Below are 48,524 nucleotides of genomic sequence, written 5' to 3'. Positions count from 1 at the left end.
GCCGGCGTTGTTGCTGACAATGGTCAGGTCTTTACGTCCAAGCTTGATCAGCCCGTCAATGAGTTCAGCGGGTTGGCCTGCTGTGCCAAAACCACCGATCATGATGGTTGAACCGTCTTGTATCTGGGAGAGCGCTTCCGTTAAGGTCGCTGCACTTTTATCTATCATTAGATAACTCCATTGTGCATCATGCAAATTTGAAAAGGCGCGGAAAACTAACTTATACTGGAGAGTAATACTGCTAAAACCACATTCCCTAGTCTTTTAGTTCGATTTCCTTATGTGTTCATTTTTTATCTTTTATTCAGATTAAACTAGATGCTTACACTTGGTTTTGTTCGATGATCGAACAATTTTACCCACTATCGAACAAAACCTGATTTTTTCAGTCAGATTTCACGCTATAGTAAAAATTAAAAGCACAACAGCGATAAGGAAATCACCAAGATGGATCAGGAATTGCAGAAAGCTGAAAAACTGCTCCAAAATAAGGACAATAAAAAAACCATTCGCCATGAAGATTTTGTGGCGGGTATTAGTAAGGGTATGGCCATTCTTGATTGCTTTGGTGCAGACCGTCATCGCTTAAATATTTCTATGGCTGCCGAACGAACGGGGATGACCCGCGCGGCTGCACGGCGCCATTTATTAACACTGGAGTATTTGGGCTATTTGGAGTCGGATGGGCATTATTATTATCTCACCCCCAAAATTCTCAAATTTTCAGGTGCCTACCTGGGCGGCGCACAACTTCCTAAAATTTCTCAGCCCTTGCTTAACCTGCTCACCAACCAAACGTCACTGATTTTTTCGGTCATGGTGCTCGACGGTTATGAAGCAATTACCATTGCCCGCAGTGCTGCGCATCAACAAACGGATCGGGTTAATCCTTATGGTCTACACTTAGGAAATCGTCTACCTGCCCATGCAACCTCGGCAGGGAAAATTTTACTGGCCCATCTAGAACCCAATGAACAACTCGAATGGCTTGAAAAATACCCACTACAACGACTCACCAAATACACGCATACCGATAATGAAACTTTTTTAAACTTACTCCATGAAATTAAAGAACAAGACTGGTGTTATTCCTGTGAAGAACATGAATTAGGGGTACATGCACTGGCCGTGCCGATTTATGAGCAAAAATCCAAAGTGATTGCCGCACTGAATATCGTGTCGCCTACGACTCGAACCACCAAGGAATATCTGATTCAGCATATTTTGCCTTTGTTACAAGAAACGGCACGTGAGTTACGTAATATTTTATAAAAAGAAATTAAGGATAAAAAATGAAGGTTTTTAGTTTGCAGGTTGAATCTTAGATCTGCCATTTTTGCATTTTAAAAATGAGAGACCGCTAAAAAATAGCGGTCTCTCATATATGGTGTTGATTATTCAAATACCACAGCTTTTTGGCTATATCGGCTATAGAAAAAGATCAATAAGCCGAATAAGTATAAGCAACCAGACAATAGAAGTAATGAAACACCTGCTGCATACAATAACCACGCTGCATAGATCACAGCAACCACGGCAATCGCAATATGCTTACCGCGCTTATGTTTCAGCGATTCTTTTAAATAGAAGGCAGAAACCAAAAAGTACGGCAAAAGAATCATCACCGATGAAATCAGCAACAATTGCGTGTAGTTCTTATCAAAGAAACACACGGCGATGAGAGAACCTTGTACCACAATTGACGTGAGCCACAACGATGCAATCGGCACACCATTGGCGTTGGTTTTTAAGAACACGGCAGGAAAAGCCCTATTTTTAGCGGCTAGAAACGGAATTTCTGTTGCAAACAAGGTCCAACTTAAATACGAAGAGCTTACCGAAATAATCAAGCCAAGCGTAATAATAATCGTGCCGGGTAGCCCAATCAGTTGCGCCAGTATGGTAGCCATAGAGGGATTATGCATATTGGCAATTTCTGCACGTCCTGCCACACCATAAGCCAGTACTGTCACCATGACATAGAAACTTAAGGCCAGCAGCACCCCCAATACGGTGGCACGACCAATGTCACTTCTGTTCTTGGCACGGGAAGATAAAACCACTGCCCCTTCAATCCCTGTAAACACCCATAAAGTAATCAGCATCAGATTACGCACTTGCTCCCAAACAGGAACTTGTAAGGAAAAATCAACAAGATTGAGCTTGAATAAGTCCAGTTTGAACGCGACAAAACTACAGGCAATAAAAACCACCAAAGGCACAATCTTGGCAACGGTGGCTATTAAGTTGACCAAAGCGGCTTCTTTAATGCCCTGACTCACCAGCCAATGCACAATCCAAACAAAAATAGAGGAACCAATTAAAGCATATAGGGTATTACCTTCACCAAAATAGACATGTTCAGGACTATCGGTAAATAACCCAACGCCTGAGAAAGCAATAACCACATAACCAACAATACCAATGGTGGTACAGAGCCAGTAACCCCAAGCAGAACAGAAGCCAATCAGCTCTCCAAATCCTTCGCGGGCATAGTTATAAATGCCACCATCAAGATCTGGGCGTTGTCGTGTTAAAAAAAGCAGGGCAAAGGCCAGAAACAAAATGCCCACACCAGTGATGAGCCAAGCCATCAGCAATGCCTGACCATTTGCCACTGCAGCCATATTTTGCGGGAGACTAAATACCCCTGAACCGACCATTGAACTAAATACCAAGGCGGTTAAGGAGAGTAAGCCAATTTTAGCTGTAGACATAAGAAAGTATTACTGTTTAAAAAATTGAGAAAGTTCTGCAATATGTTCGGGTCCAATACCACAACAGCCTCCAATGAGCGTTGCCCCAGCAGCTTGCCATTGCTTGGCAAAACTCAAATACAACGCAGGATTGAGGTCAGCGCGAATTTCATCTAGACCATCATTGGCTGTGGCTTCACTGTTTTGTGGTGGAAAGGCATTGGCATAAGCCCCTATTTGCACCGATGCAGGCAGTAGCTTTTTAATTTCGCCAATGGCTTGTAAGACCACTTCAGGCTGACAACAATTAAACAGTACGGCATTGGCATTCAGTCGAGTAATCAATTCCGCTGCTTGCTCAAGACTTTCGCCAGAACGTAGCAATGGATGCTCAAGCTGAATTTCATCCTGCAAGGTAAATGACACCCAGAACTCTCGTCCATCCTGAGGCAATAAAGCATGTACAGTTTCGACTTCTTCAAGGCAAGATTGAGTTTCGGCTAGCCAAAAATCCACATCCGGTGCAAGCGCGGCAATAATCGGTTCAGCTAGGGTTTTAGCTTCCGCTGCTTGAAAGAGATCGGCACGGTAAGAACCAAATAATGGTGGTAAACACCCTGCAATACGTACTTGTTTGCCACTCTCTGCAACCGCTTTTTTGGCTTGCGTCACGGCAACTTTCACCAAGCTCGTGACTTCATTGGCAAAGCGCTGCTCCCCAATATGAAAAGGAACCACCGCATAATTATTGGTCGTAATGACTTCTGCACCCGCTTGAATAAAGTCTAAATGCACTTGCTTCACAATGTCTGGTGCTTCCGTTAAAGCCAATGCAGACCATTCAGGTTGTCTAAACGGCGCACCACGACGAGCCAATTCACGACCAAAACCACCATCTAAAATTTTCATAAAGTTAAGTATTATTAAACAAAGATGCTGATTATAGAGAATATCTAATAGGATTTAATGCTCGAATCCTCCAAATAATATCTTTATTTCAGCTAATCAAAATTTATTTTACTCATAAAGTAATTGATTCATCAGGCCAATTTTAAAGCCATTTTCAAGTCTGCCATCATTCATTGATCAGCCCAAAATGCGTCACCTTAAATAAGTGATCCCGATTCTTTCACTCGCGCTTTTTTGTATGTGAATTTCTTCGCTTTGAAAGAATACTTCAGCATAATGACACCTATAAATACAGCCAGCACGTGAAGCTTGGCATGATGACCAATCCATAACCGCATGATTTAGGGTTAAGCCTGCATGAAGCAACCACACAATACACCAGTCGCTAATGAACAAAGCGCTGTACCTTTTAAGCAGGCACTTAAGTTCTGGCTGAAATTAGGCTGGATCAGTTTTGGTGGTCCCGCAGGTCAAATTGCACTGATGCATGAAGAGTTAGTACAAAAGCAAAAATGGATTTCAGAAAAGCGTTTTTTACATGCACTCAACTACTGCATGCTGCTCCCGGGTCCTGAAGCACAGCAATTAGCCACATATATGGGCTGGCTCATGCATCGTAGCCTAGGGGGAATCATCGCAGGATTGTTATTTATTCTTCCCTCCTTATTCATCATCATTTTACTTGCATGGGCCTATCTTCAATATGGTGATGTGCCGCTTGTTGCAGGACTGTTTTATGGTATTAAGCCAGCGGTAACAGCGATTGTCTTTCATGCCACCTATCGGATTGCGCAGCGTACCCTCAAAAGTATAGCCCTGTGGATGATTGCCCTTCTAGCCTTTGTCGCACTCTTTGTGTTTCAACTACCCTTCCCTTTGATTATTTTTAGCGCAGGATGCTTAGGCTATTTTCTGGGTCAATATGCTCCAACAAGCCTAGACTCAGCCCACACGGCTGAAGCTAGTTCATCAAATGAAGATATGCAAATACTAATCAATGACTCCAATCCAGCTCCAGCACATACTCAGTTTAAATGGCATCGGTTCATCATCATTCTTGTCAGTGCAGCACTGTTATGGATGGTTCCTGTACTGGGTCTCAGTCTGAGCTTAGGCTGGGAGCATAGTTATACGCAAATGGCTTGGTTCTTTACCAAAGCGGCATTACTGACCTTTGGTGGCGCATATGCCGTGTTGCCTTATGTTTTTCAAGGGGCTGTTCACCAATATGGCTGGCTTAGTGCCAGCCAAATGATAGATGGTCTGGCTTTAGGAGAAAGTACCCCCGGTCCCTTAATTATGATTGTTGCCTATGTCGGTTTCTTGGGAGGATACACGCAGGCACTTTTAGGCGGTGAGCAATTATTCTTGGCTGGGGTCATCGGAGCATGTATTGCCACATGGTTTACCTTTCTTTTTTCTTTTGTTTTTATCTTGGTTGGTGCCCCCCTTATTGAAACTACCCAGCAACACATTCGACTGCATGCCCCCTTAACGGCAATTACCGCCGCAGTGGTTGGTGTAATTCTCAATCTGGGATTATTTTTTGCATATCATGTGTTATGGCCGCAAGGCTTTAGTGCGCAGTTTGATTGGGTTGCCCTGCTTTTAACTGGGCTTGCTGCAACATTGCTGTTCTATTTTAAATTAAGCATCATACGCGTCATTGTCATGACTGCTCTGCTCGGTCTGCCCGCGTATTTCATATAAGACCATAGATTTTGATCAGCCGCGCGAACCTGTGAAGCTTAAAGTTTCAAGACTCGAAGAAGTTAGGCGATATTTAAAGCATTGGCATCTATTTTGCTTAATCGTATTACGTTTTTCAAAATTCGTAATACTAGGCAGGCAAGCAATATGGGCTATGTTGCAACAGAACTTAACCACAAAAACAAGCTGATTCTGGGCTTTTGCTCGTTTCTGATTCCACTCTTAATTTGGTGTGCTGTCAGCTACTTACCTTTTGTGTGGCATCCGCAAGTGCAAATTACCGATTCAGGCAGTGTGTCTTATTTTCAGGTCGATAGCCGCGTCGATAAAGCCTTGTTCTACAATGAAGCACAAAATGCCGTCAATCATGGTGATGCGCCACCGCAAGGCAAACTGGTCAACCCGATTTACTTACCAGCACCTGACCAAGTCGCCACTGCTTTAGTGACTGCTTTTACCACACCACCTGTGCAGGCTGATGCTCCATGGTTTCATCAAAGTCTCTGGCACAGTATTAAACTGGTGTTTAGTGCCTTTTTCTTGTCTTCACTGGTTGGCATTCCTTTAGGTATCCTCTGCGGTTTTTCTTTAAAAATTTCCACCTTAACCGAACCCTTTGTTGAATTTTTCCGCTATTTGCCTGCACCTGCTTTTGGCGCTTTGGCGGTGGCTATTTTAGGCATTAATGATGCACCGAAAATTGCCATTATTGTGATTGGGACGCTGTTTCAACAGATTCTGATTATTGCCAATACCACCCGCATGGTGGATCGAGGCTTAATTGAAGCTGGCTATACGCTTGGCACCAGCAAAATGAAAAGCTTGTTCCATGTGGTCATCCCTGCGGCATTGCCAGATATTTATCGCGATTTAAGAGTACTGCTCGGTTGGGCTTGGACTTATTTAATCGTGTCTGAACTGATCGGCACCACATCTGGGATTACATGGTTTATTACCCAACAAGCCCGCTACCAAAACTTTGACAACGTCTATGCCGCCATTCTGATTATTGGGGTGATTGGCTTGGTGTGTGACGTGATTTTAATGAAATTGGGCGAACGCCTGTTTAAATGGAAAGCAGGAGCAAAATAATGAATCCAACAGAAAACTATAACGCGCAGCACTATTTTGATCAGATTTATCAACGTCCTGTCATACTGGAAGCCAAGAAACTGACCCAAGTGTTTCAACATGGTAAAACCCAGCGCACAGTCTTAAATCAACTGGATTTAAAAGTGCATAAACGTGAATTTATCTGCGTGATTGGGCCTTCAGGCTGTGGTAAATCAACCTTTAGCCGTGTCGTGGCTGGGCTCGACCCTTATCACAGCGGTGAACTCTTGGTGGATGGTCAGCCCATTACAGGCCCAAGCCCAGAACGGGGTATGGTATTTCAGGGCTATACCTTGTTCCCTTGGAAAACCGTCAAAGAAAATGTGATGTTTGGTCCGCTCATGAAAGGTGCCAGCCATGCCTCGGCAGAAGCACATGCGCGGGAATGGATCAATATTATCGGCTTAGAAAAATATGAAAATCAGTACCCGCATCAACTTTCAGGCGGCATGAAACAGCGGGTTGCCATTGCACGGGCCTTGGTGAATCAACCGAAAATTTTACTGATGGATGAACCTTTTGGTGCACTCGACCCACATACGCGTCAAAAAATGCAAAAGCACCTCATGGATTTATGGCAGAACATCGACATCACCATTATTTTTGTCACGCATGATATGGATGAAGCGATTTTACTGGCAGACCGTATTGTCGCGCTGAAAGCCAATCCGGGGGAAATTAAAGAAATTATTGAAGTGGATTTACCCCGCCCACGCAATACAGAGCTGATGTTAAGCCCTGAATTCAAACAATTAAGAGAACGCGTGGATGCCTTGGTTCATGCCCAAGAAGATGAACTCGACCCTGCTTTAGCAGAGTTACCAAAAATTCCACGTATGACCCAAATTAGTACGCAAAAGTAAAATGACACCGCATAGCCTTTGGGACGACCCAAAGTGTTTTCTTATAGGTTGGACGACCAACGCTTGGTGATCAACATGCAACAGGATTATGTATTACCACTGGTAGAAATTTCACAACTCAATAGCCCCAATTTGGAAGATCGCCTTGCTGTGGCACAAGCCCTCGATCAAGCCTGTAAAGATGTGGGATTTTTATATCTGCGGGGCGATCAGTTCCGCCCTGAACTGTTTCAAAATCTGTGCCGTATAGCCGAGCAATATTTTGCTCTGGATGAAAGCGAAAAAATGCGGCATTATATTGGTCAGTCTGAAAACCACAGTGGCTATGTGCCGATTGGGGAAGAACAGTTTGTCAGTCAGAGCTATGATTTAAAAGAATCCTATGATGTGAACTATGACTATCTATTGCATGACGGCCGACGCCCCCTACTCGGTCCGACGCAATGGCCCGATTTTCCTGATTTTAAATTACATGTAGCTGAATATTATCAACATTTGAAACAGATTGGACATCAACTGTTTCGCTGCTTTGCCCTTGCATTAGACTTAGACGAGCATTTTTTTGATGCACATATTGCCCACGCACCGAGCCAGCTAAGGCTCATCCATTACCCCTTTAATCCCGCAGCACAGGATCGTGAAGGGATTGGTGCACATACCGATTATGAATGCTTCACGCTACTATTACCGACGGCTCCGGGATTACAAGTCTTGAATAAACAAGGCGAATGGATCGACATTCCCCTACTCGAAAACACCTTGGTAATGAACATTGGCGACATGATGGAAATTTTGTCCAATGGCCGTTATCTGGCGACTAAACATCGTGTCAAAAAAGTTCAACAAGAACGTTACTCCTTCCCCTTATTCTTCTCTTGCGATTATGACTATTTGATTCAACCCGTCATCGACACCGCGCAACCACGTTATGCCCCACTGATAGGCGGTGAGCATCTATTTAATCAAACCGCGCAAACCTTTAATTACCTAAAACAAAAGGTCGCATCAGGGGAAATTGTGCTGAAAAATGCCCGCCCGCTGTATACCTTTGGGCTAAATGAACACAAGGAGGTTTTATGAATCTGCTCGAACTTTGTCACCATTTAGCTCAAACAGATTTAAGCAGTGTCACGCTGCCACAGGCTGTATTGGGTGCTTTTCGACGTAAAAGCATCAACTTTTTTAACGGCGCAACCGATGAAAAAACCATTGTTTACTGGTTCCAGTCTGCATCCTTCACCATTGATTTACGCCTGAAAGATTCCAAGAATACGCCAATTTTGCAACGTCAGGGCTGGATTGGGGAAACCTTGTGGGATTCCGAACAGCAATTACTGTCTTGGCAGGTAGAAGCACACGCCAATTATCAAAATCACATCCAATGGCCTGAACCTGCCAAACTGCACTGCATTGGCAACTGCATTCTAGAATTTAGCCCAAGTAATGCCTATGTAGAAGATTGGCGTCAGCAAGCCAGTCAGGGCATGTATTTGGGACTGCGTTTAGACCAAGCCATCCATCTAGAGTCGAATACCCCCGTTCAGCTCGATGCGGGACTGATTATTTGTGGCGATTGGGTGGCTTATGCCCAATCGCGTCTGCCACAAAATCAGCAAGCTTTAGCATCCTTCAACCATTTAGATCAGGCAAATCAGGCTGGGGGTGATTTGGAACACATCAATCAATTTGAGGTTTCAGTGGGTTCATTATCGACAGGGGTTCAATTCAGCACGCAAAACCAGCGCGTACAGCAGCCTTTTGTGCTCGATGATTTTGAGGTCCTAGACTGCCAAACCCTTCTGCAAATCAAAGAGATTGCAGGAGAAAACTACGCCTTATATTTCAAAGTCGACATGTATCGACCACAGTTTCAGTTCCAAACCCAAACCGCTACATCATTAGACAGCCAAACTTGGCTCACACAAGAAGCAGAGCATCTGTTACATCATGCTCAAGCCACATATTAAGCAGGTGAAACATTGATAGCTTTTTTCTATTTAAGCATTGCGATTATTGCAGAAGTCATCGCCACCTCAGCGCTAAAAGCATCACAAGGTTTTAGTGTGTTACTCCCCTCGTGCATTACTGTACTGGGTTATGCGATTGCCTTGTATTTCCTGTCTTTAACACTCAAAACCATCCCCATGGGAATTGCTTATGCCATTTGGTCAGGCGCAGGCATTATCCTCATTTCCCTCGTCGGCTGGTTCGGTTTTAAGCAGCAACTGGATATCCCCGCGCTGATTGGTTTGGCACTCATGATTTCAGGCATTTTAGTGATTAATATTTTTTCTCAAAGCACTCAGCTCTAGTATTTTTCTAGACAAAAAAAATGCCCAGATTAAAAGACTGGGCATTTTAATATTCTGCTTCTTGTTATTGTGCTGCTTGCACCAATTCTGGATAAATTAAACCATCTACATCCAATTTGGCTTTATAAATACCATTACTCACATTAAATTCATTCACGTGGTAGGTTGAACCATAAATCGAATCGAAGCCTGAACCTTTGGTGAACACTTTCTTGTTGGCTGCAACATCCAGTAAATGTGTGCCTCCAATAAACTGTTCATACTGCTGTGGGTCAACCCCAACGCGATTCGACATAATTTTAACGGCATCGGCATGTGTTGCAGGGTCATTAATGTATTTCACGGTTTTATCCCAAACCTGAATCAGCTTTGCCCACTGTTCTTTGTTGGCTGCCAAATGACTCATGTTTACCGTTAAAGTGTCATAAATCAGACCTGGTTTATCTTCAGAAGTATAGATAATCTTAGAACCTGCAACCGATTTAAGTGCCTGATTCGCCACAGGTTGCCATACCGCAATGGCATCAATCTCTTTACTGGCGAACACCTGTGGTAATTCATTGGTCATTGAATTGACCAACTTCACATCGTTGGGTGCAATGTTGGCATCGCTCAAAGCTGTAGAAAGTAAGAGGTGATCGACCAGACCTTTTTCCGTCGCAATCGATTTGCCTTTAAGGTCTGCAACACTGTTAATACCTTCTTTGGCAATAATCACATCATTCCCCGCGGAATAATCGGTTGCCATAATCATGATGCCTTTGGTTCCCCCCGAAGCGGTCACCAAATTATCGCCATTGGTCACCAAAACTGCATCTAACTGGTTCGCTGCAAATGCCGACAATGACGCTGAATAATCAAACCATTTAAATTCGACATTTAAGCCTGCTTCTTTTAACCAGCCTTTTTCAATCGCCACTTGCCAAGCCACAAAACCCGGCCAGTCACTATAGCCAATGGTCATGGGCTGTGTCGCTGCTGTTGTTTCAGTCTTCTTTTCAGCTTCAGGCACTTTGGCGGTATTGTCACACCCCGAAAGTAAAATACCCGCAACGACTGACATTGATAATACTGCTTTTTTCATCATTTTCAGGTTCCCCTTAGATTATTCAATATTTTGTGGAATGGGTGGCATCACCGCATCCATCAGTTCAAGATGTCCGTTAATGACCCCTTTCAAGGCAATAAATTGCTGGCTGATGAGCTTTAATTCGGCACTTTTGCCCTGCAAAAGCATGACTTCCATAATCTTTTGTTCATCTAGCTGGATATGCAGCGAACTAATCACTTGTTCTAGATATTGCTGTTGCAGATCCATCAACTGCACTCGTAAGGGCATGGAACTGGCGTCATACAGCAAGGTTAAAGTTCCCACCATGACCGCATTTTGTTGTTCCTCAACGGCCACTAAATGCTTGTGAATCATGTCGACGATGGCTTGTGAGCGACTTTCATAACCTTGCTCGACAATTTTCTGATCCAATGCGCTTAAGGTGCTTTCAGGAACAGTCACGCTAATTCGCGCAAGTTTTGGTTTAGGCACGATTTACTTCCGCCCAGATTGAGGATGATGAGGATCTTGCTTGATATAAAAACCTGCTCGTACACTCAGCAATTCCAATAAAAATTGTTTAAAGAGCTGTGATGCCTTCTTGGCTGGGTTATGCGGTTTTTGCATCTCTGGCTCCTTATTGGTATTACCAAATTCGAATTTTGTATTACTCCAATAAATGCAGAAAGCGTGCCAGTTTGATGAAGGATATTTAGGGTGATAATGGCTAAAAAAGCTTAATATTTGTGCAGTAAATTTGATCTTGTTCTAAATCGGGGCAAGACAAAGCATTAGACATAATTTGATATTTCCGAGATCAGATTCAATTTTTTATTCTTATGTAATATCATGTGCTTATAAAAAACTTACGAATATTTAAATGATGAACAACAAACTCTATTATTGGGCTGAAAATTTAGAAGACTATAGTGCAGATAATGAAGAAAAGTATGACCAAGTTATAGAAATAAAACGGTTGAATTTTTTTATTGGTAAGAATAATGCGGGGAAGAGTCGATTTTTAAGAAATCTTTTTAGAAGTACAATCAAACCTCAACGCTATCAGATACACTTATTTAGAAAGCTTTTCTCTATTGCACAAGAAATTGAAAATAATAATAAATATGAAAATTTAAGAAAACGACCAGCATACAACGACTTTCTTTCACAGTTAAAAGTATTTAAAGACAGTATAGATTTCTCTAGCGAAAATACAGCAAATCACTTTAGAAATTGTCTAGATCATTTAACTCAGATGAATCAATTGAATATGTTTGAAAGCAATGTTCATCCTAATAAACTACAGCTTCAATTTAAAGAACAGCATCAACAATCCTCTAAATTAAATTTAGGAACTATAAAATTTTACCTTCCAACACTAAGAGGTATGCGCCCTGTCACAGAAACTGAAAATAAACAGCCTTATATTGAACGTGCTCAAAAGGATTACTTCAAAGATACCCAAAAATTTAACTCAAAAAATATCATTACAGGAGAAAGTCTTTATCACGAATTAAAAATTCATTTACTCGGTGAACCTGAGCAGCGAGAACTCATTAAGAAATATGAAGAAAAATTGAGTCAGTATTTTTTTGATAATGAGTCCGTCTCACTTATACCTAAGCATGACCAAGATGTAGTGAATATCAAAATTGGTAAAGACAAACAGTTCCCAATTTCTCAATTAGGTGATGGCTTACAACAAGCAATCATTTTAACTTTTGAAGCTTTTACCCAAAATAAAGACGTACATGCATTTTTTATTGAAGAACCTGAATTACACATGCATGCAGGTATGGTTCGTCAGCTCATGAACTTTTATCTAAATGAAACTAAGCACTATTATTTCTTTACGACTCACTCAAACCATCTTTTAGATATGGCAGATGAGTCAGACCAAGTCATCATTCAAAAGTTTGTTAAAGAACAAAATATGGATGATTTAAGCAAGTTTGATTTTAAAATTTATCTCTGTGACCGAGATCGAGATTTACTTGCCTCTTTAGGGGTTAAACCCTCTTCTGTGTACTTAGCCAATTGCACAATTTGGGTCGAAGGTATTACTGACCGTCTCTATATCACAAAATATATGGATAAATATTTAAGCGAACTAAAAACTTCCAATGAAGAGTTATATAAGAAATACCGCCGCTTTATGCCAAATTATCACTATACCTTTGTGGAATACGCAGGAAGTAATCTCGTGCATTGGTCTTTTAGTGATGATTATTCCGACCATCTAGATGACAAAGGTTTAAGTGCAAAGGCTGTTGCAAGTGAAATGCTTTTGATTGCTGATGGAGATATCCAAGGCAAAGCTGATCGTGTAGCCATTTTAAAAAAGGAATTGAAATCTGAAAATTATTTCATTTTAAAATGTAAAGAAACTGAAAATACATTACCTAAAGAATCCATTATTCGCGTAGCAAAATCTAGGTTTTCTCGAATGTATAAATCTACTACTCAAAGCTATGATATTGCGCTCATTGATCAAATTACCGATGAACATTATTTTGATCATGCAGAGGATGGGATTGGTAAGCTGCTTGATGCTCAAATCAAAAAGCCAAAGTCTAAATCTTCCAAACCTGCATTTGCTGATGGTAATGGAGTTGGAACTATTAAATACAAGTTAGATTTTTGCCGCGAAATTATTAAAGATTTTGATGAAAAACCTGATTGGCAACTCACTCCTAAAGCGACAGAGCTTTGCAAAAAGATTTTTGAGCATATAGAAAAATGTAATCGTTAAAGCTATTGAGCTTCCCTAGCCTCTCTCCTAAAAGAAAGGTTAGGGAAAAACAATCAAGCCACAGGTGCCAATGTAAACAACACTTGCCCCGTTTTCACCGTTTGCCCTTTTTCAATGGTAATAGCTTCAACTTTCATGCGTTCAGGTGCCAAAATTGGAATCTCAATTTTCATGGCTTCAATTACAGCCAAAGTTGCCCCTTCTTCCACCACATCTCCCGTTTGGCATTCAATTTTCCAAATTGAACCGGGCATGTGCGATTCCACCGCACAACCACCATCGGGAATGGCAACCGCCTCACCATCATCCACAGCATCTAAACTTTCAGACACATATTCCGCCAAGCCTGCTTCATGCCAGCGACGACGCTCCGCTTCAAAATTGTTTTGTTGGGTTTGCTTGAAGGTCTGAATAGTTTCAGCATTTTCCTGTAAGAATTGGTTATATTCTTTTAGGTTCAACACGCCTTCTTCAACACGAAGATTTAAACGTCCTGCTTTAAAATCTTCACGCATCTGCATCAATTCGGCTTCAGACACTTCATAAAATTTAATCTGATCAAAGAAGCGCAGTAACCACGGCTTACCCTGTTCAAAATTGGCATTTTTACGGTAGCGACTCCACATTTGTGTGGTACGCCCGACAAATTGATAACCGCCCGGACCTTCCATGCCGTATACGCACATATAAGCACCGCCAATACCAACCGCATTTTCAGGGGTCCATGTCCGCGCAGGATTATATTTGGTGGTCACTAAACGTTGCCGTGGGTCGAGTGGTGTTGCCACTGGTGCGCCTAAATACACATCGCCCAGTCCCATCACCAAATAACGGGCGTTATACACTACATCTTTTACGGCTTGTTTCGAATCTAAACCATTAATACGGCGAATAAATTCAATGTTATCTGGACACCACGGTGCATCCGCACGCACAATTTGGCTATAGCGTTCTGTTGCCAATTGCGTTTGCGAATCCTCCCAAGCCAAAGGCAAATACACAGTACGTGAAGGTACCTGCATTTCAGCAATATTCGGGAGTTGTTCTTCTGCGACTTCCAGCAAACGCAGCAAATCAGTTTGATCCAACACCAAACAATCATAATGAATTTGCAGCGAGCGAATGCCTGGGGTTAAATCAATAATACCCTTGATGTTTTGTGCTTTCATCCATTGCATTAAGGCATGAATACGGAAGCGTAGATTTAAATCCAGTACCAATTCTCCGTATTCTACCAACAAGTAATGGTTCCCCGCAGGACGATAAACCACATCTGGACGTATAGCATCGCCCTTAAAGGTATCTAAAATTAAATGGCTTAATGTAATCGGTTCAGCTTGAATAACTTGTTCGTAGTGAATGCCTTCAGGGGATGCTGCATCCAACATGCTTTGATAATCTAGATTGAGCTGCTTGGCTTGATGGTAACTGACAGGAATAAATTTGACCTTATCGCCCGCTTTGAGCTGCCCCAATTTCCAAAGCTCAGAATGAATCACCACCGCAGGACACACAAAACCGCCTAGGCTTGGACCATCAGGCCCTAAAATAATTGGCATATCGCCAGTAAAGTCGATCGCACCAATGGCATAGGCATTATCGTGAATATTGGATGGATGTAAGCCTGCCTCACCACCATCTTCGCGTGCCCATTCAGGTTTAGGGCCAATCAGGCGAATACCTGTACGGCTGGAGTTGAAATGAATTTCAAATTCATGCTCAAAGAAGCTTTCAATATCTTGATTGGTAAAAAAGTCAGGTGCGCCATGCGGACCATACATGACCGCAATTTCCCAAGTAGAATTAAATGCTGGAATTTGTTCTAGGCTTAAAGCATTGTTAATTTGGTCACTACATGCCGTAATGGGCAGCATATCCCCGACCAATAAATTACGTCCTGCATGCCCCCCAAATTGACCCAAGGTAAAAGTCGCCTGTGAGCCTAAATATTCAGGGACTTTAAAGCCGCCTTTCACCCCAATATAGCTACGGCAACCCGTGGTAATTTTGCCACATTTCAGTACCTGACCTTTTTTGACATTCACCGTTTGCCACATCGGCACAACCACCCCATCAAGGGTTGCAGGCATTTCACCGCCAGTCAGCGCAATTTGGCTATCACAATGAAATTTCAGACTCGGACCTTGAAGGGTGCATTCCAAACCCGCAGTATTTTTTGCGTTGCCTAATAATTGATTCGCAATATTTAAAGACAATGGGTCGATTGCACCAGATGGTGGTACACCGACATCCCAGTAGCCTAGTCGCCCAGTCACATCCTGAATCGAAGTTTGAATACCGGCCTGTAGCACCTCAATCTTTTGGGTTTTCCACTCAAAACTATTCAAAAAGCGTGTGGTTTGCGTGCCTGCTTGAAATACGTCTCCCGCCACAATGTTCTGCAAATACTCGAGATTGGTTTCAATCCCTGCCACTTGCGTATTGGCTAGACTGGCACTCATGGCCTGAATTGCAGCAGCGCGATCTGCTGCAGTCACAATAATTTTGGCAATCATCGGGTCATAATAAGAGGAGACATTTGAACCTGTTTCCACCCAAGTTTCCACACGGCAATCTGGATCAAATGTAACTTCAGTGAGTAGCCCTGCACTGGGTTGGAAGTTTTTAATCGGATCTTCGGCATATAAACGCACTTGAATCGAATGCCCATGTGACTGTAAAGCTTCCTTTGGCGCAGTCCAATCACCACTCGCCAAGGTCACCATCCATTCTACCAAGTCGACCCCATAGACTTGTTCCGTCACGCCATGCTCTACCTGTAAACGCGTGTTCACTTCCAAGAAATAGAATTCTTGCGTATCGGTATCCATGACAAATTCAACCGTCCCTGCCGAACGGTAATGCACCGATTGCATCAGTTGTATCGCGACCTGTTGAAGATACTCACGTTGTTCATCCGACAAATGCGGTGCAGGTGTTTCTTCAATCACTTTCTGGTTACGGCGCTGTACCGAACAATCGCGTTCACCCAAAGCCAAGACCTGACCTTGCCCATCCCCAAAGATTTGCACCTCAATATGACGAGCATACTGCACAAATTTTTCTAAATACAAACCTGCATCTTTAAAGTTGGCTTGTGCCAAATAAGATACTGTTTGGTAGGCCTCTTTTAGTTCTTCAGCATTCCACACCAAACGCATGCCAATGCCCCCACCACCTGCGGTGCTTTTTAGCATCACAGGATAGCCAATGCGTTCTGCTTCAAGCAATGCCTCAGCTTCATCTGCCAATAAAGCACTTCCAGGTAAAAGCGGGACTTGATTCTGAATGGCCAATTCACGAGCCGTATGCTTTAAACCAAAATCACGCATTTGTGCAGAAGTGGGACCAATAAAGGCAATGCCTGCGGCTTCACATAAGTCACAAAATTCAGCATTTTCCGATAAAAAACCATAACCCGGATGAATTGCTTCTGCCCCCGTTTGCTGTGCCACTTGCAGAATTTTTTCGATATTTAAATAACTTTGACTGGCGGGTGCAGCGCCAATACAAACTGCTTCATCCGCCATGGTCACATGTAAAGAATCACGGTCGGCTTCTGAATAGACCGCGACGGATTGAATCCCCAATTTTTTCAGGGTGCGGATCACACGGCAAGCAATGGCACCACGGTTGGCAATTAAAACTTTTTTAAACATGGCACTTACTCCGCAGCTTCACGAACAATCAGTTGGATGGGCGTTGGGTTATAGGCATTACATGGATTATTTAACTGTGGGCAATTGGAAATCAGCACAATCAAATCCATCTCGGCCTGAATTTCGACATATTTTCCTGCAGCAGAAATACCATCCTCAAATTTCAAATGACCCTCCGCAGTCACGGGTACATTCATAAAGAAATTAATATTCGGACCAATATGGCGCACATTCAGCCCATGTTTTAACGCGACAGGATGTTTGGCTAAGGCATACATGAAATTATTACGGCAGCTATGCATTGGGTAAGTCTCATGTGCATAACGCACGGTGTTGCTTTCACAAGAACATGCACCACCCAAAGTGTCGTGCCGACCACAGTTATCATCATGAATCACGGCCATCGGACGTGCCAAGTTACTGTACAGCGTAGTGCCTTTTTCTAAATAAATTTGACGATTCATCGCCAAAGTATCGGTGGCGCTATAGCGTTCTTCTGGATTTTCCGCACTAATAAACAAGGTATCCACCGCCTGATTACCTTCTAAATCGATAATGCGGAAGTACTGCCCTTTTTTTACTTCACACATCCATGCTTCACCCGCAGGACACACTTCAGTTAAAATCGTTTTTTCAAAATGTTGTAATACTGTCATGACTGTTCTCCCGTGTGCTTAGCAAACATCAGATAAAGCGAAATAACGTGCATTGTTTTGAAACGCACGTTGGTTTTGGGCACATGAATCACGACAGAGATCATGCTCATCTAAAGGATTGGCTTTAAATAGAGAAAGCTGAATGTCCGCAGGTTGATAAGTTGAATTCTGATCTAAAGCATGCGGTGCAGCAGACAAGAACAGCAAACAGTCCATTTCAAAGCGCAGTTCAATCACCTGATCGGTATTGTCCGCGGTCACATAAGAGAGTTCACCAGCATCATTCGGCGCAACTTTGGAAAATAGATTTAGGGTGGCACTTAAGTCGGTTTGTGCTAAAGAACACTTCGCCATTTCAACCAACAAACCATCTACCCCACTTTGATACATACTATTCCGCGCATCTTGAAAGCTTTTACGACCATACTGGGCTGCAATCTGTTCGGCACGACTTGCACCACAGAGCACATCATTCCAGCCATGTTCATCAGTGACAATGGAAGCCATGACCCGCCCAAGGTCTGAATACAGTACATGCCCTGCACTTAAGTAAGCGGTATGTTGACCTTTTAAACTGTCTGGCATGTTAAAGCGTTCTAATTTATCGGCAGCATTGACACAGAACAGTGAGACATTGGCATGTGCAGAAAGTGCTTTAAAACGAAGGACTGCACCTTTTTGAATACGCCCTGACCAGTGATGCCCGCCGGGCAGCACTTCAGTCCAGAGTGTTTGGTTATTATGATATTGCTGTAAGCCCATTGCTGTTACCTCTTCGGTGGATTCGCATGACCTCCCGGGCTTTTATCCCTCCGTGTAGTTCTTTCGAACCGTGAACTCTCGGTCTCGGACATACGCGCACGTATCGGAACCCTAGATCACTTTTTTCTAGTCATGATTAAGCAAAGGCTGTGCCAATTTAGTATTACGATTTTATCCATCTGTAATACTATTTTTGAGCGAAGATGAGGCAAACCAAAAATAAAGGCGCATTAATGCACCAGAAACAAAGCAATTTTAAAAATAGAAAAAAATAGATCGGGAAAATATTCGGGATTAGCTCATTTCACAAATATACTGAACGCCATCACGCCCTTGACGTTTGACTTCATACAAAGCCTGATCTGCCATCTTGAGCCAATCTGTCGTAGAACCAGCCGCAGCGGCAGAAGAAACCCCAATACTAATACTCATGCGAAAATTTGGATTACTGGGTAAGCGAAAATCTCTGACTCTGTTTAAAATGATGTGTGATAATTGTAGAATTTCTTGTGAACTGCTATCCATCACGATCACCGCCAGTTCATCTCCCCCAAATCGGGCAGGAATATCTTTGCTTTGAATGGATTCTCTTAGAATATTCGACAATTCAATTAAGACATAATCACCCATCTCATGACCATAGGTGTCATTAATATCCTTAAAATGATCCACATCAATCAACATCAAAAAAGCTGTCGTATGGCCCCGTTGAGTTTGTAAAAAGGTACTGGCTAGACGCTGCTCAAACAAACGGCGGTTGGGAATATGTAAGCGCGGGTCCATCAGGGCAATCCGCTCAAATTGACGGTTTTTTTGACTTAAATTGGTGGATAATTTTCGAGACAAGACACTTATAGCAATCAGATATAAAGTTGCAAGCGGAATCGTCAGCCAAACCGTATGCGGACTAAAGGTTAAGGTGAATGGCATCCCCACAGCCACCCATACACCCAGCAAAGACACCGTAAAACCCAATATTGACGGTGCTAACAGTTTCCAGCCACCAGCGGCATAACGGTCTGCAATAAACACAGCAACAATAATAAAAGAAGGCATGGGACTCAAACCCATTACCGCGATCCAAGCACCACCAAATATGGTGTCTAAAATTAAACTGGTTTGTTCGGTCTTAACAGGATCATTGGATTTTTTACTAATGAAATAAGCCAAACTTGGCCAAATAAAAGCATTTGCCATTAAAACAATAAAATAAGCACTCTGATAATTCAGGTCAGATAAAACTGAATAGATTGGTAAAAAGCATAAAAATGTCCCCAGTTGCCGCATGATAAAAATACGTTTTAGGAATTTTTTCGTTCGCGTTTGTAATAATTCTTCATCTGGAACGATGTAAGACATATTTAACCCAATGCTAAATGAGAGTATTTTTATATAATGTAGCAAATTTTATTCCGTAATTTACTCATTTATTTAAAAAAAAGACGGTTTATTCTCATTTTCCGAATTTATTTCAGGCTTCGTCTCAGGCATTCTTCTTCGGCTTTATTTTATGCAAACTAGCATCATGAATCCTAAAAAAGCACAGTTGCGTATGATCACCCCTGTGCTCTTTGGCTTTGGTTTTTACTTCATTCAGCGCATTCCACGACGGTTTGCTCTTTACGTGCTTTAAATCGAGACAATGCCGTCACAGCTATTGCAGAGACAATCACCCCGGGGGCACTGACCATTAAAATACCGCTTGTACCCAAGCCGAGTGCTAAAATTTTGCCTGTTAACAAAGGTCCTGTCATTGCGCCCAATCGACCTAAGGAAATGGCACTACCAACGCCTGTGACTTTACCCGAACCCAAGTAAAAGATTGGGGAAATTCCATAGAGGATCGATTGCCCTCCTGTAGAGAAAATTCCGCCCAATACCCCTGCCATAATTAATACTGCAACCACTTTACTGGTAAACAGTAAACACAGTGCAATCAATAACCCTGAGTAAATAATCATCGCCATTTGCCATAATTGAAGACGGTCTAGCAAATAACCAAAACCCAAAGTACCAATGACTGCGCCCACTTGAAACACCAGCATCACGAGAAAAGCTTGCTGCTTCTCTAAGCCTTGTTCCATCAATAAGTTCGGCAACCAGCTAATTAAAATATAGTTCACCATCAAGGTAAAAAAGAAGCTCACCCAAAGCGGAAGGGTTTGCTTGAATTTCTGTTGCTGAAACAAAACTTCTGTCATGGTCGGTACTGATGTAATTTCAGTAGTTTCTGAAATAGTAGGCCGTTTTTGCTTGTCTTTTAAAATGATTGCCATAAATGGAATAAGCAACAAGGGCGTAAGTCCACCTATCAGGAACAGGGTTTGCCATGCAATATCTTTAAAATAAATCGCCAGCCCCGCCACAAAGATGGCACCGACGGGTAATCCACAATACATCAAACTGTTTAATTTACCGCGGTTGGCTTCTGTTGCCTCATCCCCGACCACTGAAATCATGGTTGGCATGGCTGCACCTAAACCTAAGCCCGTAAAAAAGCGAGCGAGATATAAAACTTCGATATTCGGTGCAATTGCTGTAATACTAAAAAATATGCCAAAAATGGCAATAGACAGCATCAGGACTTTCTTTTGCCCCCAATAATCTGCAATACGCCCTCCAAAGAATGCACCAAACAGCATGCCAAACACACCAAGGCTGAATACATAGCCCATTTGTACTTGATCTAAACCAAAGGTTGCTGCGATTCCTTTTGCTGCAATACCAGGTGCTTGTAGGTCAAAACCTTCAAAAAATGCGACCCAGAAACACAAAAATACGGTGAGGAATTTTTGTGTTTTTCCCGTGTTTGTTTGAGCCATAATTGATCTCCATCAATAGTTTGCAAGTTGGCTAAAACTTGTGGGGCTATTTTGAAAGGGATCATTGATTAGAAATAGCACGACAATGGTCGGGTTTAATTTGTGTTCTATTACAAAACTCTAAAAATTAAGATGTAAAAGCTTATATCTCAATAGCTTTGAGTGATTACAACTTATTAAAATTATTAATTTTCATATAGATATAAATAATAAAGTTATTCTCTATCATGCCATCACCAATAATGATGATCCCCAAATTTACATAAAAAAAACCCGCTCGAAAGCGGGTTTTTTTTCAAATCAAATCAGCTTAAGCAGATTTCTTAGTTTGTGCATTCTTACGAATCGTAATCATCACCAACTGCACTGCTGCAGGTGTCACACCCGGAATACGACCTGCTTGCGCTAAGGTATCTGGACGTACATCTTTCAGCTTTAAAGTAATTTCACGTGATAAACCTGAAACCGCGTCATAGTCAAAATCTGCTGGAATTTTGGTTTCTTCCAAACGCTTCATTTGCGCAACATCTTCATGCTGACGGTTAATATAGCCTTCATATTTCACTGCAATTTCAATTTGGTCACCCACTTGTTGTGACACTTCAGAACCTGTCAGTTCTGCAATTTGCGCAAATGAAATATTTGGACGTTTAAGCAAGTCGATGGCGCTACATTCTTTAGACAAGTCAGCACCTGTCATTTCCACAAACTTTTTACCCATTGGATTGTTTGGTGCAGCCCAAAGATGTTGCAAACGACCAGTTTCTTTCTCAACAGCTTCCATTTTTTCACAGTAAGCTGCCCAGCGTTCATCATCCACCAAGCCCATTTCACGACCAATCGTGGTTAAACGCTGATCGGCATTGTCTTCACGTAACATCAAACGGTATTCCGCACGTGAGGTAAACATACGGTACGGTTCTTTAGTGCCTAAAGTAATTAAGTCGTCAACCAATACACCGATATACGCTTCATCACGTTTTGGTGTCCATTGCTCTTGATCCCATGCACGACGTGCAGCATTTAAGCCTGCAAGTAAACCTTGTGCACCTGCTTCTTCATAGCCCGTTGTACCATTAATCTGACCTGCAAAGTACAGGTTGTTAATCGCTTTGGTTTCCAAAGTAAATTTGAGGGCTTGCGGGTTAAAGTAATCATATTCAATCGCATAACCCGGACGCAAAATGTGCGCATTTTCCATACCACGAATCGAACGTACCAATTCAAATTGCACGTCAAATGGTAAAGACGTCGAAATACCATTTGGATAAAGTTCGTGCGTATCCAAACCTTCAGGTTCTAGGAAAACTTGATGTGAATCTTTGTCCGAGAAACGGTGAATTTTATCTTCAATCGATGGGCAGTAACGTGGACCAACACCTTCAATCACACCTGTATACATTGGTGAACGGTCTAATCCGCCACGAATAATGTCATGCGTTTTTTCATTGGTATGCGTAATGTAGCAGTTCACTTGTTCTGGGTGCATAGACGCGTCACCCATAAATGACATTACAGGAGATGGGAAATCGCCTGGCTGTGGTGTCATTACAGAAAAATCTACTGAACGCGCATCAATACGTGGTGGTGTACCCGTTTTTAAACGACCGACTGGAAGATTTAATTCACGTAAACGCGCTGCAAGTGCAATCGAAGGTGGATCACCTGCACGACCGCCACTCGATTTTTCTAGACCCACGTGAATCACGCCACCCAAGAAAGTCCCTGTAGTTAATACCACAGTTTTCGCATCAAAACGGATACCCATTTGAGTGACAACACCTTTCACGGTATCGCCATCTACAATCAGGTCATCTGCCGCTTGCTGGAAAATATCCAAATTCGCTTGATTTTCTAGGGTCTCACGAATCGCAGCTTTATAACGCACGCGGTCAGCCTGTGCACGCGTCGCGCGGACTGCTGCACCTTTACGCGAGTTTAAAATACGGAACTGAATACCACCTTTATCGGCCGCAAGTGCCATTGCACCGCCCAAGGCATCAATTTCACGAACCAAATGTGATTTACCAATACCACCAATCGCAGGGTTACAGCTCATCTGCCCTAAAGTCTCAATGTTATGAGTCAGGAGTAAAGTCTGTCGACCCATACGCGCCGCAGCGAGGGCTGCTTCCGTACCTGCGTGACCGCCACCGATAACAATGACATCGTAAACTTTAGGATAATGCATAGTGGTATAGAGAGAAATAAAAAGAATGACAGAGTATTATATCAAATATTGACGAATAAGTTGACAAATCAAGTCGATTTTATTTTAGAACACTTCACATTTGCAGTTGCATAACACTACATAAAAACTATTGAATCGCCTAATAATTAAGCAATTGCACACAATTTCTCTGCACTGTTTACCTGATTTAAACTGTTTTATTTTGTCTATTTTTTATCCTATTAATTAACAACATTAGAAACAAAGGAACAAGGTACGCATCATGAATAAGAATTTACTTCTCTCTGCTGTTTTAGGTGGTTTCTGTCTAGCTCCATTAGCAACTCAAGCAAATGATAAAGTTGAAACAATATATAACGTTCAAAAATACATGCAGGTGTGTAAAGGTAAATCTCAAGGAACACCTGTTAGTTTTGCTTATCGAGGCATTATTTGGAATGGAACCTGCGAGCCGCAGTTCTTCAGTACCAATAAAGCAGTAAAAGGAAATGAATCCGAATTGATGACTGCATGTCAAACCGATATGATGACCAAATCTGTCATGATCAATGGTATGGAAGTCAAAGGGAAATGTGCGCTCGGCTTTACCCCTCCATATCCTAAATAATCGCTACGTTCTAAAGAGTTATCCTCCACAAAGTGGTCAAAGCATTGCGGTTTTGACCACTTTATTTATTGTCTATTTTTTAAAATTTAACTAAACCCTAATTCGAATAATGATGATTGTGCTGTTAGTAGTTTATTGATCCACTATTTAATTCCCATTTATTCGGTATCAATGATACTCAAGCCCGCGACTGTACCTTTGAAATGGGTATACCTAACACGGCTATTTCCCTAACCATGGCTCTTGCAGCCCTCTCCAATTCAACAAGCGCCATTCCACCGGCCATCTATTCAGTTTCCATGTATCTGTTTGCCTTAATGATGGGCTATTTACTTACCCACAAAGATAATTTCTCCGAACTTGTACAGGAACCCAATTAAGAATTTCTAGAACCCTAAATCAAATGTGTCCTGCACAGTCACGTTTTAAATGCTTTTTGATAACAAAATGCCCTTGTTAATTTTAAAACACATCGCAAATCTATTGTTTTAGCCTCATTCTGCTCCAAAGATAAAACCAATAAATATCATAATAAAACAGTTGCTTACCAAAAATTATTCCAAATTAACTTGCCTACTCATTATCTCTTAATGTGCAATGCATCACTTTTATCTCAAAAAAATGCTGATCGCATTCAAAAGCATGCGCTGTAATGAAGTGCACATAAATGTCATTTTCAATTGATATGAATTGGTTAAGATCAAACATGATTGTGAATCGCAGATGCGAATAATCCCTACACAAAAATATTCATCGCAATCTGAATATGAAACTCAGGATCGAGTTTCTGTATTAAAAAATCGAAAAAATTAACAAGGAATTAATAATGGATGCAGGATTGATTACTGTCGTTTTACCCTTGGCATTAGGAATTGTGATGATGGGTTTAGGTTTGGAGCTCACTCCTAAAGACTTTGCCCGTGTCACGCAACAACCCAAAGCTGTCCTCATTGCGCTTTTCAGCCAACTGTTTTTACTGGTCGGTGTTGCCTTCTTACTGTGTAAAATTTTTGCATTACCCCCCTTACTGGCTGTGGGCTTAATGTTACTCGCTGCCTCACCGGGTGGAAGTACAGCCAATTTATTTAGCTACTTGTTTAAAGGCGATGTTGCTTTAAATATTACCCTAACCGCGATTAACTCAGTGCTCGCAGCTGTGACCTTGCCATTCATTGTCAATTTCTCCATTGGTCATTTTATGAATGATGGTCAACAAATTAATTTACAGTTCAGTAAAATTATTCAGGTTTTTAGCATCATTATTGTGCCTGTTGGAATTGGCATGCTCATTCGCCACTTTGCCCCGAACTTTACCCGTAAAATGAACAAGCCAGTTCGAATTTTTGCTGTCGTGTTCTTAATCCTCATTATTGTGGCAGCATTCATGAAAGAACGCGCCAATATTATGGAATACTTCGCGCAAATTGGAGCAGCAACCATTCTTTTTTGTATCATCAGTCTGTCTGTGGGTTATTTTGTACCGCGCATGCTGGGGATCCACACCACCCAAGCCCGTGCCTGTGCTTTTGAAATTGGAATCCATAATGGCACCTTAGCCATAACGATTGCTCTGACAGTGCTTCAAAACTCCACCATTTCTATGCCTGCTGCGGTCTATTCCTTATTTATGTACATCATTGCCGCAGGTTTTGGCATATTGCTGAATAAATTTGACCGTGCAGCCGAACCTGCGCAGAGTCGCAATCCTTCCCTCGAACTTGAGTCTTAAAATCCAAAACCCAAAAGGATGCTGATGCATCCTTTTTTACAGTTGTAGGAAAGTGTAGCTGTATGAGTGGCTCTGGGCTACAATGTGCGCTTTAGAAAAGCAAAGTTTGGGTTATCTCCGTGAAGTGGTTACAAATTCATATTACTGTTGATCAAGCACAAGTCGATTTTACAGAAACCTTATTAAGTTCATTGGGCGCAGTGAGCGTGACTTTGGACGATGCTGAAAATCAAGACTTACTTGAGCCACTTCCAGGCGAAACTCCGCTTTGGAATAAAGTTATTGTGACAGGTATTTATGCGCAAGAAGACCATGAAGAAATTGATGTTGCGGCATTAGAAACCTTCATTCGTACTCAAATGCCTGATGCACCATTACGTAGTGAATTCCTCGAAGATCAAGTATGGGAAAGATCTTGGATGGACTACTATGAGCCAATTCAAATTGGTGAAAAATTCTGGATCGTGCCTGAATGGTTAGAACCCCCGGAAGCAGATGCTGTCAATATTAAACTTGATCCAGGTTTGGCTTTTGGTACAGGTAACCATGCGAGCACCTTCTTATGCTTACAATGGTTAGGCAAAACAGACCTCAAGGACAAAGTCGTCATCGATTACGGTTGTGGTTCTGGTATTTTGGGTGTCGCGGCATTACTTTTAGGTGCGAAAAAAGTCTATGCAACGGATATTGACCCTCAAGCAGTGTTAGCCACACAACAAAATGCTGAATTAAATGGTGTGCTCGAGAATATTTTTGTGGGTCTACCAGACGAGTTCAATGAAACTTTTGGTAGCCAAAAAGCAGATGTATTGGTGGCCAATATTTTAGCGGGCCCACTGATGGCACTTGCCCCAGAGTTTGCAACTTTAACCAAATCTGAGGCAGAGTTCGCACTTGCAGGCGTTATTGAAGAGCAAGTTGCTGATGTTTCTAGCATTTACTCTGAATTCTTTGATATATTAGAAGTTGAAAAACGTGAAGAAAACTGGTGCCGAATTTCAGGCAAACGCCACAAATCCTAATTATCTAATTTAAAAATCATGAGTGAAAAACAAACCAGCTGTCCTGAGTGTCTGACAATTTACCGAGTCTCTGTGGCTCAACTGACTGTTGCTCAGGGCATGGTTTGTTGCCCAAAGTGTTCAACCACGTTTAATGCTTTGACCCACCTACTCACTCAACCCTTCAGTTCACCATTAACTAGTTCATCTTCTACAGATCAAGCATTTAATACCGCTGAGCAAGATGAAGAATACCGACCTCAAATGACAAACATTGTTTTTGAGCATTCTTTGTCTAATCGCCACCAGTTACTTGAAATTTTTGATCGTAAAATTGAACACTCTAATATTGACTTAAAAACCTACCTCAACAATCTTAACTATTTCAGTACTGATCCAATTGGTAATTTCCCTGCATTGAATCTGGCTGAAAAAGATGTAGAAAGAAAACCTCGTAGTCCTGCTTATTATGTTATGTGGGGCATCATCAACATCACGTTAATTCTATTATTGTTATTCCAGTTCTTCTGGTTTAATCCTCAATATCTCAGAAATAACCCCACACTGGCTATGAGCTTTAATCAAGTCTGTGCTGCATTTAAATGTGAAAGGCTACAAGAAAACTATAGTTTAATCACAGCAACAAAATTAAAAGCCAAACGTGTTGCTAAAAATCGTACCCTTTTTACTGGCGAGTTGGTCAACTCTCACGATAAAAGCCTTCCCTTACCTATTATTAAAGTCATCCTGACTGATCAAGGGGTACAAACCGGTACTTATACACTCCATCCCCGCGAATACTTAGCCGACAGTTTAGTCGGTATTCAGCGTATCCCTCAAAAAAGACCTTTTAAAATTAATTTTGAGCTTCCAGTGGAAAGAAAAAGCTTTGATGAGTACCGTTTAGAAATCATTGGTCCTTAAAAAAGGAAAAAACTACAAAAAAAGTAAAAAAAAAGTAAAAAAAATGCAGTTTTCTTGCTCACTTTTTCTAAGACAATGGTATCATACGCGCCACGAAAGCTTTGTGCTGCAAACTCCTCGCTAAATTTCACAACAACTACTAGTTTTGCCAATGCGCTTTATTTCAGATAATGCGTAGGGTATCTATTTTTTGTTTTGAATTTGATCAGTAACAAATATTAAACTATTGTTACGTATGTTTTTTGATCAAAATGGCTGAATTGTGGCAAGCTAAATGTACGAGTTTTAGAACTCCTCGTTTTAGGATCTAAAACGGAGTTCATTTATTTTTATAGACAACATTAATATACCGCTTTACCCAAGTGGTATCTGATTTTTCGGATTAATTCGCATGAATAGCAAATCTCCTATTTTTACTGCACAATCTGATGTTGCTCTACGTATTCACGTAGATCGCGCAGTTCGCCATTACTTTGCTCAATTGCAAGGCGAGCAACCTTCTCAGGTATATGACATGGTGCTGGCAGAAATGGAGAAACCTCTTTTATCTGTAGTTCTTGAGTATACACGTGGCAACCAAACACGTGCTGCTGAGATCCTAGGACTGAACCGTGGTACTTTACGTAAAAAGTTGAAAGCTCACGGTTTAATGAGTGAATAAATGATAAAATGCTTGCGGCTTCCGCGGGCATTTTTTTTACCTGCTATTTTAGCTTTTTTGTTTTAATTCTTGAAAACTGTGACGAAGATCATGACCATTAAACGCGCGTTAATCTCTGTTTCCGATAAAACTGGCATTGTTGAGTTCGCTCAAAACCTTTCTGCTCTAGGGGTAGAAATTTTATCAACTGGCGGTACATATAAGTTGCTTAAAGACAACAATATCGCAGTTGTTGAAGTTTCAGAGCATACTGGTTTCCCAGAAATGATGGATGGTCGTGTAAAAACTTTACATCCGAAAATTCATGGCGGCATCTTGGCTCGTCGTGGTTTAGACGAAGCTGTTATGGCAGAACACAACATCGATGCGATTGATTTGGTTGTTGTGAACCTTTATCCATTTGCTGCAACAGTCGCTAAACCGAACTGTTCACTTGCCGATGCCATTGAGAACATCGATATCGGTGGTCCAACTATGGTTCGCGCTGCTGCGAAAAACCATGCGTCTGTTGGTATTGTTGTTAATGCTTCTGACTATGACACCGTTGTTACCGAGCTTAAAGCCAATGGCGCGTTGTCTTATGAAACTCGTTTTGATTTAGCAGTAAAAGCTTTCGAACACACTGCACAATACGATGGCATGATTGCATCTTACCTTGGCGCGCGCGTAGGCAAAGCTGAAGGTGAAGCGGACAAATTTGCACGTACCTTCAACACACAATTAAATAAAGCTCAAGATTTGCGTTATGGCGAAAACCCGCATCAAGCGGCTGCGTTCTATGTTGACCCAGCTGCAACTGAAGCATCTGTTTCAACTGCAAAACAGCTTCAAGGCAAAGAGCTTTCTTATAACAACATCGCGGATACCGATGCGGCACTTGAATGTGTTAAATCTTTCGTAAAACCAGCGTGTGTAATCGTTAAACATGCGAACCCATGTGGTGTTGCAGTTTCATTAGACGGCATTCAAGCTGCTTATGATCTTGCTTATGCAACAGATCCTGAATCTGCATTCGGCGGTATTATTGCATTCAACCGTGAGCTTGATGTGGCAACTGCGCAAGCGATTGTTGACCGCCAATTTGTTGAAGTGATCATTGCACCAAGTATTGCTGAAGGCGTACTTGAAGTAACTGGCGCGAAGAAAAATGTTCGCGTATTGGTTTGCGGTGAATTACCAGCCATTGATGAACGTGCTCCACAACTCGACTACAAACGTGTGAATGGCGGTTTATTGGTTCAAGACCAAGACTTAGGCATGATCACTAAAGATGATCTTAAAGTTGTGACTAAGCGCGCTCCGACTGAACAAGAAATTGATGACATGATCTTTGCTTGGAAAGTTGCCAAATACGTGAAATCAAACGCAATTGTTTATGCGAAAAACCGTCAAACGATTGGTGTAGGCGCAGGTCAAATGAGCCGCGTTAACTCTGCACGTATTGCGGCGATCAAAGCTGAACATGCTGGTTTAGTGGTTGAAGGTGCGGTAATGGCATCAGATGCTTTCTTCCCATTCCGTGATGGTATTGATAATGCAGCGAAAGCAGGCATTAAATGCATTATCCAACCAGGTGGTTCTATGCGTGATGAAGAAACCATCGCTGCTGCGGATGAAGCTGGTATCGCCATGGTATTTACAGGTATGCGTCATTTCCGTCACTAATTGCGGATTTCGACTGTAATGACTTGGTCATTCATATCAATTAAAACAGATTTCTAAATCTTGCATAAAGTCTTCGGCATTTCTGCAGAAGACTTTATGTCATTTCGATTCATGGAGTATGAACCGATGAACATTTTAGTTTTGGGTAGTGGCGGTCGTGAACATGCATTGTCATGGAAAATCGCTCAGGACGAAAAAGTAGCAAAAGTCTTCGTTGCACCTGGTAATGCAGGCACTGCAACAGAAAATAAATGTGAAAATGTTGCTTTAGATATTCAGAACAATCCTGCAATTATTGAATTTGCCAAAAACAATGCGGTGGATTTAATTGTTGTCGGCCCAGAAGCGCCTTTGGTGAATGGTGTGGTTGATGCATGCCGTGAAGCAGGACTAAATATTTGGGGTCCAACTCAGTTTGCTGCGCAGCTAGAAGGCTCAAAAGCTTTTGCTAAGCACTTCTTAAAGCGTCACAACATCCCAACAGCATTTTATGATGTTTTCACCGATGTTGAAGCAGCTAAAGCTTACGTGACTGAACATGGCGCACCAATCGTGATTAAGGCTGATGGTTTAGCAGCAGGTAAAGGCGTAATCGTGGCAATGAGCAATGATGAAGCTTTTGCTGCGATTGATGACATGTTGGCTGGCAACAAATTTGGTGATGCTGGTTCACGTGTTGTCATCGAACAATTCCTGGCGGGTGAAGAAGCGTCTTTCATTTGCATGATTGATGGTGACAACATTTTACCAATGGCAACATCACAAGATCACAAACGTATTTTTGAAGGTGACCAAGGTCCGAATACAGGCGGTATGGGTGCTTATTCCCCTGCTCCAGTTGTGACCAGCGAAGTCTTTGATCGCGTGATGGCTGAAGTGATGCGTCCTACTGTAGAAGGCATGAAGAAAGATGGTCATGTTTATACTGGCTTCTTATATGCTGGCTTAATGATTGATGAACAAGGTCAACCACGTGTAATCGAGTTCAACTGTCGTTTCGGTGATCCTGAAACCCAGCCAATTATGATGCGTTTAAAATCTTCATTGGTTGATCTGGTTGAAGCAGGCATTGCAGGTAATCTTCCAGCCGAAGCAGAATGGGATACACGTAAAACCGTGGGTATCGTGCTTGCGTCTAAAGGCTACCCTGAAACTTCAAGCAATGGTGATGTAATTTCTGGTTTAGATACAGCAATGACCGATGCCAAAGTTTTCCATGCAGGGACGAAAGTCAATGAAAATGGCGACATCGTGACTGCAGGTGGTCGAGTCCTTTGCGTGACTGCATTAGGCAACACTATTGGTGAAGCACAAGCGAAGGCCCTAGAACTTTGCCAAAAAGTTACTTTTGATGGTATGCAATATCGTAAAGACATTGGTTACCGTGCTATTGCTCGTGAAAATGCATAATCAGCATTGAACATGGCATAAAAAAACCCGCAAGTTTGCGGGTTTTTTTACATCACAATCACGCACACCAGCTAAGGTTCGCCCAAATTTAAATCAGCCCTAAGTACTTAAACAACAGAACCTGCCCCTTGGGCTGAAGTTGCTCGCGCTTTTAATTTCCTTGGTGTCACACCAAACCACTTTTTACAGGCCCGACTTAATGCGGACTGTTCAGAAAATCCTAAAACTGAAGCAATTTGGTTCATAGATACCTGCGTTTCCGTCAAATATTGCAACAGCAACTGTTGGCGTAATTGATCTTTAACCTCTTCAAAACTCACACCTGCTTCATTGAGTTTGCGTTGTAAACTTCTAGGATGCATCGCCAACATTTTAGCGATATCAACCTTATTGGCTTTAGGACCTGATAAATTAATACGAAGCGCATGCCGTACACGATCAACAATAGAATCTTTATGGTTACGGAAACTTCGCTCCAAATAACTATCTACAATTTCTCGCAAGCCTTGATCGGTACTATCCAGCTGAACATTAAGCATATTTTTATGCAAGTACAAGGCGGCATTTTTCTGATTTGGAATCACCTCAGCATTAAAAAAGCGTTTATAAATATTGAGTGGTGCAATCGGGCTATGTGGCAAAGTAACTTTTAATAATTGATAATTCTCTGCACTTAAATACCGAAGCACACTGTGGCATACAGCCAACCCTAAATCCATCGTCTGCCGTTTACTTAAAATATTGGATGCATCACTGAGCTGAATGTCGTAAATAATTTCAACCATGTCCTGACTACGCCCAGATAAATCTGTGGTCACATGCTCATTCATATACAATCGAAGTGCAGTACCATGCAAAAACAACAAATCAGAACTGTATTTAATCACCTCGCGCAAGGTCGTCGCACTTTGCAAGATGACCCCTAACACCCCAAGAATACTGATGTCTTGATAGGTAGAGAGGCGTAAACCCAAATCGGCACAGTTCGCTTGTTGAGAGCTATCTTCCAAAAGTTGTATCAATGCACATTGCGAAATCCATTTTTTATCATCTTGCAATTCAGACAGCTGTAGCCCATATTTTTTTAATAATGGCACTGGATCCACACCAAACTGCTGCATAATTTCAGGATAACCCCGTAAGCCTGAACTATGAACTTTATCGCTAAATGCATGTTTCTGTGCTTTATAATTCACAGAATCCGAATACTTCATGCCAACAATCCTTGTCTCAACATGTCAAAAAATAGTCTCGATTTGTCAAGTTAGCATAAAAAAATATCAGCACAATTGCAAACATGGACATTTAACCACGCATTACCTCAACAACAATTAAAGATGTCGAGATAGATGCAGTTGGTCAAGGATGATGTCCATTTTCATAACTGTGAAAACAAGGAAAATAGAATGAATTTCAAAAATGTTACTGTCGCAGGAAGCGGTGTACTCGGCTATCAAATCGCGTTTCAAACAGCATTCCATGGTTTTAAAGTTACGGTTTACGACATTAACGATGAAATTTTAGCCAAAGCCAAAGCTAAATTTTTCGAATTAAGCGAATGCTATAAACGAGATTTGAATGCGACTCAAGAACAGCTCGACAATACATTCAATAATCTAAGCTATCAATCCAACCTAGCTGAAGCAGTGAAAGATGCTGACTTAGTGATTGAAGCTGCTCCTGAAGATGTTGCCATCAAAACTGAGTTTTATAAGCAACTGAGCCAAGTTGCTCCAGCAAAAACCGTATTTGCAACCAATACATCAACCCTATTACCAAGTCAATTTGCAGAAACGACGGGACGTCCTGAAAAATTCTTGGCGTTACATTTTGCCAATTTAATTTGGGTGAACAACATGGCAGAAATCATGGGCCATGCTGGAACAGATAAAAAAGTGTTTGATGATTTGGTTGAGTTTGCCAAAGCGATTGGCATGGTTGCTTTACCAATTTACAAAGAACAACCAGGTCATATCCTGAACTCCATGTTAGTCCCATATTGTATTTCTGCTTTAGAACTTTGGGTTAAAGAAGTTTCTGACCCTCACACGATTGATAAAACATGGATGAAATCTTTTGGTTCACCAAAAGGTCCTTTTGCAATTTTAGATATTATCGGTATTACTACGGTATATAATGTTGCAAAATTAAATGTTGAAACCAATCCACTGATGGCAAGCATTTTAGAAAAATTAGAAAAAGAATTTATTCACCCAGGTCATTTAGGCATGGCAACAGGCAAAGGATTCTACAACTATCCAAACCCAGCTTATGAGTCGGCTCAATTCTTAAAATAATGCATCAGCAATTGTGGAAAAACCTGCGTTAAGCAGGTTTTTCTATTTTAAACCCAAAGCACAGATACCCGTAAAAATTAATCCAACACTCAATGCAGTACAGTAACTTATTGATCCAAGCTAGACGAACAGCAAAATATCCTATTCCGTCTTATTCCCAAAAATTTGCATTTACATGTTCAGCGACACTGCAACTTTAAACTTGATTACGCATCAACAAAAAAACCTTAAAATAAAAGCAGATATGCCCTTTTTAATGCACATTTTCAATCCAGCATGATTTCATCAAAATCTCCAACCACACTAGACTTTAGTCTAGAAAAAGATTCACGCTTTTTTGATGCCTTATACCAATCTTGTTTCCACTCAAATGAACTTAACGTAAATATTTCAAATTTATCATTATGTTAAAAATAGTCGATCTTGAGCCTAAAGCAAGGTTTATTCATTTTTCATATGTCTATTGGATAAAATCTTATAAAGATTAATTTTTCAGCAAAATTAACAAATTAGTCAAATTAAGTTAAAACAATATATTGTTTTTATTATTATTTTAATTAAATCGAATATTTTTCTTTGCGTCTAAACAGATAAGCATTGAATTCTTATTCACTATATTGAATATAGTTTTATTGTTATCATAACGTAACTTTTTAAGACATCAAAAACTGTTGCGATGCAATACGGCATGATTTCAATATCATAACGTGATTTTTTTGATAGGCTTAATACGAAAATTATTTTGGTCTTGTTGGGATGAAGCGAATTTTCTGGCTTGTTAAGAGCTGAAAATCGCAAAGTACCGAATTTTAATTCAGACACTACCATTCATCGTGATCCTGCATATTTATTTAGCGCGTCTTTATAATGCAATTACGTTTGAGTTCGTCTGTACTAGGAATTATTCATGAAAAAGCTATTTAGCGTTTTATTGAGTGCATCTGTATTAACACTCAGTGCCTGCAGCAAACAGGAAGCTCCTGCAACTGAAGCAAAAACCGATACCACAACCACCACTGAACAAACTGTGGTTATGGCATCTACGGGTTCTGACGCTGACATCTGGCGTTTCATTGCTACGCTTCCAGAAACCAAAGAAGCAGGCATCAAACTCGAAGTTAAAAACTTTACTGACTATGTTGCGATGAACACCGCAGTAGCCAATAAAGAAATCGACATTAACGCATTCCAATCTTATGCCTACTTGGTTGCATTTAATGCCAATAACCAAGACAAGATTGCCCCGATTTCGACTACTTATCTTGAGCCTATGGGCATTTACTCAAGCAAAGTGAAAAAGCTTGATGAATTCCAAAACGGTGCAACGATTGCAATTCCTAACGATGGTGCAAACGAATCACGCGCATTGTTATTACTGCAATCTGCTGGTTTAGTGAAATTAAAAACTGGTTTTGATGATGTAAAAGGTACACCTGCTGACATCGTTGAAAACAACAAAAAACTAGTAATCAAACCAATTCAAATGGCGACAGCTGTTCGTGTTAAAGACGAAGTGGATGCCATTGTATTAGGCAATACCCTTGCAATGGAAGGCGGCTTAAACGTATTAAAAGATGCGGTTTTCTATGAGCCAATTGACCAAAGCACAAAAATGAACGTGAACATTTTAGCTGTGGCTGAATCTCGTAAAGATGATCCAGTCTTGAAAAAAGTGGGCGAGCTTTACCACACTAAAGCGGTAGAACAATATGTTCAAGAACACTTTGGTGGCACTAAAATTGATGTAAACAAACCTGTTAGCTATCTTACAGAAAGCAAATAGTAATATAATGCTGCAAACAAAACAGGCAAAGTGACTTTTGCCTGTTTTTTCATTTTGTACAGTTTTTGACGCTATGATTGAATTTAAAGACATTTCAAAACACTACGAGCTCAAGGGTCAAACCATACGTGCTCTGGATAACATTAACCTGACTATTCCAGATGGCAGTATTTTTGGCATTATTGGCTATAGTGGTGCAGGTAAAAGTACCTTAATCCGTCTGATTAATTTGCTTGAACGTCCGACGCAAGGTCAGGTCATTATTCGTGATACCGACTTTACGGCTTTGGATGCACGTTCATTACGTCAAGAACGTGCAAATATCGGCATGATTTTCCAACACTTCAATTTGCTACAAACCAAAACAGTAGCCGCTAACATTGAAATGCCGCTGAAGCTTTTGGGCTTTTCCAAAGCGGAAAGAGAAAAACGTTTAAATGAGTTACTTGATTTTATCGATCTGAAGCATAAAAAAGATGCCTTTCCAGATGAACTCTCAGGTGGACAAAAGCAACGGGTCGGTATTGCCCGCGCCTTAGCCAATCATCCTAAAATTTTACTCTGTGATGAAGCCACTTCAGCGCTAGATCCGCAAACCACCAAATCAGTTCTGGCATTATTAAAAAAAATCAATCAAGAACAAGGGATTACCATTGTTATGGTGACCCATGAAATGGATGTAATTGAATCGGTTTGTGATTATGTCGCGGTGATGGAACAAGGCAAAGTGATTGAAACTGGTCCTACACTGGATATCTTCAGTCAACCGCAGCATCCAACCACCAAGAACTTTATTCAAACAGTATTACAGCAACAATTGCCGATTAATATTCTCAAGAATTTAGAAAATCAAAATCAGCACAGTATTTATAGCTTGCAATTCTTGGGTACTTCAGCGCAAGAAACCGTGGTTCAGGCAGCTATTAAGCAATTCGATATCAGTCTGAATATTTTGTTCGCCAACATGACCGAAATTAATGGTTCGGTCATTGGACAGATGTTTATCCAGCTCTTGGGTGACCCTCGCATCATTCAAGACACGATTGCATTCTTTGAACAAAATGGTGTGAAAGTGGAACAATCTGGAGTCTGCGAATGAGAGATTTAATCGTACAATGGCTGACAGACCTTACCGCACCCTTTTGGCATAGCTCACTGAGCATTGACCAATTTGTGACTGCGATGCAGGAAACTTTCCACATGGTGTTTTTCGCCATGCTGTTTGGTTCGATTTGGGGCTTTATTCAGGCCATTACCTTATTGGTAACACGCCCAGACGGGATTTTACCTAATCGGGTGGTCTATCACCTCCTCAACCCGATTGTGAATGCTTTACGTTCACTGCCTTTTATTATTTTATTGATTGCCGTAATTCCGCTAACCAAAGTCATTGTAGGCACTTCCATTGGTACTTGGGCAGCCATTGTGCCCCTCACCATTTATGTGGGTCCGTATATTGGTCGTCTGATTGAAACTTCGCTATTAGAAGTTAATGAAGGGATTATTGAGTCAGCGCAAGCGATGGGGGCTAGCCCTTGGCAAATCATTTTCAAGTTTATTGTACCTGAAGCGCGTAGCTCGCTGATTCTCAATCTGACTACGGCGACCATTAGCCTGATTGGTGCAACGGCAATGGCAGGTGCTGTCGGTGCAGGTGGTATTGGTGATCTGGCAATTTCCTACGGCTATCAACGTTTTGATACCAGCGTGGTGATCCTGACCGTAATTGTCTTATTGATTCTGGTACAGTTGGTACAAAGTCTCGGAGACTGGTTATCCCGATTAAGATAAACCGAATATTTTAAAGCTCCCTAAATGGGAGCTTTTTTATGCGGATATTTTTCTATAATGTACTTTAGATCAGACGAATAAGAACATCTGTATGAAACTCCTGCCCCTCGTAATGAGCCTTTCTGCACTTTCAACTATCAGCCATGCAAATACAATGGCTTATGACTATGTCACCAGTGTGAAGGTTAATCAGATTGAACTGAATACTGCCATTGCTGCCGATCAAGTCGAAAAACTAATACAACCAAAACTGATGAAGACGTCTAAAGTCTTTGTCGAATGTACTGGAAATTATGAATATAGTGCCAAACCAAGCGCAGATAAAACGCTCGTATTCGAAATCTTCACTGAAGATAATCCTCAAATTAAAAATGCACATTTTTTTCAAAATAAAAATTATTTCAGACAACTTGAGCAAACTAAAGGTCGGATTGGATTCAATTGGAACAACCCCCAAAACATGACCGAATCGATTGTAGTGCAAAACATTCCGATTACAGCACAATATACCTTGCAGCAATTTAAACACGATTTTAAACACAGCGCACAGGTAATGAGCGCATCAGGTGAAGCACAAGTCCTTATTTTAGAAAGGAACCAAGTCACAGAATTTCTGAAACATCCACAAGCGTTCACCCCTCCCTACACCGCTTATCTCAACTTTCACTTTAAAAATGGAAAATTAACGCAATTTGCCATTCAGCAAGCTCTGGCCTGTTGAGATCATCGCGTTTACATCCGTACATCTGATCAGGTTCTGCAAAGAATCACTCCAAAACAAGAGGATTGAAAACAAAATCAGCCCAGTCCATGCGTCAGGCTATTAAAACTTAACCAATTCATTTCAATTAAACTCAGAATCAGCATAGAGCATGCTAAACTATCGAGTGGTTTTAGCAGGGACTCATTTATGCACTTTGTTCATCTTGGTATTCATACCGAATTTTCAATTACTGAATCTATCGTTCGGATACCTGATCTGATTAAAGCTGCAGTCAATGATGAAATGCCCGCATTGGCTTTGACGGATCTGTCAAACCTGCATGCAGCGGTTAAATTTTATGGTGCTTGCCAATCTAAAGGCATTAAACCAATCTTAGGCTCCGTCATTCGACTGAATGATGCCGAACATCGTGTGACCTTATTGGCGATGACCAATACAGGTTGGCGTGGGCTGACCGAAATTGTTTCCCGCGGTTTTATTGAAGGGCAACAACTTGATATTCCCTGCGTACAAAAAGACTGGGTGCTAGAACAACATCACGACATTATTGCCTTACTGGGCATGCACAGTGATGTGGGCAAAATGCTCTGCTCCTCCAATCCGCAAAAGGCCGAACCTTTACTCGAACAATGGATCGAAAAGTTTGGCAATCGTGTGTATTTAGCCCTGACCCGAACTGATCGCCCTTTTGAAGATGATTACATTGTAGAAGCGGTTAAGCTGGCAAAAAAATATAATATTGGTGTGGTTGCGCATAATGATGTGCACTTCATTACCCGTGAAGATTTTGAAGCACACGAAGCGCGCGTCTGTATTGCCGATGGTTACGTACTCGGGGATAACCGTCGTCCAAAACCTTATAGCCCTGAGCAATATTTCAAAACAGCAGCCGAAATGACCGAGCTGTTTTCTGACTTGCCAACTGCGATTGAAAATAGCTTTCATATTGCCCGACGTTGTAATGTCACGCTGCAACTGGGCAAATATTTCTTGCCGGATTACCCAATTCCTGAAGGCCATACCATTAACTCCTTCTTTGAGCATTTGTCTAAAGAAGGTCTAGAAGAACGCCTCAACCATTTATATCCAGTTGAACAACGTGGCGATGATTGGGCTGAAATTCGTAAGCCCTATGATGATCGTATTAACTACGAAGTCAACATCATTAACTCGATGGGATTCCCCGGCTACTTCCTTATCGTTATGGACTTCATTCAATGGTCTAAAAACAATGGTGTACCCGTAGGGCCTGGACGGGGTTCTGGTGCTGGTTCTTTGGTGGCCTATAGTTTAAAAATTACCGATCTTGATCCTTTACGCTACGATCTACTGTTTGAACGCTTTCTGAATCCAGAACGTGTCTCCATGCCCGACTTTGACGTCGACTTCTGTATTGCTGGCCGTGATAAAGTCATCGACTACGTGGCTCGTAACTATGGACGTGATGCAGTTTCCCAGATTGCGACCTTCGGCACCATGGCGGCCAAAGGTGCGATTCGAGATGTGGCCCGAGTCTTGGGTAAATCCTACGGTTTAGCCGATCGTATTTCTAAAATGATTCCAACCAAACCTTTAGGTTTGTCTCTGGAAGAGTCTATTGAAGCGGAACCACAACTCAAAGATATTGTGACCAACCCTTCGAACCCAGACAACGATGATGCTTCCGAAATTTGGGAAATGGCACTGAAGTTAGAAGGCATTACCCGTAATACAGGTAAACATGCGGGTGGTGTTGTCATTGCACCGACCAAAATTACCGACTTCTCTGCGGTACTCTGCGATGCGGATGGCACGGGTCGTGTTGCACAGTATGATAAAGATGATGTCGAAGCTGCGGGACTGGTCAAATTCGACTTCTTGGGTCTACGTAACTTAACCGTCATTGAAGATGCGGTGCAGAACATCAACAAGCATTATCCCTCTGAGATAGCACTGGATATTGCCAATATTCCGCTGGATGATAAAGACGCTTATTTAGTCTTCGCCAATGCCAATACCACCGCGGTATTCCAGTTTGAATCCGTCGGCATGAAAAAAATGCTCAAAGAAGCTCGTCCGAGCAAATTTGAGGAAATTATTGCCTTCGTATCGTTATACCGACCTGGCCCGATGGATCTGATTCCAGACTTTATTCACCGTATGCATGGCGGAGAATTTGAGTACTTACACCCCTTGCTGGAAGGCGTACTCGAACCAACCTACGGCATTATGGTATATCAAGAACAGGTGATGCAGGCAGCACAATACTGTGCCGGTTATACTCTGGGTGGCGCGGACTTATTGCGTCGTGCGATGGGTAAAAAGAAACCTGAAGAAATGGTCAAACAGCGCCAGATCTTTATTGAAGGTGCTGCGAAAAAAGATATTGATGAAGCCACAGCCAACCATATCTTCGACTATATGGAAAAATTCGCAGGCTATGGTTTTAACAAATCCCACGCTGCAGCTTATGCATTGGTTGCTTATCAAACTGCATGGTTAAAAGCCCACTATCCTGCCGAGTTTTTATCTGCGGTTATGTCTTCGGAAATGCAGAATACCGATAATGTGGTATTCCTGATTGATGACTGCCGTAGCAATGGTTTAGACGTACTGCCACCTTCGGTGAATATGTCACTGTACCATTTCCATGCGACCGATGAGAAAACCATCGTTTACGGCTTAGGGGCCATTAAAGGCGTCGGTGAACAGGCCATGCAGTCTGTGATCGACTCTCGACTGCAAGATGGTCCATATAAAGACTTGTTTGATTTCTGCCATCGTATTGATTTAAAGAAAATCAACAAACGTACCCTTGAAGCCTTAATCCGCGCGGGTGCATTGGACTGTTTAGGTATTGAGCGTTCTAGCTTGATGGCACAATTGCCTGAGGCCGTGCAAGCAGCGGAACAGGCACGAAGTAACCGTGAAACAGGCATTATGGACTTGTTTGGTGAGGTTGAAGAAGTTCAGCGTAAACCGGCCAAACCTGTCAAACCTTGGTCCGATGAAGTTCGTCTCAAAGGTGAAAAAGATACCCTGGGGCTATATCTCACAGGTCACCCAATTGATGTCTATCGCCCTGAATTAAAATCCTTTATTCCAGCCAAAATAAATGAACTCACACCGACACGTCGCGGTGTAACCACCGTCTTTGCCGGCTTGGTGGTTGATGTGGCTAACTTCCCGAACCGTGTCATGATTACCCTCGATGACGGAACATCCCGTATTGAAGTCTCTGCCAATCACGAACGTTTCCAGCGTTTTAAAGACATTATCGTGAATGAGCGTGTGGTGGTGATTGAAGGCGAAATTTATGAGCGTGAAGGTTTTGACCGTCCAATGGGCCGTCTGACCAAAGCCTTTAACCTGAATGAAATTCGCCAAAAACGTGCCAACAGCATTCAGATTAAATTACATGCTGAGCATCTGAGTAAAACCTTAAGCCAAGATTTACAAAAGCTCTTGCTGCCTTACTGTAATGTCGATATGTGTAATCATATTCCGGTGATCTTGCAACTGGATTATGCCTACGCTACCGCAGACTTACATTTAGGGATGCAGTGGAAAGTTGCCCCGCTTGATGAGCTTTTAAGTAAATTACGCGATTATTTTGGCAAAGAAGCCATCTATATTGAATATCAGGTGAAATCAAAAGCCGCCAAAGCCGTGAATTATGAACAGGCGAAACCTGTGCAAGTCCCACCGCCACCAGAAAACCTAAGTATGGATGAAGCGATGGACTTATATCAGGCAGATGTGAACCAATATTCTTAAAGATCAAGAAATTAAAACATTAATGGACGTGTCATGAATCAATTTGACAATACAGCCGTTGCTGACCATCTCTCGCATATCCGAATTGTGATGGTAAATACCACTTTACCAGCCAATATTGGCAGTGCATTACGTGCCATGAAAACCATGGGACTCAGTCAGTTGGTCTTGGTTGCACCCAAAACCTACCCGCATCCCGACATTGAAGCTCTGGCTGCAGGTGCAGTTGACCTAATTCCGCAAATTAAGATTGTGGAAACTTTAGAACAAGCCATTCAAGACTGTCATATTGTATTTGGCACCAGTGCGCGTAGCCGAACAATTCCTTGGCCATTGCTAGATGCGCGTCCCGCAGCAGAAATGTCGCTCAAAGCCGTAACCACCGAGCAACAAAATATTGCCGTGATTTTTGGACGCGAAGATCGGGGGTTGACCAACGAAGAGCTGGCTCTGGCCAATTATCATGTCACCATTCCTGTCAACACCGATTATGGTGTATTAAATGTGTCGCAAGCCATTCAAATCATCTGTTATGAAATGCGGATGGCAGCTCTTGCCTGTGTCGAACACACCGAAGACTCTGAAGCGATGATGCCTGTGACCGAGACGACCCAAATGCATTGGGATGAGCCACTGGTCACGCATGAACAGATGCAACAATTCTATCCGCATTTAGAGAAAATGCTTGAAGACATTGAGTTTTTAGATCCAAATAATCCAAGATTACTGCCTTTACGCTTGCGTCGCTTATTTGGGCGTATACAATTAGATAAAATGGAATATCATTTACTACGCGGAATTTTCAGTCGTGTACAAGCCTTAAATAAAGGCACATGGAAACCATCTGCACCTAAAACTATAGATAAAGAGGATTCGTCTGATGCTTAAACAGCTCAAAGAGGATATACAAGCTGTATTCGCGCGAGATCCAGCAGCCCGAAATACTTTAGAAGTTTTAACAACCTATCCAGGCATTCATGCCTTAATCATGCATCGCGTAGCGCATGAACTTTGGAAAAAAGAATGTAAAGGCTCTGCACGACTCCTTTCCTCTTTTAGCCGTTTTGCAACAGGCATTGAAATTCATCCTGGAGCCAAAATTGGTCGTCGTTTCTTTATCGACCACGGTATGGGTGTAGTGATTGGTGAAACCGCAGAAATTGGTGATGATGTCACGCTTTATCACGGTGTAACCTTAGGTGGAACCACATGGAATAAAGGCAAACGCCATCCCACTTTAGAAGATGGAGTGATTGTCGGTGCAGGTGCAAAAATTTTAGGACCTTTTACGGTCGGTAAAGGGGCAAAAGTAGGCTCCAATGCTGTAGTCACCAAAGCTGTTCCTGCGGGTACAACGGCCGTCGGTAACCCTGCGCGCTACATTAGCAAAGACCGTCCAAAAGATGAGGATGAAGCTCGCCGTCGTGATTATGCCGAAAGTATTGGATTCCAACCTTATGCAGCAACACAGGATCAATCGGATCCGATGCTGGAAGGCATGCGAGTTTTACTTGACCGGATTCAAAGCAATGAAAAACGTATGAATACCTTATGTCAGCGGTTATCTTTGCTAGATCCGAGCTTTAAAAAACAACAGTTGAACGAACAACCGTATAGTGAAGAAGAATTAAAAATTCTGGAAGATGTCCGCCGTGAATGTGAAGCACAAAGTGGCTCTTCCAAAGCATAAATACATCATTAAAAACCAACTGTAACACGTACGATATTGCATGTTCGTCAGAGTTTTCTTAGACTGACGAACATGCCGATTTATATCACTTTTAAAAGAAAGAATGGATGAATACTATGACGTTAAAGCCTCTGGCAATTGCATTAATTGCCGCATCATTTCTAACGGCTTGTAGCACAACCCCAAATAAGAACTCTAAAGAACCGATTATTTTTACCGAACCTGATACCACACCTCCATTTTATGCCCTCAATCCATTTGACTATGCTGCACCACCGCCATTTGAATTAGAGTTAAAACAAGCTGCTGCTCAGCCTGTAACAAAAATGGTCGTTTCTAGCTCGGCAAATCCGAATGAGAAAATTACTTTAGACACCAATCGCTTGATTATTCCTACCGTCAATAGCAATCAACGCAGCATGAAATATGCCGTGTTGGCAGGTGAAAATGAAATTGATATCACTGATATTGATGACTTTTTACAACTGGTCGAAGGTAAAGCCCGTCACTATCCACCACGTTTTAGCGAGCGTAAAGAACGTAAAGGATTTGAGGCCAAGTTAAAACAGGTGACACAAGAGCTGGATACTTTAGCCGTCCGTGACGATGCATCTTTTGATGTGCTGATTCGTGCATTTAAAGCCAGCGTTATGGCACGCAATTTAGACTTGGGTTCAGTGTATACCACCAAATCACTCACTTATGCACAACGTATTTTAAAGATTAACCAAGATGATGCTGAAGCCAACTTCTGGTTCGGTTTTGGTTTGTCTGAAGGTGGTGGTCAACGTGAAGCGATTCCATATTTAGATAAGGCCATGAAAGCTGGAGTTCAAGAAGCTTATTTGTCTGCGGCCAATAACTATATTGCAATGGAACAAAAGAAAAGTGCGATTCAAATCTTGAAAAACTACAAACTCAAGTACCCGCAAGAAGCCGCAGTGGCTGACCGCTTAATTAGCGAAATTGAAACGCAAGGGCGCTGGAATGTGTGGCAAGTGTTAAATCCACCTAAAGCATCTTAATTCATCTCAATACAAAAATAGATCGTCTTGTACGGTCTATTTTTTTGCAATGATTGAAAAAGCTGACAATTACCGTATGATTTAAAAAAAATCAACAAAATGTGATTGTCAGAACACGATATGCCAAAAAAAATCAGCCGTATTGCCCTATTTGCTGTATTGACCACGTCCCTGCTCACAGGTTGCCAAGTCGTTACAGTTAAAAATCAAGCAGTCAAAGTCACGATTACCAATGAACGTGAAAGTATTCTGACACGAGATAAATTAAGTGAAGCCAGCCTCAATGTTCTTTCTATGACAGGACGTGAAGCTAAAGTTTGTACAGTACAACCCACACAATGTGTGCAAGAATTACAACAAATCCCGCAAATTCAGGATGAACAACTTTTATCGACCGCCAGTGAACTTTATCTGGCACGTGCATTGGCACTTGAAGAATCATCTGAATGCAAGATGGGGATATTGGCCAATCATAAATCGGAAGAAAAGCAAAAAATTCAGCAAGAAACTTATCATAAATGTCTTGATGAAGAATTAGATATGCTTGATAAAAGCATCCGTTATAGCTACGCCTATATGTTTAAAACACAGCGTGGACCAGAAGACCGTATTTTTGATAACCGACAGGTACAAATTCGAGATTTCTATAACTTGGCGATTGCTAAACTATCGAATGCCTATACCCTTCGCCATCCACAAAAAGAAGTGGAGCGCCAAATTCAGATTGGTAAAAGCATCTATCAAATTGATTTCAGCAATTATCCTTTACTCAAAGAGCAAAAAATTGAACAATTAAAATCGAGCTATAATCTCAACTTTTCTGGATTACGTTCGATTAACCGCCGTGATGGCTTTGGTTCAGAGTTTGTGGTGGTGTTACCCGATGCCAATGCCGCAGACAATGAATTGAATCAATATATTATTGACCCCTTACATTATGCTTATAAAAGCGGAATTAATCCCAATATTCATCAAGCCCGCTACTTAGCAGCCACCTTTACGGCACAACCCAAATCAGCCACGTCTGTTCAGGATATTTTAACCCAGCCTGAATTTGTAATTCGAGCCTATGACCCTTATAAGTATGAGACCATTGAACTTGCTGGGAAAAAATATCCTTTAGCAGCCAACTTTTCGACGCCTTATGGTCTCTGGTTAGCCGAAAATAATTTGGGAAAAGCCGCTTATCTCACCTTGATTGACCGTGATAACCGCTTAACCATGCCGCATTTGTATATGCTTGAACCTTATAATCCCAACAAAAAAATTATTGTGCTCGTGCATGGCTTAGCCAGCAGTCCTGAAGCTTGGATTCGTTTGACCAACGACATTATGGGAGATCAGGTTTTACGTGAAAACTTTCAGGTTTGGCAGGTCTTTTATTCAACCAATATGCCGATTATAGAAAGTCGTTTCCAAATTTATGCCTTACTCAAACAGGGCTTTGCAGAAGTGAATGCCAATGCTGCTGCCAAAAAAGAGGCCGTTTTAATTGGGCACAGTATGGGAGGCATTATTGCTCGACTCCTAGTCAGCGATGCAGATGTGACCAAAAAAGCCATGTCCATGATGAGTAACCGTCAACTCAATAAATACAAAAACCTATCGATTGTTTCTGACCGTATGCATATGCAAGATATCCCGAATTTTAGCCGTGCAATCTTTATTTCTGCACCGCATCGAGGTACGGCCTATGCAGACCTGTGGTTTACTCGGGCAGCACGTAAAGTCATCAAGCTGCCTGGGGCTTTTTTAACAGCGGTCAGTGATACGCTGCAAAGTCAGGATCTCGATTTTAGTGATTTAGCCAAGCAAATTGATCAAGGGCTGATTCAAAATGGTCCAAGCGATTTGAGTCATAAATCCAAATTTATGGCTCTAACTTCGGACATTATGCCGCGTAAAGGTTTGTTATTTCATTCTATTATGGGCAATAACACCAAAAGTGACGACCTTAATCTTATTACAGATGGTATTGTTCCCTATAAAAGTGCTCATCTCGATGGAGCTGTCTCAGAGAAAATTATTAAAGGTGGACATTCTATACAAGAAACCCCTGAGGCCGTGCTGGAGTTAAGACGTATCCTACGCTTACATCTGGTACAACTCGGACTCTATAAGCCATAACAACCTGTGCTCGCCCATGTTCTAAATACGTAAACATGGGCTAATTTATTTGATTCTTCTCCTGATTTTTCATCCTCCCCATTCATTAGAATGGTTTTGAATTACTATTCTTTTCATTTGATTATATTAGCGCTAAGGTAAATGCCATCGGCTTAGACTGAAAATATAAAAATGTTTGAAAACCAAGTTACCGTTGTAAAGAGTGGTACTTCAGGTATTGAACATACTTTTGCCGAAAAGGTACAAAAGTTTGAGTATTAAGCCTACAAGCTGATCAAACCGTTGATCATGCTGGTTGAGTTATAGAAACTGTAGAAATAGGAAGTCATACGGATTTTAAATCTGTATTTTGACAGATAGCATTTCTGCAAGTTAAAACTGAATGTAAGAAATTTAAATATATTCAGCTACTTAAATGAATAAAACCGAATATATCAGTTCCCTATCTTGCCCATGTCTTAGCGTTTAGACATGGGCATTTTTTTAAGCTTCGTTGCAGGTTTGCATTTAAGGAATCAGACCTTGTTTTTTAGCTTCGGTAACAGCTTCCAGTCTAGAACGTACGCCTAGCTTGTTATAGATATTACGTAAATGCCATTTCACCGTATTCACGGACAAGAAAACCTTATCGGCTAACTCTATGTCGGTACAACCTTCACTCACTTTAAGTAAGATTTGCAGTTCACGTTTAGACAAGAGTTCAGAATGAATGGCAATGCTATCTTCCTTCTCTTCCCCAGATTCAACCGCAGCACCCCTCCCCATGGACGTCAGCATGTCTACAAATGCCAAAAGTGACGAATCTTTTTTCTGTTTGCCTTTCAAGATAAATTTTTCAAACTCTGCTAATAACTCAAATAACAGAGGATGTTCATCCAAGACAATACGCACGGCTTTGGTTGGCTCTAACAGCACTAAAGCCTGTTCCAAGAAAATATATGCTGCCTCCAGCTGATTCAAACGATAATCAGCCAAAGCCAACAGCAGTAAAATCCGTACTCGTCTTAACGGATAAGACAGAATTCGGGCAAGTTCCAGCTCCAGAAATTGTTTTGCTTGTTGTTCTCGATCAGTAAAAATCAACTGACGATACAGTGCCAAGTCATCTCCGGTAATGACATTCGAAATATTTAATGCCTTGCTCACGTGCTGTTGGCAGAGGTCTTCTAGATGCAATGCATCTGTTTCTTGTAATTTTTGATTTTTATCAAACCATTGATATTGATCATAGATCGTCTGTACGGTCTGACTCAGCCGCGGCATAGACCAGTCATTGGTACAAATTTGGGATTGGGTTAAACAGGCTTGTTCCGCCTGCACATTGCCTTGAATATGTGCCACACGTAATAACAACTCAAACCCGACAATCGCAAGGTCAGGGATAATCAGTTGTTCACCATTATGAAAATACTGCAAGGCCTTATCAGCCAGTGAAATCTCATTGAGATCATAATACAAACTTGCTTTCACGCTGCTGGTAATCATATTAACGATTGGTCGTAAAAACTCTTCTGAGCTTAATTTCAAATAATCTTCACTTTTCCCAATCAACTCAAGTTTGAGCAAAGCCTTGTCTAAATGACCTTCCAGATAATCACACAGCGCTTCAATACAGTCTGTGATAATCAGACCAAATACATTTTGCCCTTGTATATAGGCTGCCCGGGTTTGGATAATAATTTTTCTGGCTTCAGCAATTTTACCTAAACAAATATGATAAAGCGCACCAATGCCAATTAGAGGAGCACGCACAAAATAGGAGCTTTCAGACAGTTGAGCAACATTTTGTTGTGCCAATTCATAGGCTTGTTCTATTTCATCACCCATCAATGCAATCA

39 protein-coding genes and 1 riboswitch (1 of these 40 cut by a window edge) are annotated in these 48,524 nt (G+C 41.6%); of the genes, 25 read left to right on the top strand and 14 right to left on the bottom strand.

Translation table 11 applies throughout. The features are described 5' to 3' along the window. A partial coding sequence (locus ACX17N_RS05735; RefSeq protein ID WP_458891621.1) for a CoA-transferase occupies positions 1–168 on the bottom strand: 168 nt, incomplete at its 3' end. Positions 169–447: 279 nt separating this feature from the next. Between ACX17N_RS05735 and pcaU the strand changes: the two genes are divergently transcribed. Next, positions 448–1,272, top strand: coding sequence for an IclR family transcriptional regulator PcaU (gene pcaU, locus ACX17N_RS05730; protein WP_458891595.1), 825 nt, complete (start codon positions 448–450; stop codon positions 1,270–1,272). Positions 1,273–1,394: 122 nt separating this feature from the next. On the opposite strand, the gene ACX17N_RS05725 is transcribed toward pcaU, so the two are convergent. Both ACX17N_RS05725 and ACX17N_RS05720 read right to left on the bottom strand, forming a co-directional pair. After that, positions 1,395–2,717, bottom strand: coding sequence for a basic amino acid/polyamine antiporter (locus ACX17N_RS05725; RefSeq protein ID WP_458891594.1), 1,323 nt, complete (start codon positions 2,715–2,717; stop codon positions 1,395–1,397). Between the two features lie 9 nt (positions 2,718–2,726). Beyond that, positions 2,727–3,605: a homocysteine S-methyltransferase family protein gene (locus ACX17N_RS05720; protein ID WP_458891593.1), complete on the bottom strand. Its 879-nt coding sequence runs from the start codon at positions 3,603–3,605 to the stop codon at positions 2,727–2,729. Between the two features lie 357 nt (positions 3,606–3,962). On the opposite strand from ACX17N_RS05720, the gene chrA reads away from it, so the two are divergent. The 6 genes from chrA (at position 3,963) to ACX17N_RS05690 (ending at position 9,603) form a co-directional block, all read left to right on the top strand. Then, positions 3,963–5,315, top strand: a complete 1,353-nt coding sequence (gene chrA, locus ACX17N_RS05715) for a chromate efflux transporter (protein WP_458891592.1) — start codon at positions 3,963–3,965, stop codon at positions 5,313–5,315. Between the two features lie 147 nt (positions 5,316–5,462). Then, positions 5,463–6,407 (top strand): ABC transporter permease, encoded by a 945-nt coding sequence (locus ACX17N_RS05710; RefSeq protein WP_458891591.1) that lies wholly within the window; start codon positions 5,463–5,465, stop codon positions 6,405–6,407. Further along, complete coding sequence (locus ACX17N_RS05705; RefSeq protein ID WP_458891590.1) at positions 6,407–7,291, top strand: ABC transporter ATP-binding protein; 885 nt, start codon at positions 6,407–6,409, stop codon at positions 7,289–7,291. The genes ACX17N_RS05710 and ACX17N_RS05705 overlap by 1 nt, the downstream gene beginning before the upstream one ends. 75 nt (positions 7,292–7,366) lie before the next feature. Beyond that, entirely contained in the window at positions 7,367–8,371 is a 1,005-nt protein-coding gene (locus tag ACX17N_RS05700; protein WP_458891589.1) for an isopenicillin N synthase family dioxygenase, read from the top strand. Further along, positions 8,368–9,258 (top strand): hypothetical protein, encoded by an 891-nt coding sequence (locus tag ACX17N_RS05695; protein WP_458891588.1) that lies wholly within the window; start codon positions 8,368–8,370, stop codon positions 9,256–9,258. The genes ACX17N_RS05700 and ACX17N_RS05695 overlap by 4 nt, the downstream gene beginning before the upstream one ends. Positions 9,259–9,270: 12 nt before the next feature. After that, on the top strand, positions 9,271–9,603 hold the full coding sequence (locus tag ACX17N_RS05690; RefSeq protein ID WP_458891587.1) for a DMT family transporter: 333 nt from the start codon (positions 9,271–9,273) through the stop codon (positions 9,601–9,603). A gap of 64 nt (positions 9,604–9,667) precedes the next feature. Here the strand turns inward: ACX17N_RS05690 and ACX17N_RS05685 are convergent, their stop codons facing one another. Genes ACX17N_RS05685 through ACX17N_RS05675 form a run of 3 tightly spaced genes read right to left on the bottom strand, consistent with a single transcriptional unit; the run spans position 9,668 to position 11,281 of the window. After that, positions 9,668–10,690 (bottom strand): ABC transporter substrate-binding protein, encoded by a 1,023-nt coding sequence (locus tag ACX17N_RS05685; protein WP_458891586.1) that lies wholly within the window; start codon positions 10,688–10,690, stop codon positions 9,668–9,670. 18 nt (positions 10,691–10,708) lie between these two features. Next, positions 10,709–11,146, bottom strand: a complete 438-nt coding sequence (nikR, locus tag ACX17N_RS05680; protein WP_458891585.1) for a nickel-responsive transcriptional regulator NikR — start codon at positions 11,144–11,146, stop codon at positions 10,709–10,711. 3 nt (positions 11,147–11,149) lie between these two features. Next, positions 11,150–11,281, bottom strand: a complete 132-nt coding sequence (locus ACX17N_RS05675; protein ID WP_458891584.1) for a hypothetical protein — start codon at positions 11,279–11,281, stop codon at positions 11,150–11,152. Positions 11,282–11,537: 256 nt separating this feature from the next. Between ACX17N_RS05675 and ACX17N_RS05670 the strand changes: the two genes are divergently transcribed. Then, the gene (locus ACX17N_RS05670) at positions 11,538–13,406 is read left to right on the top strand and encodes an AAA family ATPase (RefSeq protein WP_458891620.1); all 1,869 of its coding nucleotides are present in this window, start codon (positions 11,538–11,540) and stop codon (positions 13,404–13,406) included. A 53-nt stretch (positions 13,407–13,459) separates the two neighbouring features. Here ACX17N_RS05670 and uca read toward each other — a convergent pair whose 3' ends face one another. The 6 genes from uca to mnmG form a co-directional block, all read right to left on the bottom strand. Then, a complete protein-coding gene (gene uca / locus ACX17N_RS05665; RefSeq protein ID WP_458891583.1) occupies positions 13,460–17,065 on the bottom strand; it encodes an urea carboxylase in 3,606 nt (1,201 codons plus the stop codon). A gap of 5 nt (positions 17,066–17,070) precedes the next feature. After that, positions 17,071–17,721: an urea amidolyase associated protein UAAP2 gene (locus ACX17N_RS05660; RefSeq protein WP_458891582.1), complete on the bottom strand. Its 651-nt coding sequence runs from the start codon at positions 17,719–17,721 to the stop codon at positions 17,071–17,073. Between the two features lie 18 nt (positions 17,722–17,739). After that, the gene (locus ACX17N_RS05655; protein ID WP_458891581.1) at positions 17,740–18,483 is read right to left on the bottom strand and encodes an urea amidolyase associated protein UAAP1; all 744 of its coding nucleotides are present in this window, start codon (positions 18,481–18,483) and stop codon (positions 17,740–17,742) included. Between the two features lie 29 nt (positions 18,484–18,512). Next, positions 18,513–18,609, bottom strand: a riboswitch (guanidine-I (ykkC/yxkD leader). Between the two features lie 168 nt (positions 18,610–18,777). Beyond that, the gene (locus tag ACX17N_RS05650) at positions 18,778–19,842 is read right to left on the bottom strand and encodes a diguanylate cyclase (protein WP_458891580.1); all 1,065 of its coding nucleotides are present in this window, start codon (positions 19,840–19,842) and stop codon (positions 18,778–18,780) included. 230 nt (positions 19,843–20,072) lie between these two features. Next, on the bottom strand, positions 20,073–21,305 hold the full coding sequence (mhpT, locus tag ACX17N_RS05645; protein ID WP_458891579.1) for a 3-(3-hydroxy-phenyl)propionate transporter MhpT: 1,233 nt from the start codon (positions 21,303–21,305) through the stop codon (positions 20,073–20,075). Positions 21,306–21,615: 310 nt separating this feature from the next. Next, positions 21,616–23,496, bottom strand: a complete 1,881-nt coding sequence (mnmG, locus tag ACX17N_RS05640; RefSeq protein WP_458891578.1) for a tRNA uridine-5-carboxymethylaminomethyl(34) synthesis enzyme MnmG — start codon at positions 23,494–23,496, stop codon at positions 21,616–21,618. A 262-nt stretch (positions 23,497–23,758) separates the two neighbouring features. On the opposite strand from mnmG, the gene ACX17N_RS05635 reads away from it, so the two are divergent. The 7 genes from ACX17N_RS05635 (at position 23,759) to purD (ending at position 31,493) form a co-directional block, all read left to right on the top strand. Beyond that, the gene (locus ACX17N_RS05635; protein ID WP_458891577.1) at positions 23,759–24,103 is read left to right on the top strand and encodes a hypothetical protein; all 345 of its coding nucleotides are present in this window, start codon (positions 23,759–23,761) and stop codon (positions 24,101–24,103) included. Positions 24,104–24,929: 826 nt separating this feature from the next. Next, entirely contained in the window at positions 24,930–25,832 is a 903-nt protein-coding gene (locus ACX17N_RS05630) for a bile acid:sodium symporter family protein (RefSeq protein WP_458891576.1), read from the top strand. A 119-nt stretch (positions 25,833–25,951) separates the two neighbouring features. Beyond that, the gene (prmA, locus tag ACX17N_RS05625; RefSeq protein ID WP_458891575.1) at positions 25,952–26,854 is read left to right on the top strand and encodes a 50S ribosomal protein L11 methyltransferase; all 903 of its coding nucleotides are present in this window, start codon (positions 25,952–25,954) and stop codon (positions 26,852–26,854) included. An 18-nt stretch (positions 26,855–26,872) separates the two neighbouring features. Next, positions 26,873–27,757 (top strand): DUF3426 domain-containing protein, encoded by an 885-nt coding sequence (locus ACX17N_RS05620; protein ID WP_458891574.1) that lies wholly within the window; start codon positions 26,873–26,875, stop codon positions 27,755–27,757. Between the two features lie 391 nt (positions 27,758–28,148). After that, the gene (fis, locus tag ACX17N_RS05615) at positions 28,149–28,418 is read left to right on the top strand and encodes a DNA-binding transcriptional regulator Fis (RefSeq protein WP_001086304.1); all 270 of its coding nucleotides are present in this window, start codon (positions 28,149–28,151) and stop codon (positions 28,416–28,418) included. A gap of 90 nt (positions 28,419–28,508) precedes the next feature. Next, positions 28,509–30,083, top strand: a complete 1,575-nt coding sequence (gene purH, locus ACX17N_RS05610) for a bifunctional phosphoribosylaminoimidazolecarboxamide formyltransferase/IMP cyclohydrolase (RefSeq protein ID WP_458891573.1) — start codon at positions 28,509–28,511, stop codon at positions 30,081–30,083. A gap of 126 nt (positions 30,084–30,209) precedes the next feature. After that, entirely contained in the window at positions 30,210–31,493 is a 1,284-nt protein-coding gene (purD, locus tag ACX17N_RS05605) for a phosphoribosylamine--glycine ligase (RefSeq protein ID WP_458891572.1), read from the top strand. 107 nt (positions 31,494–31,600) lie between these two features. Here the strand turns inward: purD and ACX17N_RS05600 are convergent, their stop codons facing one another. Continuing rightward, positions 31,601–32,707, bottom strand: a complete 1,107-nt coding sequence (locus ACX17N_RS05600) for an AraC family transcriptional regulator (protein WP_458891571.1) — start codon at positions 32,705–32,707, stop codon at positions 31,601–31,603. Between the two features lie 192 nt (positions 32,708–32,899). On the opposite strand from ACX17N_RS05600, the gene ACX17N_RS05595 reads away from it, so the two are divergent. The 10 genes from ACX17N_RS05595 to ACX17N_RS05550 all read left to right on the top strand — a co-directional run bounded on the left by ACX17N_RS05595 (position 32,900) and on the right by ACX17N_RS05550 (position 46,686). After that, the gene (locus ACX17N_RS05595) at positions 32,900–33,790 is read left to right on the top strand and encodes a 3-hydroxyacyl-CoA dehydrogenase (RefSeq protein WP_458891570.1); all 891 of its coding nucleotides are present in this window, start codon (positions 32,900–32,902) and stop codon (positions 33,788–33,790) included. Between the two features lie 907 nt (positions 33,791–34,697). Continuing rightward, the gene (locus tag ACX17N_RS05590; RefSeq protein ID WP_458891569.1) at positions 34,698–35,573 is read left to right on the top strand and encodes a MetQ/NlpA family ABC transporter substrate-binding protein; all 876 of its coding nucleotides are present in this window, start codon (positions 34,698–34,700) and stop codon (positions 35,571–35,573) included. Positions 35,574–35,646: 73 nt separating this feature from the next. After that, on the top strand, positions 35,647–36,672 hold the full coding sequence (locus tag ACX17N_RS05585; protein ID WP_458891568.1) for a methionine ABC transporter ATP-binding protein: 1,026 nt from the start codon (positions 35,647–35,649) through the stop codon (positions 36,670–36,672). Beyond that, positions 36,669–37,364, top strand: a complete 696-nt coding sequence (locus tag ACX17N_RS05580) for a methionine ABC transporter permease (protein ID WP_458891567.1) — start codon at positions 36,669–36,671, stop codon at positions 37,362–37,364. Before ACX17N_RS05585 ends, ACX17N_RS05580 begins: the two co-directional genes overlap by 4 nt. Before the next feature lie 91 nt (positions 37,365–37,455). Then, positions 37,456–38,085, top strand: a complete 630-nt coding sequence (locus tag ACX17N_RS05575) for a hypothetical protein (RefSeq protein ID WP_458891566.1) — start codon at positions 37,456–37,458, stop codon at positions 38,083–38,085. Positions 38,086–38,274: 189 nt separating this feature from the next. Continuing rightward, positions 38,275–41,844, top strand: coding sequence for a DNA polymerase III subunit alpha (gene dnaE, locus ACX17N_RS05570; protein ID WP_458891565.1), 3,570 nt, complete (start codon positions 38,275–38,277; stop codon positions 41,842–41,844). Between the two features lie 33 nt (positions 41,845–41,877). Then, on the top strand, positions 41,878–42,732 hold the full coding sequence (locus ACX17N_RS05565) for an RNA methyltransferase (protein WP_458891564.1): 855 nt from the start codon (positions 41,878–41,880) through the stop codon (positions 42,730–42,732). Beyond that, entirely contained in the window at positions 42,725–43,534 is an 810-nt protein-coding gene (gene cysE / locus ACX17N_RS05560; RefSeq protein ID WP_458891563.1) for a serine O-acetyltransferase, read from the top strand. Before ACX17N_RS05565 ends, cysE begins: the two co-directional genes overlap by 8 nt. Positions 43,535–43,650: 116 nt before the next feature. After that, entirely contained in the window at positions 43,651–44,559 is a 909-nt protein-coding gene (locus ACX17N_RS05555; RefSeq protein ID WP_458891562.1) for an ABUW_2363 family tetratricopeptide repeat lipoprotein, read from the top strand. A 120-nt stretch (positions 44,560–44,679) separates the two neighbouring features. Next, complete coding sequence (locus tag ACX17N_RS05550) at positions 44,680–46,686, top strand: esterase/lipase family protein (RefSeq protein ID WP_458891561.1); 2,007 nt, start codon at positions 44,680–44,682, stop codon at positions 46,684–46,686. Positions 46,687–47,193: 507 nt separating this feature from the next. Here ACX17N_RS05550 and ACX17N_RS05545 read toward each other — a convergent pair. Beyond that, a protein-coding gene (locus tag ACX17N_RS05545; protein WP_458891560.1) for a LuxR C-terminal-related transcriptional regulator crosses the window boundary here: on the bottom strand, positions 47,194–48,524 show its 3' portion. It continues 1,312 nt past the right edge of the window; 1,331 of the gene's 2,643 nt are visible here — the last part of the coding sequence; the start codon falls outside the window, past its right edge; it ends in the stop codon at positions 47,194–47,196.

The organism is Acinetobacter sp. GXMZU3951 (assembly GCF_054457875.1).
The sequence above is the reverse complement of the archived record's forward strand: the minus strand, read 5'-3'. Positions and strand labels throughout refer to the sequence as shown.

Excerpts from the sequence above, each read along its gene's own strand:
- ACX17N_RS05670 (WP_458891620.1), top strand. The coding sequence starts at position 11,538 with ATGAACAACAAACTCTATTATTGGGCTGAAAATTTAGAAGACTATAGT.
- ACX17N_RS05555 (WP_458891562.1), top strand. The coding sequence starts at position 43,651 with ATGACGTTAAAGCCTCTGGCAATTGCATTAATTGCCGCATCATTTCTA.
- ACX17N_RS05725 (WP_458891594.1), bottom strand. The coding sequence starts at position 2,717 with ATGTCTACAGCTAAAATTGGCTTACTCTCCTTAACCGCCTTGGTATTT.
- ACX17N_RS05720 (WP_458891593.1), bottom strand. The coding sequence starts at position 3,605 with ATGAAAATTTTAGATGGTGGTTTTGGTCGTGAATTGGCTCGTCGTGGT.
- ACX17N_RS05705 (WP_458891590.1), top strand. The coding sequence starts at position 6,407 with ATGAATCCAACAGAAAACTATAACGCGCAGCACTATTTTGATCAGATT.
- ACX17N_RS05655 (WP_458891581.1), bottom strand. The coding sequence starts at position 18,483 with ATGGGCTTACAGCAATATCATAATAACCAAACACTCTGGACTGAAGTG.
- ACX17N_RS05550 (WP_458891561.1), top strand. The coding sequence starts at position 44,680 with ATGCCAAAAAAAATCAGCCGTATTGCCCTATTTGCTGTATTGACCACG.
- ACX17N_RS05620 (WP_458891574.1), top strand. The coding sequence starts at position 26,873 with ATGAGTGAAAAACAAACCAGCTGTCCTGAGTGTCTGACAATTTACCGA.
- ACX17N_RS05580 (WP_458891567.1), top strand. The coding sequence starts at position 36,669 with ATGAGAGATTTAATCGTACAATGGCTGACAGACCTTACCGCACCCTTT.
- ACX17N_RS05685 (WP_458891586.1), bottom strand. The coding sequence starts at position 10,690 with ATGATGAAAAAAGCAGTATTATCAATGTCAGTCGTTGCGGGTATTTTA.
- ACX17N_RS05700 (WP_458891589.1), top strand. The coding sequence starts at position 7,367 with ATGCAACAGGATTATGTATTACCACTGGTAGAAATTTCACAACTCAAT.
- ACX17N_RS05650 (WP_458891580.1), bottom strand. The coding sequence starts at position 19,842 with ATGTCTTACATCGTTCCAGATGAAGAATTATTACAAACGCGAACGAAA.
- mnmG (WP_458891578.1), bottom strand. The coding sequence starts at position 23,496 with ATGCATTATCCTAAAGTTTACGATGTCATTGTTATCGGTGGCGGTCAC.
- ACX17N_RS05575 (WP_458891566.1), top strand. The coding sequence starts at position 37,456 with ATGAAACTCCTGCCCCTCGTAATGAGCCTTTCTGCACTTTCAACTATC.
- ACX17N_RS05710 (WP_458891591.1), top strand. The coding sequence starts at position 5,463 with ATGGGCTATGTTGCAACAGAACTTAACCACAAAAACAAGCTGATTCTG.
- ACX17N_RS05595 (WP_458891570.1), top strand. The coding sequence starts at position 32,900 with ATGAATTTCAAAAATGTTACTGTCGCAGGAAGCGGTGTACTCGGCTAT.
- ACX17N_RS05600 (WP_458891571.1), bottom strand. The coding sequence starts at position 32,707 with ATGAAGTATTCGGATTCTGTGAATTATAAAGCACAGAAACATGCATTT.
- ACX17N_RS05660 (WP_458891582.1), bottom strand. The coding sequence starts at position 17,721 with ATGACAGTATTACAACATTTTGAAAAAACGATTTTAACTGAAGTGTGT.
- cysE (WP_458891563.1), top strand. The coding sequence starts at position 42,725 with ATGCTTAAACAGCTCAAAGAGGATATACAAGCTGTATTCGCGCGAGAT.
- chrA (WP_458891592.1), top strand. The coding sequence starts at position 3,963 with ATGAAGCAACCACACAATACACCAGTCGCTAATGAACAAAGCGCTGTA.
- mhpT (WP_458891579.1), bottom strand. The coding sequence starts at position 21,305 with ATGGCTCAAACAAACACGGGAAAAACACAAAAATTCCTCACCGTATTT.
- purH (WP_458891573.1), top strand. The coding sequence starts at position 28,509 with ATGACCATTAAACGCGCGTTAATCTCTGTTTCCGATAAAACTGGCATT.
- dnaE (WP_458891565.1), top strand. The coding sequence starts at position 38,275 with ATGCACTTTGTTCATCTTGGTATTCATACCGAATTTTCAATTACTGAA.
- ACX17N_RS05695 (WP_458891588.1), top strand. The coding sequence starts at position 8,368 with ATGAATCTGCTCGAACTTTGTCACCATTTAGCTCAAACAGATTTAAGC.
- purD (WP_458891572.1), top strand. The coding sequence starts at position 30,210 with ATGAACATTTTAGTTTTGGGTAGTGGCGGTCGTGAACATGCATTGTCA.
- ACX17N_RS05635 (WP_458891577.1), top strand. The coding sequence starts at position 23,759 with ATGAATAAGAATTTACTTCTCTCTGCTGTTTTAGGTGGTTTCTGTCTA.
- ACX17N_RS05590 (WP_458891569.1), top strand. The coding sequence starts at position 34,698 with ATGAAAAAGCTATTTAGCGTTTTATTGAGTGCATCTGTATTAACACTC.
- fis (WP_001086304.1), top strand. The coding sequence starts at position 28,149 with ATGAATAGCAAATCTCCTATTTTTACTGCACAATCTGATGTTGCTCTA.
- pcaU (WP_458891595.1), top strand. The coding sequence starts at position 448 with ATGGATCAGGAATTGCAGAAAGCTGAAAAACTGCTCCAAAATAAGGAC.
- uca (WP_458891583.1), bottom strand. The coding sequence starts at position 17,065 with ATGTTTAAAAAAGTTTTAATTGCCAACCGTGGTGCCATTGCTTGCCGT.
- ACX17N_RS05565 (WP_458891564.1), top strand. The coding sequence starts at position 41,878 with ATGAATCAATTTGACAATACAGCCGTTGCTGACCATCTCTCGCATATC.
- ACX17N_RS05630 (WP_458891576.1), top strand. The coding sequence starts at position 24,930 with ATGGATGCAGGATTGATTACTGTCGTTTTACCCTTGGCATTAGGAATT.
- ACX17N_RS05675 (WP_458891584.1), bottom strand. The coding sequence starts at position 11,281 with ATGCAAAAACCGCATAACCCAGCCAAGAAGGCATCACAGCTCTTTAAA.
- ACX17N_RS05585 (WP_458891568.1), top strand. The coding sequence starts at position 35,647 with ATGATTGAATTTAAAGACATTTCAAAACACTACGAGCTCAAGGGTCAA.